50 protein-coding genes and 1 other annotated feature (1 of these 51 only partly in view) are annotated in these 57,671 nt (G+C 59.1%); of the genes, 46 read left to right on the forward strand and 4 right to left on the reverse strand.

The window, feature by feature from the left end; translation table 11 throughout:
* Nucleotides 1-128 precede the first annotated feature (128 nt).
* Nucleotides 129-1,229, forward strand: a complete 1,101-nt coding sequence (locus F591_RS0102685) for a class I SAM-dependent methyltransferase (RefSeq protein ID WP_019533043.1) — start codon at nt 129-131, stop codon at nt 1,227-1,229.
* Between the two features lie 49 nt (nt 1,230-1,278).
* Here the strand turns inward: F591_RS0102685 and F591_RS0102690 are convergent, their stop codons facing one another.
* A complete protein-coding gene (locus F591_RS0102690) occupies nt 1,279-1,509 on the reverse strand; it encodes a DUF2626 domain-containing protein (protein ID WP_019533044.1) in 231 nt (76 codons plus the stop codon).
* Nucleotides 1,510-1,833: 324 nt separating this feature from the next.
* Here F591_RS0102690 and F591_RS0102695 point away from each other — a divergent pair, with 324 nt between their 5' ends.
* The 20 genes from F591_RS0102695 to F591_RS0102805 all read left to right on the forward strand — a co-directional run bounded on the left by F591_RS0102695 (nt 1,834) and on the right by F591_RS0102805 (nt 27,677).
* Complete coding sequence (locus F591_RS0102695; RefSeq protein WP_019533045.1) at nt 1,834-2,469, forward strand: RsfA family transcriptional regulator; 636 nt, start codon at nt 1,834-1,836, stop codon at nt 2,467-2,469.
* 175 nt (nt 2,470-2,644) lie between these two features.
* Nucleotides 2,645-3,622 carry a ketopantoate reductase family protein gene (locus tag F591_RS0102700; RefSeq protein ID WP_019533046.1) on the forward strand — a complete coding sequence of 326 codons (978 nt, stop codon included), beginning with the start codon at nt 2,645-2,647 and terminating at the stop codon, nt 3,620-3,622.
* A gap of 38 nt (nt 3,623-3,660) precedes the next feature.
* Nucleotides 3,661-4,056 carry a DUF3397 domain-containing protein gene (locus F591_RS0102705; protein ID WP_019533047.1) on the forward strand — a complete coding sequence of 132 codons (396 nt, stop codon included), beginning with the start codon at nt 3,661-3,663 and terminating at the stop codon, nt 4,054-4,056.
* 365 nt (nt 4,057-4,421) lie between these two features.
* Complete coding sequence (locus F591_RS0102710; protein WP_019533048.1) at nt 4,422-6,083, forward strand: peptide ABC transporter substrate-binding protein; 1,662 nt, start codon at nt 4,422-4,424, stop codon at nt 6,081-6,083.
* A 201-nt stretch (nt 6,084-6,284) separates the two neighbouring features.
* Nucleotides 6,285-7,220, forward strand: coding sequence for an ABC transporter permease (locus F591_RS0102715; protein WP_019533049.1), 936 nt, complete (start codon nt 6,285-6,287; stop codon nt 7,218-7,220).
* Entirely contained in the window at nt 7,220-8,134 is a 915-nt protein-coding gene (locus F591_RS0102720) for an ABC transporter permease (protein ID WP_019533050.1), read from the forward strand. Before F591_RS0102715 ends, F591_RS0102720 begins: the two co-directional genes overlap by 1 nt.
* Before the next feature lie 35 nt (nt 8,135-8,169).
* Nucleotides 8,170-9,192, forward strand: coding sequence for an ABC transporter ATP-binding protein (locus F591_RS0102725; protein WP_019533051.1), 1,023 nt, complete (start codon nt 8,170-8,172; stop codon nt 9,190-9,192).
* The gene (locus F591_RS0102730) at nt 9,189-10,145 is read left to right on the forward strand and encodes an ABC transporter ATP-binding protein (RefSeq protein WP_019533052.1); all 957 of its coding nucleotides are present in this window, start codon (nt 9,189-9,191) and stop codon (nt 10,143-10,145) included. Before F591_RS0102725 ends, F591_RS0102730 begins: the two co-directional genes overlap by 4 nt.
* 211 nt (nt 10,146-10,356) lie before the next feature.
* Nucleotides 10,357-11,991 carry a bacillithiol biosynthesis cysteine-adding enzyme BshC gene (bshC, locus tag F591_RS0102740; protein ID WP_019533053.1) on the forward strand — a complete coding sequence of 545 codons (1,635 nt, stop codon included), beginning with the start codon at nt 10,357-10,359 and terminating at the stop codon, nt 11,989-11,991.
* A gap of 32 nt (nt 11,992-12,023) precedes the next feature.
* A complete protein-coding gene (locus F591_RS0102745) occupies nt 12,024-13,289 on the forward strand; it encodes an adenosylhomocysteinase (protein ID WP_019533054.1) in 1,266 nt (421 codons plus the stop codon).
* Between the two features lie 320 nt (nt 13,290-13,609).
* Nucleotides 13,610-15,316, forward strand: a complete 1,707-nt coding sequence (locus F591_RS0102750) for an alkaline phosphatase (RefSeq protein ID WP_019533055.1) — start codon at nt 13,610-13,612, stop codon at nt 15,314-15,316.
* Between the two features lie 91 nt (nt 15,317-15,407).
* Nucleotides 15,408-16,115: an ABC transporter ATP-binding protein gene (locus F591_RS27240; protein WP_019533056.1), complete on the forward strand. Its 708-nt coding sequence runs from the start codon at nt 15,408-15,410 to the stop codon at nt 16,113-16,115.
* A complete protein-coding gene (locus F591_RS0102760; RefSeq protein WP_019533057.1) occupies nt 16,115-17,320 on the forward strand; it encodes an ABC transporter permease in 1,206 nt (401 codons plus the stop codon). The genes F591_RS27240 and F591_RS0102760 overlap by 1 nt, the downstream gene beginning before the upstream one ends.
* Before the next feature lie 1,429 nt (nt 17,321-18,749).
* Nucleotides 18,750-19,661 carry a hypothetical protein gene (locus F591_RS0102770; RefSeq protein ID WP_019533059.1) on the forward strand — a complete coding sequence of 304 codons (912 nt, stop codon included), beginning with the start codon at nt 18,750-18,752 and terminating at the stop codon, nt 19,659-19,661.
* Nucleotides 19,662-19,788: 127 nt separating this feature from the next.
* Nucleotides 19,789-20,838, forward strand: coding sequence for a DUF4349 domain-containing protein (locus F591_RS27245; protein WP_019533060.1), 1,050 nt, complete (start codon nt 19,789-19,791; stop codon nt 20,836-20,838).
* A 217-nt stretch (nt 20,839-21,055) separates the two neighbouring features.
* On the forward strand, nt 21,056-21,493 hold the full coding sequence (gene mraZ, locus F591_RS0102780) for a division/cell wall cluster transcriptional repressor MraZ (protein ID WP_026326329.1): 438 nt from the start codon (nt 21,056-21,058) through the stop codon (nt 21,491-21,493).
* A gap of 91 nt (nt 21,494-21,584) precedes the next feature.
* Nucleotides 21,585-22,544: a 16S rRNA (cytosine(1402)-N(4))-methyltransferase RsmH gene (gene rsmH, locus F591_RS0102785; protein ID WP_019533062.1), complete on the forward strand. Its 960-nt coding sequence runs from the start codon at nt 21,585-21,587 to the stop codon at nt 22,542-22,544.
* A gap of 64 nt (nt 22,545-22,608) precedes the next feature.
* Complete coding sequence (gene ftsL, locus F591_RS0102790; RefSeq protein ID WP_019533063.1) at nt 22,609-23,034, forward strand: cell division protein FtsL; 426 nt, start codon at nt 22,609-22,611, stop codon at nt 23,032-23,034.
* Nucleotides 23,035-23,082: 48 nt separating this feature from the next.
* On the forward strand, nt 23,083-25,506 hold the full coding sequence (locus F591_RS0102795; protein WP_019533064.1) for a penicillin-binding transpeptidase domain-containing protein: 2,424 nt from the start codon (nt 23,083-23,085) through the stop codon (nt 25,504-25,506).
* Nucleotides 25,507-25,727: 221 nt separating this feature from the next.
* On the forward strand, nt 25,728-27,677 hold the full coding sequence (locus F591_RS0102805) for a stage V sporulation protein D (protein WP_019533066.1): 1,950 nt from the start codon (nt 25,728-25,730) through the stop codon (nt 27,675-27,677).
* Nucleotides 27,678-27,952: 275 nt separating this feature from the next.
* Here the strand turns inward: F591_RS0102805 and F591_RS33500 are convergent, their stop codons facing one another.
* On the reverse strand, nt 27,953-28,141 hold the full coding sequence (locus F591_RS33500) for a hypothetical protein (protein WP_019533067.1): 189 nt from the start codon (nt 28,139-28,141) through the stop codon (nt 27,953-27,955).
* A 643-nt stretch (nt 28,142-28,784) separates the two neighbouring features.
* Between F591_RS33500 and F591_RS0102815 the strand changes: the two genes are divergently transcribed.
* The 22 genes from F591_RS0102815 to ileS all read left to right on the forward strand — a co-directional run bounded on the left by F591_RS0102815 (nt 28,785) and on the right by ileS (nt 53,001).
* Nucleotides 28,785-30,281: a UDP-N-acetylmuramoyl-L-alanyl-D-glutamate--2,6-diaminopimelate ligase gene (locus F591_RS0102815; RefSeq protein ID WP_019533069.1), complete on the forward strand. Its 1,497-nt coding sequence runs from the start codon at nt 28,785-28,787 to the stop codon at nt 30,279-30,281.
* A complete protein-coding gene (locus F591_RS0102820; RefSeq protein ID WP_019533070.1) occupies nt 30,274-31,686 on the forward strand; it encodes a UDP-N-acetylmuramoyl-tripeptide--D-alanyl-D-alanine ligase in 1,413 nt (470 codons plus the stop codon). Before F591_RS0102815 ends, F591_RS0102820 begins: the two co-directional genes overlap by 8 nt.
* A gap of 2 nt (nt 31,687-31,688) precedes the next feature.
* A complete protein-coding gene (gene mraY, locus F591_RS0102825) occupies nt 31,689-32,651 on the forward strand; it encodes a phospho-N-acetylmuramoyl-pentapeptide-transferase (RefSeq protein WP_026326330.1) in 963 nt (320 codons plus the stop codon).
* Nucleotides 32,652-32,653: 2 nt separating this feature from the next.
* Entirely contained in the window at nt 32,654-34,069 is a 1,416-nt protein-coding gene (gene murD, locus F591_RS0102830; protein ID WP_019533072.1) for a UDP-N-acetylmuramoyl-L-alanine--D-glutamate ligase, read from the forward strand.
* Nucleotides 34,070-34,117: 48 nt separating this feature from the next.
* Nucleotides 34,118-35,215 carry a stage V sporulation protein E gene (gene spoVE, locus F591_RS0102835; protein WP_019533073.1) on the forward strand — a complete coding sequence of 366 codons (1,098 nt, stop codon included), beginning with the start codon at nt 34,118-34,120 and terminating at the stop codon, nt 35,213-35,215.
* Nucleotides 35,216-35,225: 10 nt separating this feature from the next.
* Entirely contained in the window at nt 35,226-36,290 is a 1,065-nt protein-coding gene (locus tag F591_RS0102840; RefSeq protein ID WP_019533074.1) for an undecaprenyldiphospho-muramoylpentapeptide beta-N-acetylglucosaminyltransferase, read from the forward strand.
* A 213-nt stretch (nt 36,291-36,503) separates the two neighbouring features.
* Nucleotides 36,504-37,409: a UDP-N-acetylmuramate dehydrogenase gene (murB, locus tag F591_RS0102845; RefSeq protein ID WP_019533075.1), complete on the forward strand. Its 906-nt coding sequence runs from the start codon at nt 36,504-36,506 to the stop codon at nt 37,407-37,409.
* A gap of 15 nt (nt 37,410-37,424) precedes the next feature.
* A complete protein-coding gene (gene murA / locus F591_RS0102850; protein WP_019533076.1) occupies nt 37,425-38,693 on the forward strand; it encodes a UDP-N-acetylglucosamine 1-carboxyvinyltransferase in 1,269 nt (422 codons plus the stop codon).
* 111 nt (nt 38,694-38,804) lie between these two features.
* Entirely contained in the window at nt 38,805-39,737 is a 933-nt protein-coding gene (locus F591_RS27250; protein ID WP_019533077.1) for a cell division protein FtsQ/DivIB, read from the forward strand.
* A gap of 168 nt (nt 39,738-39,905) precedes the next feature.
* Entirely contained in the window at nt 39,906-41,162 is a 1,257-nt protein-coding gene (ftsA, locus tag F591_RS0102860) for a cell division protein FtsA (RefSeq protein ID WP_019533078.1), read from the forward strand.
* Nucleotides 41,163-41,208: 46 nt separating this feature from the next.
* Entirely contained in the window at nt 41,209-42,339 is a 1,131-nt protein-coding gene (gene ftsZ, locus F591_RS0102865) for a cell division protein FtsZ (RefSeq protein WP_019533079.1), read from the forward strand.
* Between the two features lie 438 nt (nt 42,340-42,777).
* The gene (gene spoIIGA / locus F591_RS0102875; protein WP_019533080.1) at nt 42,778-43,680 is read left to right on the forward strand and encodes a sigma-E processing peptidase SpoIIGA; all 903 of its coding nucleotides are present in this window, start codon (nt 42,778-42,780) and stop codon (nt 43,678-43,680) included.
* A 78-nt stretch (nt 43,681-43,758) separates the two neighbouring features.
* Entirely contained in the window at nt 43,759-44,481 is a 723-nt protein-coding gene (gene sigE / locus F591_RS0102880) for an RNA polymerase sporulation sigma factor SigE (protein ID WP_019533081.1), read from the forward strand.
* Between the two features lie 169 nt (nt 44,482-44,650).
* Nucleotides 44,651-45,433: an RNA polymerase sporulation sigma factor SigG gene (sigG, locus tag F591_RS0102885; RefSeq protein WP_019533082.1), complete on the forward strand. Its 783-nt coding sequence runs from the start codon at nt 44,651-44,653 to the stop codon at nt 45,431-45,433.
* Between the two features lie 231 nt (nt 45,434-45,664).
* Nucleotides 45,665-45,964, forward strand: a complete 300-nt coding sequence (locus F591_RS0102890) for a YlmC/YmxH family sporulation protein (protein ID WP_019533083.1) — start codon at nt 45,665-45,667, stop codon at nt 45,962-45,964.
* A 152-nt stretch (nt 45,965-46,116) separates the two neighbouring features.
* Nucleotides 46,117-46,977: a peptidoglycan editing factor PgeF gene (gene pgeF, locus F591_RS0102895; protein WP_019533084.1), complete on the forward strand. Its 861-nt coding sequence runs from the start codon at nt 46,117-46,119 to the stop codon at nt 46,975-46,977.
* A 5-nt stretch (nt 46,978-46,982) separates the two neighbouring features.
* Nucleotides 46,983-47,666: a YggS family pyridoxal phosphate-dependent enzyme gene (locus tag F591_RS0102900; RefSeq protein WP_019533085.1), complete on the forward strand. Its 684-nt coding sequence runs from the start codon at nt 46,983-46,985 to the stop codon at nt 47,664-47,666.
* A 23-nt stretch (nt 47,667-47,689) separates the two neighbouring features.
* Nucleotides 47,690-48,145: a cell division protein SepF gene (locus F591_RS0102905; protein WP_019533086.1), complete on the forward strand. Its 456-nt coding sequence runs from the start codon at nt 47,690-47,692 to the stop codon at nt 48,143-48,145.
* A gap of 40 nt (nt 48,146-48,185) precedes the next feature.
* Nucleotides 48,186-48,437 (forward strand): YggT family protein, encoded by a 252-nt coding sequence (locus F591_RS0102910; protein WP_040740959.1) that lies wholly within the window; start codon nt 48,186-48,188, stop codon nt 48,435-48,437.
* Nucleotides 48,434-49,216, forward strand: a complete 783-nt coding sequence (locus F591_RS0102915; RefSeq protein ID WP_019533088.1) for a YlmH family RNA-binding protein — start codon at nt 48,434-48,436, stop codon at nt 49,214-49,216. Before F591_RS0102910 ends, F591_RS0102915 begins: the two co-directional genes overlap by 4 nt.
* A 111-nt stretch (nt 49,217-49,327) precedes the next feature.
* The gene (locus F591_RS0102920; RefSeq protein ID WP_019533089.1) at nt 49,328-49,807 is read left to right on the forward strand and encodes a DivIVA domain-containing protein; all 480 of its coding nucleotides are present in this window, start codon (nt 49,328-49,330) and stop codon (nt 49,805-49,807) included.
* Nucleotides 49,808-49,887: 80 nt separating this feature from the next.
* Nucleotides 49,888-50,158 (forward strand) — a binding site (T-box leader).
* A 74-nt stretch (nt 50,159-50,232) separates the two neighbouring features.
* The gene (ileS, locus tag F591_RS0102925) at nt 50,233-53,001 is read left to right on the forward strand and encodes an isoleucine--tRNA ligase (protein WP_019533090.1); all 2,769 of its coding nucleotides are present in this window, start codon (nt 50,233-50,235) and stop codon (nt 52,999-53,001) included.
* A 202-nt stretch (nt 53,002-53,203) separates the two neighbouring features.
* On the opposite strand, the gene F591_RS0102935 is transcribed toward ileS, so the two are convergent.
* Nucleotides 53,204-53,971 (reverse strand): TraR/DksA C4-type zinc finger protein, encoded by a 768-nt coding sequence (locus tag F591_RS0102935; RefSeq protein ID WP_019533091.1) that lies wholly within the window; start codon nt 53,969-53,971, stop codon nt 53,204-53,206.
* A 111-nt stretch (nt 53,972-54,082) separates the two neighbouring features.
* On the opposite strand from F591_RS0102935, the gene lspA reads away from it, so the two are divergent.
* From lspA to F591_RS0102950, 3 genes are read left to right on the forward strand one after another with little or no spacing between them, the layout of a single operon-like run.
* Entirely contained in the window at nt 54,083-54,610 is a 528-nt protein-coding gene (lspA, locus tag F591_RS0102940) for a signal peptidase II (RefSeq protein ID WP_026326333.1), read from the forward strand.
* The gene (locus F591_RS0102945; protein WP_019533093.1) at nt 54,607-55,593 is read left to right on the forward strand and encodes an RluA family pseudouridine synthase; all 987 of its coding nucleotides are present in this window, start codon (nt 54,607-54,609) and stop codon (nt 55,591-55,593) included. The genes lspA and F591_RS0102945 overlap by 4 nt, the downstream gene beginning before the upstream one ends.
* A 37-nt stretch (nt 55,594-55,630) precedes the next feature.
* A complete protein-coding gene (locus F591_RS0102950) occupies nt 55,631-56,803 on the forward strand; it encodes an aminotransferase A (RefSeq protein WP_019533094.1) in 1,173 nt (390 codons plus the stop codon).
* A gap of 93 nt (nt 56,804-56,896) precedes the next feature.
* Here the strand turns inward: F591_RS0102950 and F591_RS0102955 are convergent, their stop codons facing one another.
* Nucleotides 56,897-57,671, reverse strand: partial view of an N-acetyldiaminopimelate deacetylase gene (locus F591_RS0102955; RefSeq protein ID WP_019533095.1) — the 3' portion only. 368 nt of this gene lie beyond the right edge of the window; the window shows 775 of its 1,143 coding nt (coding positions 369-1,143); its start codon lies off the right edge, out of view — the gene reads right to left on this strand; its stop codon occupies nt 56,897-56,899.

Here is a 57,671-nt window from a genome sequence, read left to right on the forward strand (position 1 = left end):
TATCATAGGCGGAAGGAAAACATGACAAAAAATAGCCGTTCGCTGGCAAGCGACCGGTCATTTTGATATGGTTAATATGGAATGCAGCCTCCGCAAGTTTTCAACCAGCGAAAAAAGAGGTGTTGTCCATGCTGCAGACGATCCGCGAACGAATTGCGCGAAGCCCCGCCGGAGCGATCCGATTCTCGGAATATATGAGTCTTTGCCTTTACGAACCGGAGCAAGGATACTATATGCGCCCGAGGCCGAAGCTCGGCCCTCAGGGAGATTACTACACGAGCGCCTCGATCGGCACGCTGATGGGAGAGACGCTTGCGGCCTATGCAGCCTCCCGGATTCGGCTTTGGCCAGACGATGGCCAAGTCACGATCGCCGAGTGGGGAGGAGGGGACGGCAAGCTGGCGCGAAGCCTTCTTGACGAGCTGCAGTCGGCCTACCCCTCGATTTATGAACGCCTTGCCTATGTATCTGTGGAGGCGAGTCCTTATCACCGCTTGCTGCAGGCAGACCGCCTGAAGCCGCATGAGAGTATCGTCCGAATCATGGACGAAGCCGAATGGAATGCCGTCCCTTCCTGGGAAAAAACATTCGTCCTCTCCAACGAACTGCTCGACGCGATGCCTGTTCATATCGTTTCGCTGCGGCAGGAAGGATGGCGCGAGCTGCATGTCGCCTGGGACGAGCAGGCCGAAGCGTTGGCCGAACGCTGGCTGCCTGTGACTGACCGGCGGCTCGCCGCCTATATCCAAGGCAAACGGCTGCCCGAGCGGCAGGGACAGCGCTTCGAGGTGAATTTGGCGGCCGCCGATTGGATCGGCGCAACGCTCCGCCGGCTGCGCAGCGGCGAAATCGTGACGATCGATTACGGCGATACGGCCTCCGAGCTGTGGGCCGAGCACCGCATGAACGGCACGCTGCTGTGCTACCGGAACCATCAGGCGTCCGACACGCCGCTGCAAGCTCCGGGAGAGCAGGATATGACCGCTCATGTCAATTTCACCGACGTGCTGGAGGCGGGCGAGGCCGCCGGCGCTTGCGAGACCGTATATATGTCGCAAAAACAGTTTCTTGTCGAGAACGGACTGCTGCACAAGCTGCGCCAGCCCGTAGCGAGCGACCCGTTCGGGCCGGAGGCCAGGCGGAACCGTTCCATCCGCCAGCTGCTCCTAAGCGACGGAATGAGCGAGCTGTTCAAGGTGGTGATTCAACGAAAAAGCGGACCGCGCTAAAGGCGGCCCGCTTTCTCGATCGTCGCCGGGGTTCGGGCGACCATTCTTGTTATACCGACATCTTGAAGACTGACCAGTAGGTAAATCCGGTAAAAGAGATGATCATGTACCCCCAGAAAAGCAATATGTAGGTACGTTCGGACAACTTCATGTATCCTAACAGCACGAAAATCGCCGTTTGGGCGAAGAAGATCAGAGCCATCGGAATTAAGTCTCCGGCCAACGCCATCAAGCCGATTACCAGCGTCCAAAACCCGAGAACTCGGAACATGCGATCCATCCTGCATCCCCCTCTCTTGACAACGGTAGCTTTACTATCCAACATTATACCTTTCGACATTGAAAGTGTAAACGTCAATCCGTGACGATTTTAAGTCATTTTCGCTCGGCTCGGCGCTTTTGCCGCGCTTTTGCCGCCGTTCATCCATATCATGTCCCGCTTGGGAGCCGATCATGTATGAGCATGCGAAAAAATGGCAATACAAAATACTATAAAAAGATTCTATGAACTCTACCATGGGCATAGAGATGAAGTAACGCAATATTATCTGGATCCACCGATTATCGATGTGGAGACACTTGAGGGGTTAGGAGGACTGCTTGAATGACAGCAATCAGACAAGACGCATGGAGCGAAGAAGATGATTTGATTTTGGCGGAAGTAACGCTCAGACACATCCGGGAAGGCAGCACGCAGCTTTCCGCTTTTGAGGAAGTGGGGGAGAGGATCGGCCGGACCGCGGCCGCATGCGGCTTCCGCTGGAACAGCTATGTTCGCAAAAAGTACGATGCGGCGATCCAGATCGCCAAGAGCCAGCGGCAAAAGCGCAATCAGCAAAAGAAGCAGGCCGGCTATGCCATGACAGCCTCCGTCGATACGGCAGAGGCGATGCCGCGCGGCGACCAGCAGCTGATGGACGAAATGTCGATCGATACAGTCATTCGTTTCTTGCGTCAATGGAAAGGAAACTATCAGGACTTATCCAGACATGTTCGACAGCTGGAGAAAGAGTTGAACGAAAAGCAAGAAGAGCTGGATCGATTGCGCATGGAAAATGAAGAGCTGAGCCGGCAGGTAAGCGAGGTATCCTCGGACTACCAGGTCGTCAACGACGATTATAAAGCGTTGATCCAGATTATGAACCGCGCGCGCAAGCTGGCTTTCCTGAACGAGGAGGAAGAAGAGGTCGGCGCGAAGTTCAAGATGGACGAGAACGGCAATCTCGAGCGAATCGAATAGCGGAACGCGCGAGCTTGGGATCGTTCCCTCATTTAAACAGCATATTCATGCGCAGGCAGCTCCCGATCGCCAATCGGGGGCTGTTTTCCGTCCCCTCTCTGGTGTATGATGGTTTCAATCAGCGAAGCTTGCCAGACATTAGGGCGAAGCCGGATCGGAGAAGGAGGATTACAGAGTGGCGCGAATCGTGATCGTCGGCGCGGGAGCGATCGGCCTGCTGCTTGCCGCAAGGTGCCGGTTGGCCGGGCTGGACGTGGAGCTGCTTGTCAGGAGACGCGAGCAGGCGGAGCGGATTCGGTCGGCAGGCGTGCAGCTAAAGGAAGCGGCCGGTGCGGCTGCCGGCGAGCAGCACGCGAGGCTGCCCGTGCGCCTGCTGTCGGAAGCTGCGCGCGCCGCGGAGATGGACGGGGACAGCGCGCCGCGGCAAGCCGGCTATATTGTGCTCGCCGTGAAGCAGACGGCCATCGGGGCGGAGCTGGCGCGGCAAATCGGCTGCCTGGCAGGCGCTGGCGGGCTCGTCGTCTGCCTGCAGAACGGCATCGGGCATATAGACGCGCTGGAAGCGTTCATCCCGCGCGAGCGGCTGCTAATGGCCGTAACGACCGAAGGGGCGCTTCGCCTGTCGGACTGCGCCGTGGCCCATACCGGGCGAGGAACTACCTGGATCGGAACAGCGGGCGAAGGCGGGGCGGAAGCGGCCAGGCGGCAAAAAAAACTGCAAGAAATGCTGAACCTTGCAGGATTCGATGTTTTTGTGTCGAACAACATCAACAATCGCGTTTGGCAAAAATTGCTGATCAATGCTGTGGTCAATCCGCTGACCGCCATTTTCGGAGTGAAGAACGGCGAACTGCTGAAGCGGCCGGAATGGCTGCCGCTCATGCGCGAGCTGTTCGCTGAGGGAGCGGAGGTTGCCCGGCTCGAAGGCATCCGCCTTCCGGACGACGCATGGGAACAGGTGCTGGATGTATGCCGCAGAACGGCCGGCAATCGCTCGTCCATGCTGCAGGATCTTATGGCCGGACGGCCTACCGAGATCGAAGCGATTAACGGGGGGCTGCTGGCGCTGGCGTCCCGGCACGGGATCGAGCTTCCGGCGAACCAGGCGGTATATCGTCTGGTCAAGGCGATGGAACGGCGGCCGGACGCGTAAGGAGCACGTAACTTTAGCGTATTACGGGGGAATGGCCTATGAATGCGGTGCTGGAATGGCTCGGGCAATTGTATACGCTGCTTTCCGTATTCCCGCCCGTCGCCTTTTTGCTCACCTGGTTCATTGCACACGGCGTTTGGCGAGACAAGAGAAAAGCGACCCACGTCAGCATGGATGTAACGACGCTGTTCTTGATCGGCTCGGTATCGGTTATGAGCCGGACTATTTTTGGAACGACAATGTTTTTTTGGGGCCTGATGCTGCTGTTTCTTATCGCTGCGGGACTGCTGGGCAATTTGCAAAACCGTCTAAAGGGACGAATCGATCTGGGCAAAATCGTCAAGACGGTCGGCCGGCTCGGATTTCTCGTGCTGTCCGCCTGCTATGCTTTGCTGCTGTGCATCGGCATAGGCAAATATATGATGGCGAGCTGAGCGCTTCGAATAACGATGCTGGCCTATTTAAAGAGAGTCTGAATTCAGGCTCTTTTTTCTTTTTTAAGACAGAGGCATTCTCTTGCTGCCGCATGTTTGTCGAATGCCGGAGAACGCTTTGTCCTGGGCTCGGATAAAGGCGAAATACGGCGAAGCGTGTCACAAAATATTATTGGATTTTATTGACCAATGGTTGTATAATTGCTTATTGATAGCGATTTCAGAGTGATTTTTGTTACATACAATTCCAAAATATTCATGTATTATCGAATTTAAAATTTATTTCGTGTGATCTGTATGGCATGTTTTGTTACATTGCTAGAATTGCCATATAGTTACATAATCAACTTTTTAGGGGGATGCCTATGAAATGGAAAAAGCTGCTTGCATTGGCCACCATAGGGGCCATGCTGGGAACGACCGCCTGCTCGGGCGGCGGCAACGGGCCCGGAGAACAGGGGGACGGAGACGGCGGCAATGCGCCGGCGCAGGAGCTGAGAATCAATATGGCTGCCGAACCGCCGGCTCTGGACAGCTCCATTGCGACGACGAACCCGACCTTTACGATTTTGAATGCCATTCATGAAGGCTTGTACCGATTGGATGCAGACGGCAAGCCGACGCCGGCGCTGGCCAAGGAGCTGCCGAAGATTTCCGACGACGGACTTGTATATACGATTGAGCTTCGCGAGGGGTTGACCTGGGCGGACGGTTCGCCGCTGACGGCTCGCGATTTCGTCTATGCATATCAGCGCACGCTGGATCCGGCCACCAAGGCAAAGTATGCGACGATGCTTTCCTGGATCAAGGGGGGCACTGCGCTGAATACGGCGGCGCCGGATCAAGTGGAGGCGAAGAAAGCCGAGCTTGGCGTCAAGGCGCTCAGCGATACGACGCTGGAAATTACGTTGGAACGCCCGGTCGCGTTTTTTACAAGCCAATTGTCCTTGCCGCTTTTCTTCCCGCAGAAGAAAGAGTTTGTCGAGGCGCAGGGCGAGAAGAACGGCGCGGATGCGGACAAAGTGATCGGCGCAGGACCGTTCAAGCTGGAGAGCTGGGCCCATGAGCAGCAGCTTGTCATGGTGAAAAACGACAAGTATTGGGACGCCGCCAACGTAAAGCTGGAGAAAGTGACAGTTAACGTGGTGAAGGATCCTAACACCGCCTTGAACATGTTCGAGACGAACGAGGTCGACCTGACCGAGCTGCGCGGAGAGCAAGTCCAGATGTTCAGCGGCAAGCCGGAGCTGGTCTTCAAGAAGGAATTCGTATCGGCGTATGTCTTGTTCCATAACAACAAGTTTCCGGCGTTCAAGAATGAGAAGATTCGCAAAGCGCTCGGCATGGCGATCGACCGCAAAACGTACAACGAAGTCGTCCTGGGCGGGTCCTCCATCCCGTCGACCGGGCTCGTTCCGGGTACGGTCAGCGACGGCAACGGCCAGGAGTTCCGCAAGACCGCCGGCGACACGCAGCCCCCGTACGACGTGGAGAAAGCGAAGCAGCTGCTGGCTGAAGGCTTGCAGGAACTGGGCATGAGCAGCCTGCCGAAGTTCAAGCTGACGTCCGACGATACGGAAACGTCCAAGAAGTCGCTGGAGTTCATTCAAGCCCAATGGAAGCAAAATCTCGGCGTTGATGTCGAAGGCGAGCCGCTGCCGTTCGCGCTGCGGGTCAAAAACATGCAGGAGCATAACTTCGACGCGCTGATCTCGCTGTGGGGAGCGGATTACGACGACCCGATGACGTTCCTCGACATGTGGGTGTCCGATAACAAATCGTTCAACTATATCGAATATAACAGCAAGGCTTACGACGATCTGGTGAAGGCGGCGGACAAGGAGACCGATCTGGCGAAGCGCGCGCAGCTGCTGGTCGAAGCCGAGCAGCTGCTGATGAAGGAGATGCCTCTTGCGCCCCTCTACTTCCGCACGAGGCCGTACGCGAAGAAGACGAATGTGGAAGGCGTCATTTTGCCGCCGATGTCCAAGGAATGGGAGCTCAAGTGGGCTTATATCAAGTCATGATGCGATAAGCTAGTCGGCTGGGGCCGTTCCGTCGCCGTTGGAACGGCCCCGCTTTAGCTTGAGGGCGGGTGAAGCCGCTACCGCCAGCTGCCTGCGCCGACCGCCCGGCCCCAGCCTGGCGAAGCCGTTTAGCCGGCCGCGAGGCCGCCGGGAAGCGCCGCTAACGGCGCTTGCTTTCAATCGCTTCGGAGGAGGTGTGCCATGCTTCGATATATTGTGCGCCGTCTTGTTTATATGTTGATCACTTTATGGCTCATCGTCACGTTTACGTTCGTGCTCATGAAATTTTTGCCGGGGGACCCTTTCGGCGAAGATTCGCAGAAGCTGACCATCGAGCAGCGGGCCGCGCTGGCCAAGCAGTACGGGCTCGACAAGCCGATATGGGAGCAGTATTTGCAGTATGTGGGCAATGTGGCGAAGGGGGATCTCGGGGTTTCGTTCCAATTCCCGACCCGCAAAGTAACGGATATCATCAAGCAGGCGTTCCCCGCCTCGCTCGAGCTCGGGCTGTGGGCGCTGCTGATCGCCGTTGTGTTCGGTCTCCTGCTTGGCATCGTCGCTGCGCTGAACCATAACAAAGGGGCCGATATCGCCGCGATGTTCACCGCCGTGCTGGGGGTCTCCATTCCGTCGTTCGTGCTCGGACCGCTGCTGTCCTACTTTATCGGCAACAAGCTGGGCTGGCTGCCCGTCGGCATGTGGACAAGCTGGGAGCATCGGATTTTGCCCTCGATCGCCCTGTCGTTCGGCACGATCGCCATTCTGGCCCGCTTGATGAGGACCTCGATGCTGGACGTGCTGAATCAGGATTACGTCAAGACAGCCAAGGCCAAGGGGCTGTCGCAAAGCGCCATCGTGCGCCGGCATACGATCCGCAATGCCATTCTCCCCGTCGTGACGGTGCTTGGCCCGATCTTCGTCAACCTCATCACCGGGACGCTCGTCATCGAACAAATTTTTGTCGTTCCGGGTCTCGGCAAGCATTTCGTTCAGTCCATCTATTCGAACGACTACACGATGATTATGGGGCTGACGATCTTTTATTCGTTCATTCTTGTGACGGTGCTGTTCATTACCGATATCATTTACGGCTTCGTCGATCCGCGCATCCGCTTGGCCAAAGGAGGAAGCAGATAATGGAAATCGCGAAAGAGACGCTGCGGCCGGTGCGGAATAAAGCGCCTGCCGGGGAATCGATCGTCCGCCCCTCCCTGTCCTATTGGAAGGATGCCTGGAGGCGGCTGAAGCAGAACAAGCTGGCCATGTTCGGCCTCGTTACGCTCGGGCTGTTATCGGTACTGGCCATTGTCGGCCCCTGGATATCCGGGTACGATTACGCGACGCAAAACTACGACATTCGCAACCAGACGCCGAGCGCGTCCCATTGGTTCGGCACCGACGATTTCGGCCGCGATCTGTGGACGCGGGTCTGGTGGGGCACCCGCATTTCGCTGTTTATCGGGCTGGCGGCCGCGCTGCTCGATCTGGTGATCGGCGTCATTTACGGGGGAGTCTCCGCTTATTACGGCGGGCGGGTCGACGATATCATGCAGCGTATCGTTGAGATTATTTACTCCATTCCGTTCCTGCTCATCTCCATCCTGCTCATTGTCGTCATCGGTCCCGGCGTCAAGACGATCATCATCGCCTATGCCATTACCGGCTGGGTGCCGATGGCCCGGCTCGTGCGCGGGCAAATCCTGTCGCTTAAGGAGCAGGAATACGTGCTTGCGGCAAAGGCGCTCGGCGCCGGCGGTTCCCGCATCATCTTCCGGCACCTGGTGCCGAACGCGCTCGGGCTGATCATTGTGCAAATTACGTTTATCGTGCCGACAGCCATATTCGTCGAGGCATTCCTCAGCTTTATCGGGCTTGGCATCAAGGTGCCGCTCGCCTCGCTCGGCTCCTTGCTGTCCGACGGCGTCAACGTAATCCGGAATTATCCGCACCGCGTCATTTTTCCGACCGTGGTCTTCAGCCTGATCCTGCTCAGCTTTAACCTGCTCGGCGACGGGCTGCGGGACGCGCTGGACCCGAAAATGCGCAAATGATTTTCCAATCCACCGGTGCAAGGAGGTAGCCTCGAATGAATGAACCGATTTTGGAGGTCTCAGACCTCAAGGTATCTTTCCGGACGTATGCCGGCGAGGTGCAGGCCGTGCGGGGCGTCTCCTTTCAGCTGAACAAAGGGGAAGTGCTCGCGATCGTCGGCGAGTCGGGCTGCGGCAAGTCGGTGACCGCGCAGACGATCATGCGCCTCATTCCGACCCCGCCGAGCGTGATCAAAGGCGGCTCGATCCGTTTCAATAACAAGGAAATCACCCGACTGACCGATAAAGAAATGGAAAAGGTGCGCGGCTCGGAGATGGGCATGATCTTCCAGGACCCGATGACGTCGCTGAATCCGACGATGTCCGTAGGCCGGCAAATTACGGAAGGGCTGATCAAGCATCAAGGCATGGGGCGGCGGGCGGCAAGCAGCCGGGCCGTGGAGATGCTGAAGCTGGTCGGCATCTCCAACCCGGAGGGACGCATGAATCAGTACCCTCACGAGCTGTCCGGCGGCATGCGGCAGCGCGCCATGATCGCCATCGCGCTGGCCTGCAATCCGAAGCTGCTGATCGCCGACGAGCCGACGACGGCGCTGGACGTGACGATTCAGGCGCAGATTATCGAACTGATGAAGAAGCTGTCGGAGCAGATGGACAGCTCGATCATCATCATTACCCACGATCTGGGCGTCGTCGCCGATATGGCCCAGCGCGTCATCGTGATGTATGCGGGGAAAGTGGTGGAGCAGGGAACGGTCGACGAGCTGTACTACGATCCCCGGCATCCGTACACCTGGGGGCTGCTGCGCTCGGTGCCGCGGCTCGACTCGAGCCGCGAGGAGGAGCTCGTGCCGATTCCGGGCACGCCGCCGGACTTGTTCGCCCCGCCCGCGGGCTGCGCGTTCGCGGACCGATGCGCCTATGCGATGGAAGCCTGCTTCGCCGCTGATCCGGAGCCGACGCGGTTGACGCGCACGCATTCGGCCGCCTGTTGGCTGCTCCACCCGGACGCCCCGAAGGTCGAGCGGCCCGTGCTGACGGGAGGTGCGGCCCGATGAGCGAACAGCCGATATTGCAGGTAAGCGGCCTGAAGAAGCATTTTCGGCTCGGCCGCGGCAGCACGTTGAAGGCGGTCGACGGCTTGAGCTTTGCCGTTCGCCGCGGGGAGACGTTCGGCCTTGTCGGCGAATCCGGCTGCGGCAAGTCGACGGCCGGACGGACGATCATCCGGCTGTATGAAGCGACGGAGGGCGAAGTGCTGTTCGACGGAGAGAATGTGCACCGGCTGAAGGGCAGCAAGCTGCAGTCGTTCCGCCGCAAAATGCAGATGGTTTTTCAGGACCCGTACGCCTCCCTGAATCCGCGCATGACGGTGGGCAACATTATCGCGGAAGGGATCGACATCCACGGGCTGTACACCGGCAAGCAGCGCCGGGAGCGGGTCCACGAGCTGCTCCGCGCGGTCGGACTGAACGAGGAGCATGCCGGCCGCTTCCCGCACGAATTTTCCGGCGGCCAGCGGCAGCGCATCGGCATCGCCCGCGCGCTGGCGATCGAGCCACAGTTCATCATTGCCGACGAGCCGATCTCCGCGCTCGACGTATCGGTGCAGGCCCAGGTCGTCAACCTGTTCAAGAAGCTGCAGCGCGAGCATGGGCTGACCTACTTGTTCATCGCGCACGATCTGGCGATGGTGAGACACATTTCCGACCGGATCGGGGTCATGTATTTAGGCAAGCTCGTCGAGGTGACGGCGTCCGAGGCGCTGTACGCGAAGCCGCTGCATCCTTATACGCAGTCGCTGCTGTCAGCCATTCCGATCCCGGACCCCGCGCTCGAGCGCACCCGCGAGCGTATTATTCTGGAAGGCGAAATACCGAGCCCGCTCAATCCGCCGAGCGGCTGCCCGTTCCGCACCCGCTGTCCGAAGGCGATGCCGGAATGCGCGGCGGCGATGCCGGAGCTGAAGGAGGCGGGGCCGGAGCACTACGTCGCATGCCATTTGTACTGAATGAGTCTGTTTGTCATCTTCGCCAGAAGCTTCCTTGCCGCCGAATGACGCCGAATCATCCGGGGGGCGGAAGCTTCTTTGCGCTGCTTCTCTCTGCTGCCGGGCGGCGGGCGGCGACAGGCCCGAAGGCCAAAATTGCGGCTTTGACGATTGTCGCGAACATGTGTACAATCAAAGGGTATTCACTTACATAATGGAAGGCGGTGCGCGCATGCGTATAGAAGCGTGGAACGTACCGACAGGCCAACCGCTCGCCGATGATTATTGGCAACGGTTCGAACGGACGGCCGGACTGTATGAGGAGAATCCGCGCGACCTTGTCTCCTGGGAGCGCAGGGCGGCGTGGTTGGATAACGAGGAACGCCCCCGGGCTGACCGCCGCGCATTGGCTGAAGCGCTGCTCGCATTCAACGAGCGGTACGGATCTAGCCCCGAAACGGCCCGCCACATCAGGCTGCTCGCCGACTCCGGCGCCCTGTGCGTTGTCGGCGGCCAGCAGGCAGGGCTGTTCACCGGACCGCTGCTTGTCATATATAAGGCGCTGACGATTATTCGCACGGCGAAGGAAGCCGCGGAGAAGCTCGGGCGGCCCGTCGTGCCCGTATTTTGGATTGCCGGCGAGGATCACGATTTCGACGAGGCGAACCATATTTTCGCGCTGACGCCGGAGCTGCAGGCGGAGCGAATCCGGCTGGAGCATCCGACCGGAGGCCGCGAGCCGGTCAGCCGGCTGAAGCTGAGACCGGAGCAGTGGCTTGCTGCTCTCGAGCGCCTGGACGCCAGCCTGCAGCCTACGGAATTCAAGCCGGGGCTAATGGAGAAGCTGAAGCAATTCGCCGCGCAGTCAGAAACCTTGGTCGACGGCTTCGCCTTTATGATGGCATGGCTGTTCGGCCATGAGGGGCTTGTGCTGATCGATTCAGGCGATCCGGCTATTCGCCGGCTCGAAAGCCCGCTGTTCCGCCGGCTGCTCGAGCGCAACGAGGAGCTGGCGGCCGCCCTGCTGGAAGGGAAGAAGCGGCTGGAGGCGGCCGGGTACGAGGCTCAGGCGGACGTTCCCGCGAACGGGGCCAATTTGTTCGTGATCGATGGCGGCGAGCGGATTTTGCTGTACCGCAGCGGGCGCGAAGCTTTTGCCGACCGCAAGGGCGAGCGGACGTACGGGGCGGCGCAGCTGCTCGATTGGGCGGAGACGGCGCCGGAGCGGCTGAGCAACAATGTGATGACGCGGCCTTTGATGCAGGATTATCTTTTTCCGGTGCTGGCGGCCGTGCTGGGGCCTTCCGAGATCGCTTACTGGGGGCTCACCCGCGAGGCGTTCCGTTGCTTCGGCCTGCGGATGCCGATCCTGCTGCCGCGAACAGGCTATACGATCGTCGAGGGCACGATTCAGAAAAATATGCAAAAGTACGGCCTGTCCGCCGAGGACGCGCTGCTTAAGCTGGAGCAGCGCCGGGACGAATGGCTGCGCAGCCGCGATACGCTGCGCTTCAGCGAGCGTTTCGCGGAAGTAAGGGAGCAGTTCGCCCGCTGGTATGAGCCGATTTTGGCCGATCTGTCCGGAGTGAATCCCGCTCTCGGCAAGCTGGGAGCCACGAACCGCGACAAAATTATGGAGCAGATCCGCTTCCTTGAGAACAAGGCGGAGGAGGCGGCGAAGGCGCAGTTCGAAGCGGCGCTCAGGCAGTACAAGCGCATCGGAATGTCGCTCGCGCCGGAAGGGAAGCCGCAGGAGCGGTTCTACAACGTCACGGCTTATTTGAACAAGTACGGCGAGGCGTGGTTGCAGCAATTGGCCGATGCGCCTACTGACGGCGATTCGCTTCACTACATATGCTATATGTAGCGCTCAAATTTCTATAATAAAGGAGCATGTTCATGAGTAAAGCATTGAACCGCAGCATCGTCCGCGACATGTCGCTGGCGCCGGAAGGCCATTTGAAAATCGACTGGGTGCGCGCGCATATGCCCGTCCTGAACCGGATTCGCGAGCGCTTCGAGCAGGAGCAGCCGTTCAAGGGGCTGAAGGTGGCGATTTCCCTGCATCTGGAGGCCAAGACCGCTTATTTGGCCAAGGTGGTGCAGGCGGGCGGCGCGGAGGTCGCCATCTGCGGCAGCAATCCGCTGTCGACGCAGGACGACGTCTGCGCGGCGCTGGTGGAGGACGGCATTACCGTCTATGCCAAATACAACCCGGAACCGCAGGAATATAAGGACCTGCTCATCAAGACGCTGGAGACGGAGCCGGACCTGATCATCGACGACGGCGGCGACCTGGTGACGGTGCTTCATTCGGAACGCAAGGATTTGCTGAAAAATGTGCGCGGCGGCGCCGAAGAGACGACGACCGGCATTTTGCGCCTGAAGGCGCTGGAGAAGGACGGCCAGCTGCAGTTCCCGATGGTCGCCGTAAACGACGCGTTCTGCAAATATTTGTTCGACAACCGCTACGGCACCGGCCAATCCGTGTGGGACGGCATTAACCGCACGACGAATCTCGTCGCCGCCGGCAAGACGGTCGTTGTCGTCGGTTACGGATGGTGCGGCAAAGGCGTCGCGATGCGGGCCAAGGGGCTGGGTGCGAATGTCGTCGTGACCGAGATCGACGCGATCAAAGCGGTCGAAGCGTACATGGACGGCTTTGCCGTCATGCCGATGAAGGAAGCGGCGAAGGTCGGCGACTATTTCGTCACCGTGACCGGCAACCGCGACTGCATTCGCGGCGAGCACTACGAGGTGATGAAGGACGGCGCGATTTTGTCCAACGCCGGCCATTTCGATGTCGAAGTGAACAAGCCGGAGCTGGAGGCGCTCTCCGTCTCCAAGCGGACGGTCCGCCGCAACATCGAGGAGTACACGCTGAAGGACGGACGCAAAATTTATTTGCTGGCTGAGGGACGTCTGGTCAACCTGGCGGCAGGCGACGGCCACCCGGCGGAGATCATGGACATGACGTTCGCGCTGCAGGCGATGTCTCTGAAATATGTGAACGACCATTACAAGGAAATCAGCAGCCGCGTCGTCAACGTGCCTTACGAGCTTGACGAGCAGGTTGCCCGCTACAAGCTTGAATCGCTCGGCATCGGCATCGACAGCCTGACAGAGCAGCAACGAGCTTATCTGGACAGCTGGGCGGAGCACTGATCGCCGCGCCGCCTCCGGGCGGCAGCAGCTGTCCCGAATTCCTAAGTGGCTGGGCAGCTTGAATACCGACTTAAGAACGCGCCTCCTTTCGGCTTCGCGCCGGGGGAGGCGCGTTTTGTTGTTTTGTCGTTGTTTCGCTTTCGCTAACGCTTGCCACGGTGCTTATTCCCCTCAAAAGGATCGATCGGGCCATGGCTTTTACAAAACTTTATCAATCATTTTACGATCTGTTAACGTTGGCCTCAATTGTCGTTTACAAACCATCGTTATGATGGGTTCGAGAAACGCATGAACATATATTTGATCTGGAGGGTTGTTCATTGAAAAAGCGCATGTTAAAGTCGGCGCTCGCTGTCGGACTGGCACTGACCGCAGTGTCGGTAGGAACGGCATCGGCGGTCGAGACCGGCCGCTCGGCCTCATCCAAAAATCTCATCGTATTGATCGGCGACGGCATGGGACCGGCACAGGTGACCGCAGCCCGCAATTACCTGATGTACAACAAGGGGATCGAGCACCTGGCGCTCGACAGCATTTATGTCGGACAAGCGACCACCTACGCCGACCGCGGCGAAGACGGGGATACTGTCGTTTCCGGAGTAGTGACCGATTCGGCCTCTGCCGGAACGGCGTTCGCAACCGGACACAAAACCTATAATGCCGCAATTAGCGTATCCAACCAGGAGGTGGCGAGGCCTTATGCTTCCGTGATCGAAGCGGCGATCAGAGAGGGCAAGTCGACCGGGCTGGTGACGACGGCGCGGATTACCCATGCGACTCCGGCCGTATACGCTTCGCATGTGCGCAGCCGGGACAATGAAAATGCAATCGCCGCGCAATATTTGGAAAGCGGCGTCGATGTGCTGCTTGGCGGAGGCAGCGACTATTTTATCAGCAAAGCCGACGGCGGCAAGCGTCCCGACAGGACCATCTTGGCCGATTTTGAAGCGAAAGGATACAAGTATGTCAAAGACAGCGCCGGGTTAAGCGCGCTGCCGGCCGACAGCGGGAAGGTGCTTGGCTTGTTCGGCAAATCCCATATTGCCTATGTTCCCGACCGGACCGAGGAGATTCCTTCGCTGGCGCAAATGACCCAAAAGGCGCTCGATATTTTGTCCCAGAACGAGAACGGCTTTGCGGTTATGATCGAAGGCGGACGGATCGACCACGCTTCTCATGCCAACGATTTTCCGACTACCGTGCAGGAAACGCTCGATTTTGACGCAGCGGTTCAGGTCGCTCTTGATTTTGCCCAAAAAGACGGCAACACCTCGGTCGTCATTACGGCTGACCACGAGACAGGCGGCCTCTCCTTGTCCCGCGACAATATCTACGAGCTGAACATGGATCTGTGGGATAAGCAAAAGCATTCTTCCGAATTCATCAGCAAGCGCTTGAAAGAAGCGAAAACCGCCGATGAGGTGAAGCAGATCGTTGCCGAAAACACCTGGATCAACGATTTGAGTGACGAAGAGGCGGCCCGAATTCTGGAAGGCGACGGCTCTTCTTATGCCCGGGAAGGCGCGTATAACGCCGTCGTGTCCAAAAGATTGCTCGTCGGCTGGAGCGGCCACGGCCATTCCGCCGTTGACGTCGGCGTATGGGCATACGGGCCGATCGCCGATCTGGTGAAGGGGCAAATCGACAATACGCAAATTGCCGTTCAATCGGCGAAGGTCATCGGAGCCGATCTGGAAGCGGCGACTGCGAAGCTGCAGGCCCAATATTTGTACCCCAAGTTCAAAGTGACCCGCGACGGAGAGGTGCTGTATCCGGCGAAAGATTTGGCCGAGGCGCTGGGGGCGGCTGTGGAGTGGAACGACAGCTCGCGAACCGCTACCATTCGCGCAGCCGGCAATACGCTGCAGATCGGCGCGGACAATGCCGCGGTCATGATGAATGGAGCGGATACAGGCCTGAGAGGAAACATCGACAACGGAAAGCTGTATTTGCCGCTTGCCGCATTCAATCACGCGACCGGCATGAACATGACCTGGGATTCCTTGTCCGAACGCATTGTGAAATAGTTGAACATGGTTTGAGCATGGACAGGAGAGCGCGCTGCTCTCCTGTATATGTTTCGGGGCGGCCAGGCCGAAGAGAAGGGGGAGCGCAGCCGTGATACGTATAGAACAGCTGGAAAAATCGTACCGGCTTCAAGGACAAACGAAGCTTATTTTGCAAATACCTTATTGGTCGGTGGCCGAAGGGGAGCGGATCGCCCTGTTAGGTCCGAGCGGAAGCGGTAAAAGCACATTGCTGCACCTGATCGGCGGCGTGCTGCCGGTTGACCGGGGAGAGCTTCAGGTGTGCGGCAGCAAAGTGAGCGGGATGAATGAGGCGGAGCGGGATGCGTTTCGGGCCGCCAATATCGGCTATATTTTTCAGGACTTTCACTTGATCCCGGCTTTGACGGCGAGGCAGAACGTGGAGATGGTGCTGGGCGGACCTGCTGATAGGCGCAGCCGGATGCAGCAGCTGAAGGAATGGTTTTCCCGGGTAGGGCTGGCTGAGCAAATGGATCATTTGCCTTCCCAGCTGTCGCGCGGTCAGCAGCAGCGGGTGGCGATCGTTCGCGCGCTGATCAATCGGCCGCCGTTGATTTTGGCTGACGAACCGACGGGCAGCCTCGATTGGGAGACAGGGGGGCTGGTGATGAAGCTTTTGCTCGACCTGTGCGAGCAGGAGGGGCTGACGCTGCTTGCCGTTACCCATGATCTTTACCATGCCCGGCTGTTTCCGAAAACCGTACCCATCAGCGATATGAATCGACTTCTGCAATCAGCGGACGGATTGGCCGTCGCAGCCGGAAGGGGCGAACGCTAATGAACGGCTGGAAGCTGCTGTGGAGAAATATGCTTTACCGCAAGAGCTTGTCGTTGCTTACGATTTTTGCCGTTGCCGTCACGGTTTCCCTGTTCGTTCTGCTGCTGCTCTGCAAGGACGGATTTGAACGGGGCGCTGCCAACGGATACGGCCCGTTCGAGCTTGTGATCGGTGCGGAAGGCAGCGAATCGCAGCTGGTGCTCAATACGTTCTACCGTGCGGGCGCCCCGACCGGCAACATTCCGCTGGAAGTGCTTCAAGCGGTCAGCGAGGAGAATCAGGTGGACGCCGCTTTCGGCATGACAGCAGGGGATCATTACAACGGCTTCCCTATCGTCGGCATGGACCCGGCTTATTTTCCTGTCAGGTATGGCGACCGCCACTTGAAAGAAGGCAGGCTGTACGGGCAGCTGGGAGAAGTGACGCTCGGTTATGCGGCGGCCCAATCGCTGGGCGTTCGCGTCGGCGACCAATTCAGCGGCGCGCACGGATTAATCGGACATCATGAATTGGAGGAAGAGCACGGCGATCACGAGGAGGATGCGCATGAAAGCTTCAAATATACGGTAGTGGGCGTGCTTCCCAAGCTGAATACCGCCGACGACCGGGCTATTTTCACGACGATGGATTACGCCTGGGCGGTGCATGACCATCAGCAGGGAGCCAGGGAAGTGACGGCCATTTTGGTCAAGCCGAAATCATTGCTGGGAGCGCAGTCCGTCAAGCAGAAGTACGATCAATGGGACCGGGTACAAGCGGTTTATACGAGCAAAGCGGTTGCCGATCTATTGAATATGGTAGATACCGGCAGCCAAATCTTGACGCTTGTCATGACGATCTGCGTATTGCTGGCCGCCTCGTCCCTGCTGCTTTCCTTAACGGCCGCCTTTCACGAAAGAAAAAAGGATATCGGCTTGCTCAGATTAATCGGCAAATCGAAATCGTATATTTTGCTGACGCTGCTCGGGGAGGGAATGGTGCTGACCGCCGCCGGTCTGGCAGCCGGCTTGCTCGTTGGGCACGCCGCGGGCTGGCTGATCAGCGAGCCGCTGTTCACGGCGACAGGCATCCAATTGGAAGGATTTCGGCTGTCGGCGAACGAGGTTTATATCACTGCGTCCGCGCTGGCTCTCGGCGCGATTGCTTCCATTATTCCTGCAGTGAGGCTGTACCGCGTCGACGCGCAATCGCTGTTTCGCAGCTAGGCGCAGATAGCGAGCGCAGCCTTCGTTCGGGCGCCGCCTGCGTGGTGACAATTGGGCCGGCGGATTACCGCCAAATTTTCGGGAAGAGACGCCTATGCCGCTGGCGCAGCACCATCAAATGGTGAAAATGGGCTGCCCGCCCTGGGGGGCTATTTTCAAGATAGACGCCCATGCCGCCGCACGGCACCATCAGATGATGAAAATGGCCGCGGCGTACCAAGCGCTATTTTCAAGATAGACGCCCATGCCGCTGGCGCAGCACCATCAGAAGGATGAAAGTGGGCTGGGGGCCCGGGGTCATGATAGCAAATGTTGTATTTTGTACAACAAAAACGGGGAAATAACCCGCATTCGCGGCTCAATGTTGTATTTTGTGCAACATTTCGAGCGATGTTTCCGGTTTTGAAGCCAATCGCCTCTAAATTGTTGCACGAAATGCAGCATTTCCCTTCATTTTGTGCGAAGGGGGCGGAAAATGTTGCATTTTTTGCAGGATTTGTCGCCCCATGTGCCCGAGTCTGCCCGGGGAAGGGCCGCGCTAACGCGGAACTCGCACTATACCACGGATTTCGCACGCTAATGTGGAGTCCGAACGCTGGCGCGGGTTTCGGGGGCCGCCGGCTGAGCATATCCGTCGCAGTAAAGGATAGATTTGCGCAATATAGGGCCATTCCGAAGGCAAGGTTTTCTCAGCGTTTTCAGAAAAGCTGCCGGAAGGATCAAGTAACAATAAAGCGTTAAAGTGTTAAATTGAGGCGGGGCCTTCCGTACCAGGCAAAACTGCCGCTCAAGCGCGCCCGCTCATCCGTTGAATGTGCTTCGATCGAAGCTTCTCTTCATGCTCGCCAGCCTAGGGTGCAGTTTTGCCGGGCAGGCCTTAAGCTAACGCTAGCCACAGAGCTTATTTCCCTCGAAATCATCGATTTGAAATTGAACGCAAGTGAGCAGCCTTATTTGGCATTTTGGGCTGCCAGATTCAGCGTTTTTGACAAAATAGCGCTACCAGCCTGCGTTACATTTTTCAAAGGCAGCATTTCATCAAAATAGCGTTTGTCACTGGCGTTAGAAATTCGGAAGCTTCGGCAGGAGCGCAGGAAGGGACGGTTCAGGAAGAAGCAGCTGTTGAAATGAACACGGCTTGAGGTTTGTTGGAATATTTTTCAATAAAGACATCCTGCCATGTGTGGCACCATCAGAAGATGAAAATGTGCCGCCCGCCCTGGGGGGCTATTTTCAAGATAGACGCCTATGACGAGCGCTTCCTGCCGTCATCGGTCATCACCTGCGGTATTGAAATTTTGTCGGCGGATACCGCCAAATTTTCAAGATAGACGCCTATGACGAGCGCTTCCTGCCGTCATCGGTCGTCACCTGCGGTATTGAAATTTTGTCGGCGGATACCGCCAAATTTTCAAGATAGGAGGTAACAATGAAGGCGAACAAAGTGATATGTGCGGCGTTCTTGCTCATTGCTGCTGGCGTCGCCGGCGGCTGCGGCACCCGGCAAACGCACGATGAGGGAGGAACATTCGCCGCCGCGCAGGAGCAACTGCCGGCAGAGCCGGTTCAAGCCGCTTCATCCGCTGCGCCTGGCCTGTTAGCGGCCAGCGAGGCTGCCGGGCAATCGCCGAAGGGAGCAAGCCAGGCTGCCGGCAGCGGCAATGCGGCAGAGGCTCAGGCGCGGCCGGATGCTCAAGCCGTGCCTGCCGCTGCTGCGCAGGCCGCCCCGGCAGCAGACGCGGCCTCGCAAGAGTCAGCCGCTCCGCCCGCTTCCGCGGCAGAAGAAGCGCCGCCGAAGTCATCGGCTCTGCCCGCTGCCGCGGCCGGTGCAGCGTCTGCAGCCGCCTCCGCGCACGCCGGAGCGGCTCCTCCCGGCAGCGAGCAGGCCGCCGCCGCGCTGCCGCAGGAAGCGGCGAAGCCGGACGGCGCCGCTGCGGAGAACAGTTCCGCGCAAGCGAACCATGCGGGGCATCCTGTCATCAAATGGTCGGAGTTTTTTGACGATGACATGCAAATAGCCCCCTCCAGCAAATTTTGGGATTTGTCGGAGCAGCAGAAAACCGTGGAAATAAAAGGCTTCATGGGAGAGGTTCTGTCTTTTGAGAAGCGCTGGTTTCTGCTCATTCCCGAGCCGGGCGCGGAATGTCCGTTCGACAATGGAGATGAGACGTACTGGAACAAAATCATGATCGTTTTTGTCCCGAACGAGACGAAGCTGCGCTATACATCGGGGCCGTTAAAGGTAACGGGGCGGCTGGATGTCGGGATCAAAGTGGATGAGTCAGGGTATAAAACGATGTTCCGTCTATACGATGCATCCTTCGAAAAAATCAAGGAGTAAAATTCCAATGCAGTAAAATGAATGCAACATTATTGGCGCTGCCCTCGTCTATGGAGCTGAACGGCCGGAGGCAAGTGTCCGGCGTTCGCCATATTTCCAATGGCTATAACAGACAGGGGGCGAAGCGATGGAAAGCAGACGGATGGCGGAGCAGACAGACGGCGGCCGACGGCCGGCGGGAGGCCGCGCCGCGAAGCTCGTGCGGGCGCTTATCGCCGCTGCGCTTGCTATGGCGCTGGCTAGCGGCTGCAGCGCGGCGGGAACATCGGGGGCGGCAGAGCAGGCGGCCTCCGGCCGCGCCGCAGATTCGGCCGGCAAGTCGCTCGGCGCGGCAAACGGCAACGCCGCGGCCCTGACCGTGGCGCCGAGAGAAGGCGGCGTGACGCCGGTTTCGGCAGCGGCGGGACAGGAAGCCGAGCGCAAAATCATTTACGAGGCGGAGCTATCCATGACGTCGGGGGATTATGCGGGGACCGTGGTCAGCATCCAGGAATCGGTGCGCCAATGGGGAGGCTACGTGCTGCAGTTCCATGAAAGCTCCGGCTCAGTGAACAAAAGCGGCACCTTCGTCATCAAGGTGCCGGCGCAAGGTTTCGATCCGCTGCTGGCGGAGCTGGAGAAGCTCGCTCCCTTGGACAGCAAATGGATGAGGGGAGAGGACGTCACGGAGGAGTTCGTCGACCTCGAGTCCCGCTTGAAGGCGAAGCAGGCGGCGGAGGAGCGGCTGCTTGAGTTTATCGGCAAAGCCTCCAAAACCGACGAGCTGGTCGCCTTCTCGAACGAGCTGGCCAAGGTGCAGGAGGACATTGAGGCGCTGAAGGGCCGGATGCGTTATTTGGAGCAGAATGTCGCCTACTCGACGATCCGGCTCAGCCTGAAGCAAAAGGTCGGTTCGGCGGAGGCGCTCCAGGCGCCGGGGCGCGAGCCGCTTGCGCAAAGGGCGTCCGAAGCGCTGCAGGGCACGCTGGCGGTGCTGGCGTTCTTGTTCGAAGGGCTTGTCGTCATCGTCGTCGGGGCGCTTCCCGTGCTGGCGCTGCTGTTGCTCATCCTCGCTTCTCTCTGGCTGTGGCGGCGCAAGCGCAGGCAAAAGCTGCGAGACATCCGGGACCGGCTGGCAACCGAGAACCGGCTTGCGGCGGACGACGGCAGCGAGGCGAACGAGCAAGCGCCGCGATGACGAGCGTCTGTTCACGCATTGCCCGACCGCGGGCTGGAGCCTGCGGATGCGGCCGATCATGGAAAGCTTCATGCATAACCTTGTCGGAAAAATCAGCCTGCGGAAAAATCCTGCTGAAGACGAAGCGCTTCAGCAGGATTTTTCGTTTGTTCGCCGAATTTTTACTGTACAAGTGGAGGAAAGTGGGGTAAAGTGGTGGGAAAGGGGTGACCAGTGGATGTTCATGGGGGAATATCAACACACCATCGACGAGAAAGGCCGAATGATCATTCCGGCCAAATTTCGCGATGCCCTCGGAACATCGTTTGTCGTCACCCGTGGCTTGGACCAATGCTTGTTCGTGTATCCGATGGATGAGTGGGCGGTGCTGGAGAAGAAGCTGAAATCGCTGCCGCTGATGAAGTCGGACGCCCGCGCCTTTACCCGCTTTTTTTTCTCGGGAGCGACGGAGTGCGAGCTGGACAAGCAGGGGAGGGTGAACATCCCGAAAAATTTGGTCGAGCATGCCAAGCTGGAGAAGGATTGCGTCGTGATCGGGGTGTCCAACCGCGTGGAGATTTGGAGCAAGGCGATCTGGGAAAGCTATTCCCAGCAATCGGAGGAATCGTTCAGCGAGATCGCCGAGAAGCTCGTAGATTTCGATTTCGACCTCTAGAAAGCTTGGCCGCCGGACCCGTTCTTTGCAGCGACCGGTTCACAAGTGTCATAAGGTCGAAAGCCGACAGCCGGGAGGAGCCTGAAGAGAGATGTTTCATCATGTAACCGTATTGAAGCAAGAGGCCGTGGAAGGATTACATATAAAGCCTGATGGAATTTACGTCGACTGCACGCTGGGCGGGGCCGGACACAGCAGCGAGATCGCTTCCCGGCTCAGCCTGGACGGGCTGCTCGTCGCGTTCGATCAGGACGAGATCGCACTCAAGCACGCCCGCGAGAGACTGGCCCCGGCGGGCGAGCGGGTTAAGCTCGTGCGCAGCAATTTCCGCTATCTCGAGGAGGAGCTTAGAGCCATTCCTGCAGCGATGAAGGAAGGGCGGCCCCAGGTTGACGGCGTACTGTTCGATCTCGGGGTATCGAGCCCGCAATTGGACGAGGCGGAACGCGGCTTCAGCTACAACCATGACGCCGAGCTCGATATGCGCATGGACCGTTCTTCCGAGCTGACGGCGAAGGCTGTCGTGAACGAATGGCCGGAGCGAGAGCTTGCCCGCATATTGCACGAATACGGCGAAGAGAAGTTCGCCCGGCGAATTGCCGCCCGGATCGTTGAGGCGCGCAGGATGAGGCCGATCGAGACGACCGGCGAGCTGGTCGAATTGATCAAGGAGGCGATCCCGGCTGCGGCGCGCCGCACGGGCCCTCATCCGGCCAAGCGCAGCTTTCAGGCGATCCGCATTGCGGTCAACGATGAGCTGGGCGCCTTCGAGGATGCGCTGGAGCAGGCGATACGCTGCCTGAAGCCCGGCGGACGCGCCGCCGTTATTACGTTCCATTCACTGGAGGACCGCATTTGCAAGCAGACGTTCGCCAAATATACGGAGCGTTGCACGTGCCCGCCGGATTTTCCGGTTTGCGTCTGCGGGCGGCATGGAGTCGTAAAGCTGGTCAACCGCAAGCCGATCGAGCCGGGCCCGGAGGAGCTGGAGGCGAACCCGCGGGCCCGCTCCGCAAAACTGCGCATTGCCGAGAAGCTTCCGGAGCGGTGAACGGCACCGCCCCGGTCTCGTCATCTTCTATACTAAACTACCGCCAAAGGAGGATTTACGCCCAGTGCCAGCCTATATTCAAGGAAACTTAGCCGTCGAACAGAAAAGCAAGGGGGACAAACGCCCCAGCTACAAGGAAACCAGGAAGGTTGTCGTCAAGACCAAAACGCTGCCCGTGCAGGAAAAATTGCTGTATTTGTTTACGGTTATCGTGTGCGTGCTGGTAGCAAGCGTCATTATTTGGCGGTATGCGCAAATCTATGAAATGAATTCTGCCATTCAAAAAATACAAACAGAGATTAACAACTTGGAAGCGGAGAACCGAATCCTGAAGCAGAAAATCGACGAATTGGCGGACCCGAGAAATCTGGAAAACCAGGCCAGAGCATGGGGGATGACAACGCCGCAGCAGGAGCAATCCAATTCCGCAGGCGGCCGCAATTCCGTCGCTTCGTCTGCGCAATCGACCAAATCGAAAGATCGTCCCTGACCCTGGCCAGAAAGTCCGAAGTTGAATCACGGGGGAGGTATTGCAGCGATGGTCAGAAGGATCAAGCTACGTTCCATGCTGCTCGGGGGGGTATTCACCCTCCTTTTTGTCATTTTGGTAGGCAGATTGTATTGGGTGCAGGTGGTCCAGGGCGCCGAGCTGCTCGTTCAGGCCCAGGAAAAATGGGAGGTCGACAAGCAGCTGACGGCGGTTCGCGGCTCCATTCTGGATCGCAACGGCAAGGTGCTGGCGGAAGACGCCCCGGCGTTTACCGTAGCGCTAACTCCCAAGCTGATCAAAGATTACGGGCTGGAGGACGAGGTCGTTCGCAGCCTGGCCTCGTTTCTTCGCACCTCCGACGATCCGGCGGCGCAGGCCGAGCTGGAGAACAAAATCCGCAAGCGCCTCAGCAGCGGCGCGGGGCAGGTGGAGATTCGCAACGAAGGCTGGAAAATCGACAGCGCGAAAGCAGCGGAGATTCGCGAGTGGGTCAAAAAATTAAAGGAACAGGTCAACGCGAAATGGAGCATCGGCATTTTGCTGATCGAGGAGCATAAGCGCTACTACCCCGGCGGCTCACAAGCGTCGCACGTGATCGGCTTCAGCGATAAGGAAGGCAAGCCGATCATGGGCCTGGAGAAGCAGCTGGACAATTATTTGAAGGGCACGGACGGTTTCCTGCGCTACGGCCGGGACCCGAACGGCGTCGAGCTGCCGGACACCGAGGTTAAGTACCAGGCGCCGGTCGACGGCAGCAACGTGAAGCTGACGATCGACAAGAACATCCAATTTTATATAGAGAACGCCTTGAAAAAGGTGTACGAGAAATACAACCCGAAAAGCATCATGGCCATCGCGCTCGATCCGAAGACGATGGAGGTGCTCGGGATGGCCAATCTGCCGACGTTCGATCCGAACAAATATTGGGAGATGAAGGACGGCAGCACGGTAAACCATGCCGTCGCGTCCCAGTACGAGCCGGGCTCGACATTCAAGCTCGTCACGCTGGCCGGCGCCGTGGAAGAAGGCTTGTTCAATCCGGGGGAGAAGTTTCAATCCGGCTCCATCGTCGTAACCGGGGAGAAGCTTCACGACCATAACCGGGTAGGCTGGGGGCGTATCGACTATCTGGAAGGATTGAAGCGCTCCAGTAACGTGGCGTTCGTCAAGCTCGGCTATGAAAAGCTGGGAATGGAGAAGCTGCGGGAATATATCGACCGGTTCGGCTTCGGCGCCAAGACGGGCATCGATCTGCCGGGCGAGGTCGGGGGGATCGTGAACATGCGGTATCCCGCCGAATTCGCGACGGCCACCTACGGCCAAGGCTTGACGGCGACGGCGATCCAGCAGGCGGTCGCCTATGCGGCGATCGCCAACGGCGGCCTGTTGATGAAGCCCCACGTCGTCAAGGAAATCGTCAACCCGCAGACCGGCGAGGTCGTCTATAGCAGCAAGCCGGAAGTCGTTCGCCGCGTCGTGTCGGAGCAGACGGCCAAGCAGGTGGGCGAACTGCTCGAGCAGGTCGTCGCCGACCAGCAGATCGGCACGGGCAAGAAGGCCGCGATCGAAGGCTACCGCGTTGCCGGCAAGACGGGGACGGCGAACAAGGTCGTTCCCGGCGTCAAAGGGTACGCCGAAGGCAAATGGGTCATTTCCTTTATCGGTTATGCTCCTATTGAAGATCCGCGCATCGTGCTGGCGATCATCGCCGACGAGCCGGATCTCGGCAACAATTATCATTTGGGCGGGGACGTTGCGGCCCCGGCGTTCAAGGAGATCGTCTCGCAGACGCTTCGCTACATGCGCGTGCCGTCCACGGTGACGGAGCAGCAGCGGCAGACGGCGGAGCAGGCGTCCCGCACGGTCGTTCCGGAAATGACGGGCATGACGCTGGCGCAGGCGAAACAGGTCGCTTCCCAATACGGCATCGAAGTCGAAGCGATCGGCAAAGGAGACAAGGTGCTCGCCCAATCTGTGCAGGCAGGTACGAAAATCGCCGTTGACCAGCGAATGTATGTAGTGATGCAGAACGACGGCGAAGTGACGCCGCCCAACCTGACAGGCCAATCGCTGCGCGATGCGATCGCCGTATGCTCGCTCGCCAAGCTGCGCTGCGAATCGACCGGCGAAGGCTATGTCGTCTCGCAGACGTTGGAAGGCGAAGGAAAAGACCGGGTGCTGAGGCTGCAGCTTATGCCGTACAACGAGATCGAGGCGGCCGGAGGATTCGAGAAAGCCGCCGCCGCACTTGCCGCTGCGGCATCAAGCGGCAAAGACGCGGCGCAGCAGGACGATTCATCCGGGAAAGACGACTCCCGGTCAAGCGGCGCAGGCGGCAAGGACGAATCCCGCCAGACGGGCGCGTCCGGCGACAATGAAGCGCGCCGCGATGGAACGTCCGGCAGCAGGAGCGAACAGGGCGTTGGCAGCGAGAGCAGCAACACGGCAGAGAACGGTGCCGGCAATAGCTAGGCGAACGAATCCGCAACGAAAGACGCCGGGACCGGAAATTCCAGGACCAACGATACGACAAACAACGATTCGAAGAACAACGGCTTAATCCGCATAGGCGGCAAGACGCCTTAACCGAATATCCGAAAGTGCGGCGAACCGGACAGCTTGTTCTAACCCCTGGTTGTCCTGAATAGGCATGATAAGGAACGATCTGCTTGTTCAGGAGGGAGCGAACGGTCATGAAGGCATCGAACGTCACGGTTCGCCGCCGTTTATTTGCCGCATTGGTTGTCGGAGCGATTCTATTCTTGGCGCTGGTAGTTCGCCTCGCTTATGTGCAGATTTGGATGGGGCCGAGATTGTCCCAGGAAGCGGAGGACAACTGGCGCCGCAATATACCGGTCACCGCCAAGCGCGGCGAGATTATCGACCGCAACGGCGTAAAGCTGGCGTACAATGTCAGCACGCCGACCGTCATGGCGATCCCGGCCCAGGTGAAGGACGCCGAAGCGACAGCCGCCCGCTTGGCCGATGCGCTGCAGATGGATGCGGACAAAGTGCTGGGCATGATTACGAAGCGGGCGTCCAGCGTGTATATCAAGCCCGAAGGGCGGAAAATTTCCCAGGAAAAGGCCGAGGAAATCCGCGCGATGGGGCTGCCCGGCATCGTCGTGACCGAGGACAACAAGCGTCACTATCCGTTCGGCGAGCTGGCGGCGCACGTTCTCGGCTTCACCGGCATTGATAATCAAGGGCTTACGGGCATAGAATCAACATATGACGACCTGCTGACAGGCATTAACGGCAGCATCTCCCGGCTGACCGACGCCAGCGGCAGGGAGATGCCGAATTCGACAAGCAAATATACGAAGCCTCAGGACGGGTTGAATCTGCAGCTGACGATCGACAGCCATCTCCAATCGATTCTGGAGCGGGAGCTTGATCAGGCGATGGTCAAATATCAGCCCAATCATGCGATCGCCATCATGATGGACCCGAACAACGGCGAAATTTTGGCGATGGGGGCGAGACCGGGGTACGAGCCGGGCAATTTCCAGGCTTATCCCGTCGAGAATTACAACCGCAACCTGCCGATCTGGATGACGTACGAGCCGGGCTCCACCTTCAAGATCATCACCTTGGCGGCGGCGCTGCAGGAGAACAAGGTGAACCTGAACGAATCGTTCTACGATCCCGGCGCGATCGAGGTGGCCGGGGCCCGGCTCCGCTGCTGGAAACGGGGAGGGCACGGGAGCGAGACGTTCCTGCAAGTTGTCGAAAATTCGTGCAACCCGGGGTTCGTCGTCATGGGCGAAAGGCTCGGGAAAGAGAAGCTGTTCGAATACATTCACAATTTCGGCTTCGGCAAAAAGACGGGCATCGATCTCGGCGGCGAAGAGAACGGCATCCTGTTCAAGCCGTCGCGCGTCGGTCCGGTGGAGCTGGCGACGACCTCCTTCGGCCAAGGCGTATCCGTCACGCCGATTCAGCAAATTACGGCCGTCTCTGCAGCGATTAACGGCGGGAAGCTCTATAAGCCGCATGTAGGCAAGGCCTGGTATCATCCGGAGACCGGCCAGCGGCTCGGGACGATGGAGCCGGAGCTGGTGCGGCAGGTCATCTCCGAGGAGACGTCCAGGAAGGTGCGCGAGACGCTCGAGAGCGTCGTCGCCAACGGCACAGGCCGCAACGCCTTCATCGACGGATACCGCGTCGGAGGCAAGACAGGGACGGCGCAGAAGGTGGTAAACGGCCGCTACTCCGCAAGCGAGCACATTGTCTCGTTTATCGGCTTCGCTCCGGCGGACGATCCGAAGGTGGTCGTATATGCCGCGGTGGACAATCCGCAAGGCATCCAGTTCGGCGGCCTGATCGCCGCTCCGCTGGTAAAAAATATTATGGCCGACGCCCTGAGCTACATGGGGGTCGAACCGCGCAAGGAGCAGCTTGACCGCAAGTACGTGTACGGGGATACGCCGATCGTCGAAGTGCCGAACATGGTTGGCATGACGGTAGCGGATATATACGAGAGCCTGAACATGAACTTCAACCTGGCCAAATCCGGCGCGGGCAAATATGTCGTCAACCAGGTGCCCAAAGCAGGCAGCCGCGTGGAGCGGGGCTCCACGATCCGCATCTATTTGTCGGATGCGGAGCCGCCGCAGCAGCCGGAAGGCCATTCGCCGTAAGGCACGAGGGCGCTGCTGGCGGGAGCGCCGCCGGCTCGCCCCGCCCAAGGGGCGGGGCTGACACCATCCCGCTGCGGCGGGCCGCGCTTTTTGCAAAATAGACGCCCATGCCGCTGGCGCGGCACCATCAGAAGAGGAAAATGGGCCGCAGCCCTGGGAGCTATTTTCAAGATAGACCCCCATGCGGCTTGCGCGGCACCATCAGATGGTGAAAATGGGCCACGGACACCGGGCTATTTTCAAGATAGACGCCCATGCCGCCTTGCGCGGCACCATCAGAGGATGAAAATGGGCTGCGGGACCGGGGCTATTTTCAAGAGAGCTAGCAAATGTTGTATTTTGTACAACAAAAACGGGGCAGTAACCCGAACTCGCGGCTCAATGTTGTAGAAAGTGCAACATTTCGGGCGATATTCTTCGATTTGAAGCCAAACTCGCCCAAATTGTTGCACAAAATGCAACATTCCCCTTCCTTTTGTGCGAAGGGGGCAGAAAAAGTTGCATTTTTTGCAGGATTTGTCGCCTCATGCGCCTGGGTGTGCCTGGGGAGGGACCGCGCTAATGCGGAGCTCGAACGCTGACGTGGAGCGTCTCTTCATGCTCGCTAGTCTAGGGTGCTGTTTTGCCTGGGCTAACGCTAGCCAGAGAGCTTATTTAGCTCGAAACGATCGTTTTGACATTCTAACGCAAGTGAGCAGCCTTATTTGGCATTTTGAGCTACCCGATTCAGCGTTTCTGGCCAAATAGCGTTACGACGTTTCGTTACATTTTAAAAAAGGTACGATTCAGCAAAATAGCGTTTGTCACGATCGTTAGAGATTTGGAAGCTTCGGCAGGAGCGCAGGAAGGGGCAGCGAGCCCCGGGCTATTTTCAAGATAGACGCCCATGCGGCTTGCGCAGCACCATCAGAGGATGAAAATGGGCCACGGACACCGGGCTATTTTCAAGATAGACGCCCATAACGAGCGCTGAATCACGTCATCGGCCGTCGCCTGCGATGCTGAAAATTTGCTGGATATCATCGTCAAATTATCAGAATAGGGCTTTTCACGCCGCGTTTTTTTGTCCATAATAGATACCATGTCTGAAGAAGGGGAGGGGACCTTATGCAGCTGAAGGAGCTGGCATCCCAGCTTGCGGTTTGCCGCTTGACCGGCGACGGAGATACGGAAATTTCCGGCATCCAATTCGATTCGCGGCGCGTCCGTCCCGGAGATCTGTTCGTGTGCGTGTCCGGAAAGCCTGGCATTCGGGACCGTCATGAATTCGCCCGGCAGGCCGTTCTGCAAGGCGCCGCCGCGCTTGTCGTCGAACGCGACGTCGAGGCGGAGGTCCCCAAATTGTACGTAAAGGACGGATGGCGCGCCCTGGCGGAGCTGTCCGCCCATTTTTACGGTTATCCGAGCGAGCGCATGAAGCTGATCGGCGTGACCGGAACGAACGGGAAAAGCACGACGACCTCGCTCATCGAACAAATGCTGGCGAGCTGCGGCATGAAGACGGGATTGATGGGCACGGGGATCACCAAGATCGGTTCCCGCACGCTGAGCACGGCCGGCACGACGCAGGACGCCAACGATTTGCAGAAGCATCTGCGGGAGATGGCCGATATCGGCACCGAGTATTGCGTGATGGAAGTGTCCAGCCACGCGCTGGAGCTCGGCAGAGTGCATGGCGCAAGATTTCGCACCGCCGTCTTTACGAATTTGACGCAGGATCATCTTGATTTTCACGGCACGATGGAGCGCTACCGCGCCGCCAAGGGAATGCTGTTCGAGCGGATGGACAACGCCTTCGCCAGCGTGCCGGAGCGCCGCCAGTTCGCCGTGCTGAATGCGGACGACGACGCTTCTGCCGTGTACGCTGCAAGAACTGCCGCCCAGCTCGTGACTTACGGCATCGAGCGGCCGGCGGACGTCCGCGCCGAGCGGATCGCGCTGACCGCACGCGGCACCCGATTCCGCTGCGCGACGTTCCGCGGGGCGGCGGACATCGAGATGAAGCTGGTCGGCCGCTTCAATGTATACAATGCGCTGGCGGCCATCGCCGCCCTGCTGGGGGAAGGGATCGCGCTGGAGCGAATCGCCGCCGCCCTGGCGCAGGCCTCCCCGGTCGAAGGGCGAATGGAGGTGGTCAGCGCCGGCCAGCCCTTCCTCGTGCTCGTCGATTACGCGCATACGCCCGACGGGCTGGACAACGCCTTGACGGCGATCCGCCAGTTTGCCGAAGGCCGCGTCTATTGCGTCTTCGGCTGCGGCGGGGACCGCGACCGCACCAAGCGCCCGCGGATGGGCGAGACGGCGGCCCGGCTGGCCGATTATTTGCTCGTCACCTCGGATAATCCGCGGAGCGAGGACCCGGAAGCGATTCTCCGCGATATCGTGCCGGGCATCGAGCGGGCAGGTCTGCCGCCGGACCGGTACGAGCTGGACGTTGATCGGCGCAGCGCAATTCAAAAAGCGATTGATCGGGCGGCCCCGGGCGATGTAGTATTGATTGCGGGGAAAGGACACGAGACGTATCAGGAAATCGCCGGAGTGAGGCACGAGTTCGACGACCGTCTCGTCGCCAAGCAAGCGATAAGGGGAAGATATCATGATTAAACGGACCTTGGCTGACATCGCCGCCATGGCCGGGGGCCGGCTGTCGGACCCGGCCATGGGGGATATCGAGATTTGCGGCGTATCCCGGGACTCCCGGGCCTTGACCCGCGGGAATCTGTACGTGCCGCTGGTCGGGGACAACTTCGACGGGCACGAATTCGCGGCGAGCGCGCTGGCCCAGGGGGCTGCGGCCGCCTTGTGGCAGCAGGGCCGCGCCCATGCTCCGCACGGTGCGCCGCTCGTCTACGTCGACGACACGCTTGCGGCGCTGCAGCGGCTGGCCGCCGCATATCGCCGGCAGCTCGGCGCGAAGGTGGTCGGCATCACCGGTTCCAACGGCAAGACGACGACGAAGGATTTGACGGCCGCGGTATTGGCGGCCGCCTTCCGCGTGCATAAAACCGAGGGCAATTACAACAATCACATCGGGCTGCCGCTGACGCTGCTGCAGATGGATGAACGGACGGAGATCGCCGTACTGGAGATGGGCATGAGCGGGCGGGGGGAGATCGAGCTGCTGTCCCGTTTGGCCGCGCCGGACGTGGCGATCATCACCAACATCGGCGAAGCTCACCTGTTGCAGCTCGGCTCCCGCATCGAGATCGCCCGCGCCAAGACGGAGATCGTCGCAGGCCTCCGGGAAGGCGGGCTGCTGATTTACAACGGCGACGAGCCGCTGATCGAACAAGCGCTGTCCGAACGGCCGGAAGCCGCGGACGAAGGGCGCCGCCGGTTCGGCACGTTCCGGTTCGGCGCAGGACCGTCGAACGAGCTCAAGCCTTTGAACATACGGATGGACGGAACCTCCACCCGCTTTGAGATCGACGGACTGCCCGGAACCGGATTCGCCATTCCCGTGCTCGGCGTGCACAATGTGATCAACGCGCTGGCGGCCGCGGCGGCGGGCAAGCGCTTCGGCCTCGGCCCCGCGGCGATCGCGCGGGGGCTGGCAGCCGCGGTCATGACCGGCATGCGCATCGAGGTTGCCGTCGCGCCAAGCGGCGTCACCGTGCTGAACGACGCCTACAACGCGAGCCCGACCTCGATGCGCGCCGCGCTCCGGCTGCTTGCGGAGCTGGACGCGAAGGGGCGCAAATACGCCGTGCTGGCGGATATGCTGGAGCTCGGACCGCAGGAAGCGGAGCTGCACCGCGAAGTCGGCCGCTCGATCGATCCGGCCGCGGTGGAGGCGGTGCTCGCTTACGGCCCGCTGGGCCGGCACATCGCCGAAGGGGCGCGCGAGCGCTTTCCGCATGAGCGGGTATTCCATTACGAGGACAAAGAGGCGCTGGCCCGCGAGCTGGCCAGCCGCACGGCGGCGGGCGATGCAGTGCTCGTCAAGGGATCGCGCGGCATGCGAATGGAGACCGTTGCCGCGCATTTGCTGCAATTAGGGGGACGGTAAACGTGGATTTCAGTATAGTCATGCTGACGCTAGGGGTCGCGTTTCTGCTGTCGGTCATTATGGGACCGCTGGCGATACCCCTGCTGCGCAGGCTCAAATTCGGCCAGCAGGTCCGCACCGACGGACCGCAGGGTCATCTGAAGAAGGCGGGGACGCCGACGATGGGCGGCACGATCATCATGCTAGCGCTGGCGCTGGCCGTGCTCCGCTTCGGCGAGAAAAACATGGAGACCGCCCTGCTGCTGGTCGCCTCGCTCGGCTACGGCTTCGTCGGTTTTCTCGACGATTACATCAAAATCTTGTTCAAGCGCTCGCTTGGCCTGACCGCCAAACAGAAGCTGCTCGGCCAGCTGATCGTATCGGCTATCGTCTGCGTGATGCTCGTCATGAGCGAGCACAGCACGTCGCTGCACATTCCGTATTTTGACATCGATTTTAATCTGGGGTGGCTCTACTTCCCGTTCGTCGTCTTCCTGATGCTCGGCACCTCGAACGCCGTCAACTTCACCGACGGGCTGGACGGACTGCTCGCAGGCACGAGCGCGATCGCCTTCGGAGCGTATGCCGTGATCGCCTTGAACAACACGCAGCCGAACATCGCCATCTTTTCGGCCGCCATGGTCGGCGCCGTGCTCGGTTTTCTCGTCTTCAACGCGCATCCGGCCAAGGTGTTCATGGGGGATACCGGATCGCTCGGCATCGGCGGCGGGCTGGCGGCGGTGGCGATCTTGACCAAGGCGGAAATTTTGCTGGCCATCATCGGCGGCGTCTTCGTCGTCGAAGTGCTGTCGGTCATCATCCAGGTAACATCCTTTAAAACCCGCGGCAAGCGCGTGTTCAAAATGAGTCCGATTCACCATCACTTCGAACTGTCCGGATGGTCCGAGTGGCGGGTCGTCATCTCGTTCTGGACGGCCGGGCTTGTTCTGGCGGGACTCGGACTATATATTAACGAGGTGTTGTAGCCATGAAACATCCTTCCGCTTACCGCGGGCTGCCGGTCGTCGTCCTGGGGCTGGCCCGCAGCGGCGTTGCCGTCGCCAAGCTGTTCCACGAGCATGGCGCCATCGTCACCGTGAACGACAGGAAGCCCCGCTCCTCGTGCCCTGAAGCTGACGAGCTGGAAGCCCTGGGGATATCGGTCGTTTGCGGCGGGCATCCCGCCGGACTCATTCACGAAGGAGTCGCCCTGGTCGTCAAAAATCCGGGCATTCCGTATTCCATCGATCCGGTCGAACGCGCCCGCGTGCTCGGCATCGAGACGGTCACCGAAGTCGAGGTGGCCTATCACATATGCCGGGCGCCGATGATCGGCATCACCGGCTCGAACGGCAAGACGACGACGACGACGCTGACGGCCCGCATGCTGGAGGAGGCCGGCCTTATGCCGATCGTCGCCGGCAACATCGGGCGCGCCTTGACCGAAGCGGCGCTTTCGGCAGGCGAGGACAACCGCATGGTCGTGGAGCTCAGCAGCTTTCAGCTAAAAGGGACGCGCGATTTTCGCCCGACGATCGCGTGTCTTTTGAACGTTTACGAGACGCATCTCGATTATCACGGCACGATGGACGATTACGTCGCCTCCAAGCTGAAGCTGTTCGCCAACCAGTCGGAAAGCGATACGGCCGTCTTAAACTGGGACGATCCCGTCTGCCGCAAGGCCAAGCAGCAGATCAGCGCGTCTGTCGTCCCCTTCTCCATCCGCGAGGAGCTCGATTTTGGCGTCTTCACCAGCCCGCCGCTGGCCGGCGGAAGCGGGAAGGGCAGCCGGATCGTATATCGCGATCGGCAAGGGCAGCTTCACCCGATCATGGCCGCCGCCGAGATGGGCATTCCCGGCAGCTTTAATGTCGAGAACGCGCTGGCCGCGGCGGCGATGGCGCTTGCCAGCGGCGTGCCGGCCGAGGTCATCGCCAAGGTGCTGAAGCAATTCCGCGGCGTCGAGCACCGCCTGGAATACGTCCGGACCGTGGGCGGCGTCGAATTCTATAACAATTCCAAGGCGACGAATCCGGCGGCCACGATCAAGTCGATCGAGGCGTTCACGCAAAGCGTCGTGCTGATCGCCGGCGGTCTGGACCGGGGAATGGACTATATGGAGCTGCTGCCGGCGTTTCAGCGGCAGGTCAAGGGCCTTGTCGTCATTGGCGAGACCCGCGACAAGATTCGCAAGGTCGCCGGCCTCGCAGGGTTGACGAACGTCAAAACGGTCGATACTGGAGAGCAAGTGCAGGACACCGTCGCGGAGGCGGTCCGGGCAGCCTACGCCATGGCTGCTCCGGGAGACGTCGTGCTGCTGTCTCCGGCGTGCGCAAGCTGGGATATGTTTCCGTCCTACGAGGAAAGGGGAAGCATGTTTAAGCAGTCCGTGCATAACCTGTAACAAGGGGGGACCAAGCCCTCCCTAATTTTAGGTTAGAGGTGTGGCTTAATGGTCAAAGCACGGTCGGCTCCGGATGTGATCATGCTTGCGGCGACGCTGCTATTGCTCGCCATCGGCGTGGTGATGGTCTACAGCGCAAGCGCAGTGCTCGCCTTCCGGGAATTCGGCGACGCCTTCTATTACTTGAAGCGGCAGGCGCTGTTTGCCGCGCTCGGCATCGTCGCCATGATCTTTACGATGAACGCGGATTACTGGGTGTGGAAAAAATACGCGAGGCCCCTGCTGATCGTCTGCTTCGTCCTGCTGGCCGCGGTGCTCGTTCCGGGGATCGGCGTCGTGCGGGGCGGCGCGCGCAGCTGGCTGGGGATCGGCTCGTTCGGCATACAGCCGTCGGAATTTATGAAAATGGGCATGATCATTTTCCTGTCCGCCTGGCTGTCCCAGGAGCGGCATCCGATCACGCATTTTACCCGCGGGCTGCTGCCGCCGCTCGCTCTGGTCGGGGCCGCCTTCGGCCTCATTATGCTGCAGCCGGACCTCGGCACCGGCGCCGTGCTGGTCGGCGCCTCGCTGCTGATCATCTATACGGCAGGCGCCCGATTGCTGCATCTGGCCGCGCTCGGACTGGTCGGGGTGGCCGGCCTCATCGGCCTGATCATTGCCGCCCCTTACCGGCTGAAGCGGATTACGGCATTTCTCGACCCGTGGCAGGACCCGCTCGGCGCCGGCTATCAGGCGATTCAATCGCTGTATGCGATCGGCCCCGGCGGGCTCGTCGGCCTCGGCCTCGGCATGAGCAGGCAAAAGTACAGCTACCTGCCGGAGCCGCAAACGGACTTTATTTACTCTATTATTGCGGAAGAGCTCGGCTTTATCGGAGGATCGTTCGTGCTCGTGCTGTTCATGCTGCTGATATGGCGCGGCATGCGCACGGCGATTACCGCTCCGGACAAGTTCGGCAGTCTGCTCGCCGCCGGCATCGTCGGCATGATTGCCGTTCAGGTCATCATTAATATCGGAGTCGTCATCGGCATGTTTCCCGTCACCGGGATCACGCTGCCGCTCATCAGCGCGGGAGGCTCCTCGCTGACCTTGATGCTGACCTCGATCGGGGTGCTGCTCAACATTTCGCGCTATTCGAGGTGACGAAAGCTTCATGAAAAAAATCGTATTCACCGGCGGCGGTTCCGCCGGGCACGTGACGCCCAATTTGGCGCTCATCGCCCGGCTGAAGCCGCTCGGCTGGCAGATTGACTATATCGGTTCGCAGGGAGGCATCGAGCGCGATATTATCGGGCGCGAGGCCATCCCGTACCATCCGATCGCCTCCGGCAAGCTGCGCCGCTATTTCGATCTCCGCAACGCGAAAGACCCGTTCAATGTGCTTAAAGGGACGCTTCAGGCGTACAGGCTGCTCAGGCGTCTTCGTCCGCACATCGTTTTCTCCAAGGGCGGCTTCGTCTCCGTCCCCGTCATCGTTGCGAGCCGCCTGTGCGGCATCCCCGTCATCGCCCACGAATCGGATTTTACGCCAGGCCTCGCCAACAAAATATCGATGCCGTTCGTCTCCAGGCTGTGCGTCACGTTCCCCGAAACGCTTGAGGGCGCAGGGGATAAGGCGCAGTGTACCGGCCTGCCGATTCGCGAGCATATTTACCGGGGGAAGGCGATTCAAGGCCGGTCGCTGTGCGATTTTCACTCGCAAAAGCCGGTGCTGCTCGTCATGGGGGGCAGTCTGGGCGCCCAGAAGATCAATCAGGCGATCCGGGGCGCGCTGGAGCCGCTGCTGGAACGGTTTCAGATCGCCCATATTTGCGGCAAGGGCATGGTCGACGAAACGAAGACCGGCATTCGCGGTTACCGTCAGTTCGAATATGTAAGCGAGGAGCTGCCGGATCTTCTCGCCAGCGCCGATCTGGTCGTCTCCCGCGCGGGTTCAACCTCGATCTTCGAATTTTTGGCATTGCGCAAGCCGATGCTGCTTATTCCGCTTTCCAGACAGGCGAGCCGCGGCGATCAAATCTGGAACGCCGCCTCGTTCGAGAAGCAGGGCTTCTGCCATGTGCTGCAGGAGGAGGAGCTTACGCCGGAGAGTCTCGTCCGGGAAGCGGAGCGGGCATACCGCAGCCGCGAGGCGATGGCCGAGCGAATGGCCGCCGCTCCGTACCGCGACGGCACGGACGCGATCATCGAGCTCATCGAGCAATTCCGCCTGCGCTGAAGCCCGGCGAAAAAGACATGGGCGATTGTCACACTCTATCCGATTGGACCATAAACTACACTATAACCGTGACAGAGAGACTTGGAGCCGGCAAGCCGTGCCGCCGTCCGGAAGCGGCATTTCCGGGCAGGAGGCTGCACCTGGCAGCCCCCGTGCGCACGGCCGGCCCGCGCCGGAAGAGGCGCCCAGTCGTTCTGTGTAAGGAGGTTTCCCATGCAACAGGTCATTGCCGAGCTGTCAAGCGGCGAATACGGCGAACCGAAAATCCAGGAACCGCTCGCTCCCTATACGACATGGAAGATCGGCGGTCCCGCCGACCTGCTCCTGATTCCACGCAGCAAGGAGGAGCTCGCAGCGGCTGTCAAGCTGCTGAACCGGCACGGAACGCCCTGGATGATGCTCGGAAAGGGCTCCAACACTTTGATCTCCGACAAAGGGGTGCGCGGCGTCGTCATCAAGCTCGGCGACGGTCTCGATTATGCGCGCTTCGAGGGAGACACCGTGACGGCGGGCGGCGCCTATTCGTTCATCAAGCTGTCCGTCTTGGCCGGCAAGGCGGGTCTGACCGGTCTGGAGTTCGCTGCAGGCATTCCGGGAACGGTGGGAGGCGCTGTTTACATGAACGCCGGGGCTCACGGGTCCGACGTGTCGCGTATTTTACAGAGGGCTGAAGTGCTGCTGCCGACAGGAGAGTTGGCTGTGCTGCAGAAGGACGATATGGCTTATGCCTACAGACATTCGATCCTTCAGACGAGGCCCGGCATCGTCACCGAAGCGGTATTCAAGCTGGAGCACGGCGACCGCAATGAAATCGCCGCCGCCCTGGCTGCGTACAAGGACCGGCGGCGGCGGACGCAGCCCCTGCAGCAGGCGTGCGCAGGGAGCGTGTTCCGCAATCCGGAAGGCCATTATGCCGCAAAGCTGATCGAAGAAGCCGGCCTCAAAGGCTTGAGGGTCGGCGGTGCCGAGGTTTCGCCGCTGCATGCCAATTTCATCGTCAACACCGGGCAGGCAACAGCCCAGGATGTGCTTTCCCTCATTGAGCAGATTCGCCGCACGGTAGAGCAAAAATACGGCGTGAAGCTCATTCCTGAAGTATTGGTGGTGGGGGAGCGGTAAATCGGAGGTGGGACTTTGGAAAAGCTGGTTATCGAAGGCGGCAAACCTCTGTCGGGTGCGGTCCGCATTCACGGGGCCAAAAATGCGGCGCTGCCCATTCTGGCCGCTTGCATTATGGCGGAAGGGGAAATCACGATCGAGAACGTTCCCGATTTGTCGGATATCGATGTGATGCTGGACATTCTTAAGGCATTGGGCTGCCGAACGGAGCGCAGGGGCGAGCAAATTATCGTCGATGCGCTCAAGGTATGCGAGCATCATATCCCGGAGCATCTCATGAGTCAGATGAGATCCTCCATCTTCCTGATGGGACCGCTGCTTGCCAGACTTGGCCGGGTAGAGCTGTACCAGCCGGGCGGCTGCGCCATCGGCGAAAGAAAGATCGATCTTCACCTGCGCGGGTTGGCAGCGCTCGGCGCCGTGATCGAAGAAAGCGGCAGCAAAATCGTTTGCACGGCGGAAGAACTTACCGGCGCCGAAATCGCCCTCGATTATCCGAGCGTCGGAGCGACGGAGAACATTATGATGGCCGCGGTCATGGCCAAGGGCCGAACGATTATCGCCGGCGCGGCGCGCGAGCCGGAAATTCAGGACCTGCAGCATTTCCTCAACCGCATGGGGGCGCGCATCATCGGCGCGGGTACGGATACGATAACGATCGATGGCGTTCCCGAGCTGATGCCTTGTTCTTACCGCATTATTCCCGACCGCATTGTGGCAGGAACGCTGATGATCGCCGCAGCGGCCACAAAAGGCAACATCACGCTGGAGAACGTCTGCCCGGCGCATCTGACGTCGGCGATCCATGTGCTGAAGCGGGCAGGTGTTCAAATCGCGATCGACGATGATATAATGAATATAAGCAGTCACGCCAGGCCCAAGCCGGTGGAGCGCATCGTTACCGCCCCGCACCCGTCCTTCCCGACCGATCTTCAATCGCAGATCATGGTGCTGTTGTCTCTTGCCGACGGAGTCAGCATCATCAAGGAAACGGTATTCGAAGGAAGATTCAAGCATGTGGACGAACTGACGCGGATGGGAGCGGATATCCGGATCGATCTCAGCTCCGCGTTCATCCGGGGCGTGCCGAGATTGTACGGCGCGACGGTGGAAGCGACGGACCTTCGGGCCGGCGCCGCGCTGGTCATCGCCGGCCTTGCCGCCCAAGGCACGACCGTTGTCGAGCAGGTTCATCATATCGACAGGGGATACGCCCGGATCGAGCAGATGCTGAGACATCTCGGAGCGAATATCGTCAGGACGTCTCCGGTCACTACCGAATAATCGCGTGTTCGTGCTCTTATTTCATCCATATGACTATCGCCGCTGAAATATCCCTTTCCGAATATAGGAGAAAGGGATATCCGGCGGTTTACATATTTGAGGAGGGTATTCATGTCGGCAGAAGACAGACTTCCCGTGATTCAGAAGCCGAAAGCGAGAACCGGCAGCAGCAAGAAGCTGCTTCTGTTTCTGTTTATCTTTTTCGTTACGCTGCTTCTCGTGCTGTTCTTTCAATCCAGCCTAAACGAAGTGACCGAGGTCGAGATTGTAGGCCAGGAGCTCGTCTCCGCGGAAGAGATCGGACAAGCCTCCGGCGTGAAGCTCGGCGATCATTTCTTCTCCGTCCCTTCCGGCCAGATCGAGCAGGGCGTCGAGCAGCTGCCGATGATCGAGTCGGCCGAGGTCAGCAAGCATTTTCCCGGGAAGATTCGCATCGAGGTCAAGGAATATCCGAAGGTCGCTTACCAGATGGGCGAAAGCGGCGGGCTCGAGGCGCTTCTGGCCGATGGCAGCGCCATACCGGTGACCGCCCGGACGGGCGTGGCGCTGGACATGCCGCTGCTTACCGGCTGGGCGGATAACGACCCGCTGAAGCTTGAGCTGTGCCGGACGATGGCCGACATTCCGGCGGACCTGTTCAGCGACGTGTCGGAAATTTTGCCTTTTCCCAGCTCATCCTATCCCGATAAAATCAAAATGTATACGCGTTCCCAATATGAAGTGCATACGCTGATTTCCTATTTGCCCGAGAAGATGAAAGCATTGAACTCCTATATCGCCACATTGAAGGAAGACAACAAGATCGGAGGGATATTGACGCTGCTTGAGGCGGACTCTCACGGGCCTTACGATCCGCAGGCCGGCAGGAAGACGCGGCAGGAGACGGACAGCCTGCAGGAAGACGTGAGGAGCGGGCAGGAGGATGCGAAGGGTCAGCAGGGCGATCCGAAGGGTCGGCAGGACGCCCGGCAGGACGGCCAGGAAGATCCGAAGAACGGACTGGAAGGGGATTCCGCCCGCGAAAAGGAAGTACCAGGAAATTGACAAGCCCCCCTACTCAACCTATGAAAAGAATGATAAAATTATCATTATGGGTTAACAGAAAAAGTTTGTTAAAAAAAGAGGGAAATCTAAACCCGCGTTGAATACATAACAGAAGGTTTTTTCAACCAGGCGTGTTTGGATTATTTAGCTTACAGGAGGTGCCAAGGGTTGAGCAGCAATGACATCATTGTTAGTTTGGACATCGGTACATCCAAAGTTCGAGCGATTATTGGGGAAGTCGTTAACGGCACCATTAATATAATTGGCGTTGGATCCGCCGACTCGCAAGGCATTCGCAAGGGAGCCATTGTCGATATCGATCAGACCGTGCAATCGATTCGCAATGCGGTTGACCATGCAGAACGAATGGTGGGCATTCAGATTTCAGATGTGTATGTCGGCATTTCCGGCAATCATATCGCCCTGCAATCGAGTCATGGCGTCGTAGCCGTCTCGAACGAGGACCGAGAAATAGGGGACGACGATATCGAGCGCGTCATTCAGGCCGCGAAAGTCATCCCGTTGCCGCCCGAGAGGGAGATTATCGGTGTTGTGCCTAATCAATATGTCGTGGACGGAACAGACCAGATTCAAGATCCCCGCAGCATGATCGGCGTTCGTCTGGAAGTGGAAGCGACGATCGTGACCGGCGCCAAGACGGCGATTCACAATTTGCTGCGCGTCGTCGAGAAATCGGGATTGCGCGTCGCTGGTCTCATTCTGATGTCGCTGGCCGGCGGGCACGTCGCGCTGTCGAAGGACGAGAAGGCGATGGGCACGGTGCTCGTCGACATCGGCGCCGGCTCGACCACGATCGCCGTCTTCAACGAGAACAACATGGTAGCCACGTCCACGCTGCCGATCGGGGGCGAATTTATAACGAACGATATTGCCTACGGGTTAAGAACCCAGGCCGATATCGCCGAGAAGATCAAGCTTAAGTTCGGCTGCGCGATCGTCGAGCATGCGGCTGCCGATCAAGTGTTCAAGGTGAACAGGATCGGCAGCAACGTGGACAAGGAATTTTCACAAATCGATCTGGCTTCGATTATCGAACCCCGCGTCCAAGAAATTTTCCATCTGATTCGTCTGGAAGTGCAGCGCCTCGGTTATTCCGACCTCGCAGGCGGCTACGTGCTGACGGGCGGAACGGTTTCCATGCCCGGCATCCTCGCCGTCGCCCAGGCCGAGCTGGCTGCATCAGTCCGCATCGCTGTGCCCGATTACATCGGAGTGCGCGACCCGTCCTTTACGAGCGGTGTGGGCATTATCCAGTACGCTTCGAAATATTTGCGCCATTCCGCCAAGCCGCCCAGCATGGTGAAGAAGTTGGTCAACAGCAGCAAGAAAGCGTCGTCTCCGTCAGCCGAACCTGAAGCGTCGATGATGGAACGATTTAAAAACTGGCTTAAGGAATTCATTTAGGGTTCGGTCCGAAGCAGGAATGCAAATTGAGGGGGAAGACGCTCACATGTTTGAATTTGATTTGGATATGGAAGGTTTAGCAAAAATAAAGGTGATTGGTTGCGGCGGCGGCGGAAGCAACGCCGTCAACCGGATGATCGACAACGGCGTCAAGGGCGTGGAATTCATTACGGTGAACACGGACGCCCAGGCGCTGCATTTGGCCAAATCCGAGCAAAAGCTGCAGATCGGCGACAAGCTGACGCGCGGTCTCGGAGCCGGAGCCAACCCGGAGGTCGGCAAGAAGGCGGCTGAGGAATCGCGCGAGCTGATCGCCAATACGCTGAAGGGCTCCGACATGGTGTTCGTCACCGCCGGCATGGGCGGCGGCACAGGAACAGGGGCGGCGCCTGTCATTGCCGAGATCGCCAAGGAGTGCGGCGCGCTGACCGTCGGCGTCGTGACGCGCCCCTTCCGCTTTGAAGGCATGAAGCGCGCCAGACAGGCGGAGCAGGGCATTGCCGCGTTGAAGGAAAAGGTCGACACGCTGATCATTATTCCGAACGACCGATTGCTGGAAATCGTAGACAAGAAGACGCCGATGCTGGAGGCGTTCCGCGAAGCGGATAACGTGCTGCGCCAAGGCGTGCAAGGCATCTCCGACTTGATCGCCGTTCCCGGACTCATCAACCTCGACTTCGCCGACGTGAAGACGATCATGACCGAGCGCGGCTCGGCGCTCATGGGCATCGGCACGGCGACGGGCGAGAACCGCGCCGCCGAGGCAGCGAAGAAAGCGATCATGTCGCCGCTGCTCGAGACGTCGATCGACGGCGCACGCGGCGTGCTGCTTAACATTACCGGCGGCTCGAACCTGTCCTTGTACGAGGTCAACGAAGCGGCGGATATCGTAGCCAACGCTTCCGATCCCGAAGTGAATATGATTTTCGGCGCCGTCATCGACGAGAACCTGAAGGATGAAATTCAGGTTACGGTCATCGCGACCGGCTTCGAGCACAAAGCCGACGCGCCGCCTCTGCGTTCGCAAGCGGGCGCATCGCAGGGACAAGGCAGCAAGCAGGAAAGCATCGACAACCGCCTGAACAACCTGCGTCCGTTCGGCGGCCAGACGTCTCCGGAGCAGCTCGATATCCCGGCATTTTTGCGCAACCGCAACCGCGGCGGCTTTGATAAGTAAGACGCTATAATCTCATATCATATATTTTGGAAGCTCCTATATCGGAAACCGCCTTTTGGCCTGAGAATTGGCCATAAAGGCGGTTTTTCTTTTGAACAGCGTGAAAGGAACCAGCAAGGCGCTCTCTCCTATTGAAGAAGCGCCAAGTAGCCGCAGCTATAGGAGCGTCCGCACGGCGGCGAGAACGTTGTCAGGTTATGGCAGGACCATAGCCGCCATGCGGATCGCCCCGGCCCCCTTGGCAAGCGCGGGCCGGAGGCTTTGTGTGCCGTCCCCAAAAGTCTCCACCAAGCGCCGTTTTTCTCTTTTTCCGCAGCGGTTCTCCGACAAAAAAAGATCGTTTCCCTCGGCAAGTTTCAACAGACTTTGGAATATGATTGAATTATACTTGTCTCAATCGTTGGATGAGAGGTTAGCTGCGGCAAGGAGGCTGGGAGAATGGTCGTTTATCTCGATATCATTTTCCTCGTCAATGTGCTGATCGACGGAGCGCTTCTATGGGCGACAGCTCGCGCGAGAAGCCTGCGCTTCCGCTGGTGGAGGCTGGCGGCGGCTGCGGCTCTCGGCGGGGCGTACGTCGTGTTCCTGTTCTTCCCTCCCTTGTCGTTTCTTTACACGCTCGGCGTGAAGGTAGCGCTGTCGCTGCTGATGCTGCTCATCGCCTTCGGCTTCGGAGGCCTGCAGCATTTTGCCCGCAATACGGCCGCCTTTTACGCGGTGAATTTTGCCGTGGCGGGGGCGATATTGGGGCTTTATTACATCCGTGATTCGTCCGACGACGTGCTCGCGGGCCTTGTCGACGCCCGGGTGATCGAGCCGCTGCCCGCCGTTGTGCTGCTCGGGCTCGCCCTCGGCTTTTGGCTGCTGCGCAAGGTGCTTCAGACGGCGAAGCGCAGGCAGGAAGTGGAACAGTTCATCGCCCAGGTGGAGGTGCAGATCGGCGATGTCTCCGCGAGCTGCGCGGGACTGATCGATACGGGCAACCAGCTCTACGATCCTCTGACGAAGACGCCGGTCATGGTGATGGAGGCCGCCCAATGGGGCGACCATATTCCGGAAGCGTGGCTGCGCCAGATCAGGAGGGCGGAAGTCGATCGGATCATTGCCGCCATCGGGACGGACGATGCCTTTATGTGGCAGGACCGCCTGCGGCTGGTGCCTTATCGGGGGGTGAACCGCAATACGCAATTTATGCTGGCCATCAAGCCGGACCGGGTGATCATCACCTCCGGAGACAAGCGGATCGAGGCGATGAAGGTGCTGGTCGGCCTGGACGGCGGGAGCTTGAGCGCGGACCAAGCGTACCAGGCCATCATTCATCCGGCGCTGCTCCAGCCTTAAATCCGCCACCTGGCGACGGACGGCTGCCTGGCATAAATCCGACAAATACCGACTAACGAAATGGGAGGAACGCGAATCATGTGGGTCAAGTGGAAGCTGATCATGCAAATTTTCTATTTCCGCCTTTTGCTGCTGCTGGGGTTGAAAGGGGAGGAGATTTATTACATCGGAGGAAGCGAAGCGCTGCCGCCTCCACTCACCCGCGAAGAGGAAGAGTATTTGCTGGAAAGGCTTCCATCCGGCGATGCGGCGATACGCGGCATGCTTATCGAAAGAAACCTCAGGCTCGTCGTGTACATCGCCCGCAAGTTCGAGAACACCGGCATCAATATCGAGGACCTGGTCTCGATCGGAGCGATCGGGCTTATCAAGGCGGTCAACACCTTCGATCCGGAGAAAAAAATCAAGCTGGCTACCTACGCGTCCCGCTGCATCGAGAACGAAATCCTCATGTATTTGCGGCGCAACAGCAAGATCCGTACGGAAGTTTCGTTCGACGAGCCGCTGAACATCGACTGGGACGGCAACGAGCTGCTGCTGTCCGATGTGCTGGGCACGGAGAACGATACGATTTACCGCAACATCGAAGAGCAGGTCGACCGCAAGCTGCTGCACAAAGCGCTAGACAAGCTGTCGGAGCGGGAGCGGACGATCATGGAGCTGCGCTTCGGCCTCACCGACGGCGAGGAGAAGACGCAGAAGGACGTGGCCGATATGCTCGGCATTTCCCAATCCTATATATCGCGGCTGGAGAAGCGGATCATCAAACGGCTGCGCAAGGAATTCAATAAAATGGTCTAAATTGGCAATAAAAAAATTATGTTCGCATCGCATCATTTGCAGCCTTGTCCGGCTTGCTTTTTCGGCGAACGCCCTGCCTGCCGGCCAGGCGGGCGGGGAAGGGAAGCGCATAAAAAACAGGACCAAGGAGATAATTAACAGTAATGTTTCTCCTTGGGAGGTATACACGGTGACCCGAAACAAAGTCGAAATTTGCGGTGTGGACACATCGAAGCTGCCGGTTCTAACCAATGCCGAAATGCGCGAGCTGTTCGTTCAACTGCAGTCGCACAGCGACCGGTCTGCAAGAGAGAAATTGGTGAACGGCAATCTCCGGCTCGTTCTGAGCGTCATTCAGCGCTTCAACAACCGCGGGGAATTTGTGGACGACTTGTTCCAGGTCGGCTGCATCGGACTGATGAAAGCCATTGATAATTTCGATTTGAGCCAAAACGTGAAATTCTCCACTTACGCGGTGCCGATGATTATCGGGGAAATACGCAGGTATCTCCGGGACAACAATCCGATTCGCGTCTCCCGCAGCTTGCGGGACATCGCTTATAAAGCGCTGCAGGTGCGCGATCAGCTCACGAATCAAAATTCCCGCGAGCCCACGATCTACGAAATCTCGGAGGCGCTGGGCGTGCCGAAGGAGGACGTGGTGTTCGCGCTGGACGCGATCCAGGACCCGGTCTCGCTGTTCGAGCCAATCTATCACGACAGCGGCGACCCGATCTATGTAATGGACCAGATCAGCGACGATCGGAACAAGGATATTTCCTGGATCGAGGGCATTGCCCTCCGGGAAGCGATGCGCAAGCTCAACGACCGGGAAAAAATGATTTTGTCCATGCGCTTTTTCGACGGAAAGACGCAGATGGAGGTGGCCGACGAGATCGGCATTTCGCAAGCGCAAGTATCGCGATTGGAAAAATCAGCGATCTCCCAGATGCAAAAGCACGTCAAGCAATAGCTGCAAACACGATGCGCACAGCTTCGCACGCAATCGATTGAGCGACCCGACCCGCCCTGCGGGAAAGGTCTTTTTTTATTCATTCGGACAATCGGATGAAGCGATTTTTGGGGAATTGTTGATGCCGGAAGAGGATGTTTTGCCCAGGTGGTACATACATATAGAGTAATCAGAAAAGCATTCGGCAGGAAAGCCGGCGCTCCGAACCGATGAGAAATGGGGTGGCTGCGAGTGAAAATTTCCGATTTCCAAACCAAAGATGTGATCAACATTGTCGATGGAAAAAAGCTCGGACACGTAACGGATCTGGAGCTCGATCTGTTTCACGGCCGGATTGAAGCGATCGTCGTGCCGGCCGGCGGCAAATGGTTCGGCTTGTTCGGGCCGGGGGGCGGGTTCGTCATTCCATGGAGAAATATTGTCAAAATCGGCATGGACGTCGTGCTGGTCAAGCTGGACGACGCGCGGATGTATCGCCCGCAGGAAGATGTCGGCGAGCCTTACGATCCGGTGCGCGCTTATCGCGGCTAACGTTCCTTGCGCGCCGAATCGGCCGCATCGCTCCGGCGGGATGGGACGCTGCCTTAGGACGGCGTAGCCGCCGGTTCCGATTTTCGTGTATACTGGAGCTAATCAATCAGGCGGGCCAGCCTTTGCGGCCTGTGAAGGCAGGGGGAAGGAAGATGGAACCGTTCGTGCAGGCAACGGGAGAGAACGGCTGCACGGTGCTGGAGCTGGCCGGATGGACCCGGGAGTACCCTTATATGACGGCGGGCTTCAGCTCCAGGCTGGGCGGCGTGAGCCAAGGCGCCTACGAAGGCCTGAACTGCGGCCTGCATGTCGGCGACGCGCCGAACAGCGTCGTGGAGAATCGGCGGAGGCTGGCCGCCGCTGTGCAGGTGCCGTTCGGCGACTGCGTCTATGCGGAGCAGGTGCATGGCAAAGACGTCCAGCTCGTCACGCGGAAGCAGCGCGGCGCCGGCATCGATTCGCGGGAAACGGCGCTGCAGGCGAAGGACGGCTTCGTCACGAACGAGCGGGGCGTCATGCTGCACGCGCTGTTCGCCGATTGCGTGCCGCTGTTCTTCTTCGATCCGGTGCGCCGCGCCGTAGGCCTGGCGCACGCCGGCTGGAGGGGCTCCGTGCTGCAAATCGCAAGAGCCGCCGTGGAGACGATGAGCGCGGCTTACGGCACGAAGCCGCGCGAGCTTCGCGCCGCGATCGGGCCGTCCATCGGGGCGTGCTGCTACGAGGTCGACGGGAGTGTCATCGGACGCGTCGACGCGGTGCTGGCCGAGCTCGGAATTCGCGGCGAGGGGGACGGAGCGGATTCCGTCTACCAGCTGCGGCCGGACGGCAAAGCGATGTTAAGCTTGCAACAATTGAACCGACAAATTATGATAAAAGCAGGAATTTTGCCGTCACATATCGAAATAAGTGGCTTATGCACGAGCTGCCGTACCGATTTGTTCTACTCCCACCGCAAGGAGGGAGGCGCAACCGGACGAATGGCGGCATGGATCGGCTTGCGGGAAGAGGTGTAACCTTAGTGTCGATGAAAGATCGGATCGAAGCCGTGGAGGCGCGCATCGCCGCGGCCTGCGCCAGAGCCGGCCGGGACCGCGGGGAAGTGGAAGTCATTGCGGTGACAAAGTACGTATCGCTGGAGACGACCGGCGAAGCTATCCGGGAAGGACTGCGCCATCTCGGCGAGAACCGGTGGCAGGACGCCGCTCCGAAGCTGCAGACATACGGGGAGGCGGCCGAATGGCATTTTATCGGTCATCTGCAGACGAACAAAGTGAAGGACGTTATCGGCAAATTTCGCTATATCCATTCGTTGGACAGGCTCTCGCTGGCCAAAGAGCTGGAGAAGAAAGCGGGGCAGCTGGGACTTACGGTTCCCTGCTTCATCCAGGTGAACGTATCCGGAGAAGAGAGCAAGTACGGTCTGGCCCCGGACAAGCTGCTGGAGTTTGCCGGCGAATTGAGAGCGTTTGAGCATTTGCGGATCGTCGGTCTCATGACGATGGCGCCGTACGAAGCGGAGCCTGAAGCGACGCGGCCGGTGTTCAGAGGGCTCAGAGAGCTGCGCGACCGGCTTAACCGGGAGGGCGTGCTCGGCTACGAAGCGCCGCATTTGTCCATGGGGATGTCAAACGATTTCGAAGTGGCGATCGAGGAAGGGGCGACTTGGGTTCGGCTCGGTTCGTCGCTCGTAGGTAGAGAATGACGTCTTTGAAGGAGGAGAGGAAGATGGGCGTGATGAACAAGGTCATGAATTTTTTGGGCTTGCAGGAGGAGGAAGAGGTCATCGAGCGCGAACGGGTGCGGGACCGCGATCCGGAGCGGGGGGCGGAGGCGTTTCACGATGAGGAATATGAAACCCACGCAACGGAGCTGCGTACTAAGAATAAGGCCAATATTGTGAGCATTCATTCGCAAAAGAACGTTCGCGTCATGCTGACGGAGCCCCGATCTTACGAAGAGACGCAGGAGATCGCCGATTACTTGCGCTCAAGACGACCGGTCGTCGTCAACCTGCACAAGGTGAGAGGTGAGCAGGCGACGCGGATCGTCGACTTTTTGAGCGGGACGGTGTATGCGCTGAACGGATCGATTTCCAAGATCGGAACGAACATTTTCCTGTGTACGCCGGATACGGTGGAAATTCACGGCTCCATCTCGGAAATGATGAACCCCGAAGACTGATGCTCCAGAAAACGAGGTGAACTTAGTGGCAGGCTATATAATGACACTGGTTGAAATATACCGGTACGTGCTGATCGCCTATATCCTCCTGTCCTGGCTGCCGAACGCGAGGGACAGCTTTATCGGCGAAATTTTAGGCAAGCTGTGCGAGCCGTATTTGTCGATCTTCCGTCGGTTCATTCCGCCGCTCGGCATGATCGACATCTCCCCGATTGTAGCGCTGATCGCGCTTCACTTCGTCGGATACGGACTCGTCACGGTGATTAGCTTTATAACAGGTGGGAGAATTTGACGAACGAGCATTTGTATCCGCATTTTCATCCGGACGAGCACCGCTTCGTCGACAAAGCGGCCGAATGGGTAGCGCGGGCGGAGCAGCACGACGTCAAGCTGACCGATTTTTTGGACCCGCGGCAAGCTTACATTTTGACGACGCTGGTGCAGCGCAGCGCGGATGTTCACGTCCGCTTCGAAGGCGGACATCCGGACGCCGAGCGGAGACGGGCGCTCGTTGCGCCCGACTACAGGGTGCTGGACGGCGAAGATATGGGCATTCGGCTCCTTTCCGTCGAATCGCCGGATGAGAAGCTGGGGCAGCTGGATCACGGTGATTACATGGGAGCGATTCTCGGCCTCGGCATCAAGCGGGAGAAGATAGGAGACATTCATGTGCGTCCGGACGGCTGCCATGTCGTAGCGGCGTCCGAGGTGGCCGATTTCATCCGTCTCCATCTGTCGCAGGTTCACCGGGTTCAGGTGCGGACAGAGCTGCTGCCGCTGGATCAGCTCCGGATCGTTCAGACGCGGCTTGAGGAAATGAGCTTTACCGTCGCTTCCATGAGGCTGGACGGCATTGCCGGCGACGTATGGCGCCTGAGCCGGGCCAAGGTGCTCGTTCCGATCAAGGCCGGACGCTGCAAGGTGAACTGGAAGCAGACGGAGGACCCGAGCCATCCGCTCAGGCAGGGCGATGTCGTCTCTCTCCAGGGATTCGGCAGATTCAAGCTCATGGAAGTCGAGGGCACGACCAAAAAAGGCAGGATTCGCGTAAAAATCGGCAAATATGTCTAAAATGCCGATTTTTTTTCATGAGCGGCAGCAGGAAAAACGGGGAAACCGTCGAATATAGCATAGCGTAATAGGATTGAGCTTGCCTGTCGCCAACATTCTAGGAGGTGCACCATGCCTTTAACGCCGCTTGATATACATAACAAGGAATTCAGCCGCAGCTTCCGCGGGTATGACGAGGATCAGGTCAATGAATTTCTGGATCAGGTGATCAAGGATTACGAGGCGCTGATCCGTGAAAATAAAGAGCTGCAAAGCCAGCTCGCCGCGATTCAGGAACGGCTCGACCATTTCGCGAATATCGAGGAGACGCTCAGCAAGACGATCATTATTGCCCAGGAAGCTGCCGATGAAGTGAGGAACAATTCCAAGAAGGAAGCGCAGCTGATCATTAAGGAAGCGGAGAAGAACGCCGACCGCATTATTAACGATTCGCTCGCCAAGTCGCGCAAGATCGCCCTGGAGATTGAGGAGCTCAAGAAGCAGGCCTCGATCTACCGCACCCGCTTCCGCACGCTGATCGAAGCGCAGCTGGAGCTGCTCAGCAAGGAAGACTGGACGTCGCTGGAACGGACGGAGCCCGAAGAGTCCTAAGCCTCGCTCGGGCAGACGGCTTGGAGGAAGTTGACGCGAGGCGCAATTTTCGCTATACTCCAGTAATAATAAGGCAAGATTCGAACGCGTTGATCGGGACGAGTACATGGCAGAAGCGGGAGCCAGCGAACCGGGGACTGGTGCGAGCCCGGACTTCCAAGCAGCTGTGGAAAATCACCCGTGAGCGGTCTCCCGAACGCCGGGGCCAAGAAGCCCTTGCCGGTAAGGAGACTCGGTTGATCCCGTTATCGATCGCAGAGAGTGAAGCTGTCATGCTCCCGGCATTCGGATGCGGGCTGGAGCCGCATGGCGCTTAATCAGGGTGGTACCGCGAGGCAACTCGTCCCTAGGGATGAGCGGCCTCTTTTTTGTTTACCCGGAATGAGCGGTGCACCCAAGGTCAAAACGAAAGTGGAGTGAAGAATATGGATTATGGAAAGACGCTGAATTTGCTGAAAACCGATTTTCCGATGCGGGGCAACCTGCCGCAGGCAGAGCCGAAAATGCAGGCGCACTGGGACGAGATCGACATCTACGGACTCGTTCAGCAGAGCCGCAAGGGGAGGCCGAAATTCGTCCTGCATGACGGTCCTCCTTACGCCAACGGAGACATTCATATCGGCCATGCGCTGAACAAAATTTTGAAGGATATCATCGTTCGCTTCAAGACGATGCAGGGCTTCGACGCCCCTTATGTTCCGGGCTGGGACACGCACGGCTTGCCGATCGAGCAGGCGATTGCCAACAGCGGCAAGGTGGACCGCAAGAAGATGGAGCTAAGCGAGTTCCGCAATTATTGCCGCGATTACGCGCTGGAGTGGGTCGAGCGGCAGAAGAAGCAGTTCAAGCGGCTCGGCGTGCGCGGCGACTGGAACAATCCTTACGTCACGCTGAAGCCCGAGTTCGAGGCGCAGCAAATTCGCGTATTCGGCCAAATGGTGAGCAAAGGCTACATTTACAAAGGCCTCAAGCCCGTCTACTGGTCGCCGTCCTCGGAGAGCGCGCTGGCCGAAGCCGAGATCGAATATAAGGACAAGACGTCCTCCTCGATCTACGTCGCCTTCGACGTGCAGGACGGCAAGGGCAAGCTCCCGGACGATGCCGCTATCATCATCTGGACGACGACGCCGTGGACGCTGCCTGCCAACCTCGGGATCAGCGTGCATCCGGATTTCGACTATGCCGTCATCGAGGCGAACGGCAAAAAATACGTTTTGGCCGAAGGGCTGCTGGAGCAAGCCGCCAAGACGATCGGCTGGACCGATGTCCGCGTGCTGTCGACAGTCAAGGGCGCGGAGCTCGAGCATGTGCTGTGCAAGCATCCGTTCTACGACCGGACCTCGCTCGTCATGACAGGAGAACACGTGACGCTGGAAGCCGGTACCGGCTGCGTGCACACGGCGCCCGGACACGGCGAGGACGACTTCGTCATCGGCCAGAGGTATAATCTCGGCGTGCTTTGCCCCGTGGACGATCAAGGGCATTTTACGGCGGAAGCGCCGGGCTTCGAGGGCATGTTCTACGAGAAGGGGAACAAGGTCGTCATCGAAAAGCTGGAAGCGTCCGGCCATCTGCTCAAGGCCGAGACGATTCAGCACCAGTATCCGCACGATTGGCGGACGAAGAAGCCGGTCATCTTCCGGGCGACCGAGCAATGGTTCGCTTCCATCGACAAGTTCAGACAGCAGATGCTGGACGAAATCAAGCGGATTCGCTGGACGCCGAATTGGGGCGAGCTGCGCATGCACAACATGATCGCCGACCGCGGCGACTGGTGCATCTCCCGGCAGCGCGCCTGGGGCGTGCCGATCCCGATCATGTATTGCCGCAGCTGCAACGAGCCGCTCGTCAATCAGGAGACGATCGAGCACGTTGCCGGCATCTTCGAGAAGGAAGGCTCCAACGCCTGGTTCGAGCGCGACGAGAAGGAACTGCTCCCGGCGGGAACGGTCTGCCCGAAATGCGGCCATGCCGAGTTCCGCAAGGAGACCGACATCATGGACGTGTGGTTCGACTCGGGCTCCAGCCACGTCGGCGTGCTGGAGACGCGGGAAGAGCTGCAGTGGCCGGCCGACCTGTATCTGGAGGGCTCGGACCAATACCGCGGCTGGTTTAACTCTTCGCTGATCACCGGCGTGGCGGTGCGCGGCGAGGCGCCTTACAAGGGCATTTTGAGCCACGGCTTTACGCTGGATGGAGAAGGGCGCAAAATGTCCAAGTCGCTCGGCAATACGGTCGATCCGAATCAGGTAAGCGACAAGCTGGGCGCGGACATTCTCCGGCTGTGGGTATCCTCCGTCGACTATCAGGCCGATATGCGGATTTCGGACAACATTTTGAATCAAATTTCGGAAGTGTACCGCAAAATCCGCAATACGCTGCGCTTCCTGCTCGGCAATCTGTCCGATTTCGATCCGGCCCAAGACCGGGTAGATCCGGCGGCGATGAACGAGCTCGACCGCTTCGCGCTGCTTCGTCTGCAGCGGATGATCGACCGCGTCGTCAAGGCGTACGACAACTACGAATTCCATACGGTGTATCAAGCCGTGCATCATTTTTGCGCGGTCGAGATGAGCGCGTTCTATCTCGACATTTTGAAGGATCGGCTGTATGCCAGCGCGCCCGAGGACCCTGCGCGACGCGCAGCGCAGACGGTATTGTACGATGCGCTGACGGCAATAACTAAATTGATCGCCCCGATTTTGCCGCATACGGCCGACGAGGTGTGGAGATACATTCCGGGCACGAGCCTGCCGAGCGTTCAGCTGGCCGAACTCCCGCCAGTTAACGAAGCGCTGCTCGACGAAGCGCTGGAGAGCAAATGGGAAAAGTTCAGCGCGCTGCGCGACGACGTGCTGAAGGCGCTCGAGGATGCGCGCAAGGAGAAGCGGATCGGCAATTCGCTGAGCGCGGCCGTGCATCTGTACCCCGACGCCGATACGCGGCAGCTGCTCGAAGGCTTCGACGCTTTGGAGACGCTGTTTATCGTCTCGCAGGTGAAGGTGCATGAGGCGGGAAGCGCGGCTCCGGAAGGCGCGCACCAGTTCAAAGGCCTGGCCGTTCAAGTAGCTTTGGCCGAAGGCGAGAAATGCGAGCGCTGCTGGATCGTGACTCCGGAGGTCGGCAGCGATGCGGAGCATCCGACGATTTGCCGCCGCTGCTCGGACGTGCTGAAAACCGCGCACGCACATTAATCCGGCCTGACCGGGCAGGCGAAGCGGGAGGCGGCCGGCGCGGCCGCCTTGCCCTTTGCCGCCGGGCCTTGCTGGCTTGCGGGAAACCTTTGACCTCGGCAAAAGCAAAATACGCGAAGCCGCAAACCGGCAGCATCCGCATCGCCCTGCCGCGCCGCCGGGCTCGCGCGGGCTCCGCTGCGCTTACGCTTTTGCTTGAAGCTTATTCGAGCTCCGGTTCGCGGGGCGCCTCCGGCTCGAGCAGCCCTTCGCCCTCGCCGGAGCGCATATAGTCCAGGTAAGGCCGGTTGCGGATGACGCTAACTTGCCGGCCATAGATGTCCGTCGCCAGGAAGCTTTCGTACGCTTCGACGTATCCGTCGTTTTCGTCTGCCTCCACTTCCATCTCGTCGTAATGGTTCGATACGTTGGGGTTTTCCGCCATTGCCGGCGTGTTGGAGGTGCCCCAGCTTTCGACGATTTGCCAGGCGTCCTCGCCGTCGAACTGATTTTGCTCCGCAAGCTCGTCCAGACTGGTTCGCCCGTACGGCGGTGTGAGCAGCCGCTCTTCCGCCGGCCGCTGCTCCAAGGCATGCGGATCGGGAACGTGCTCGACGCAGTACGCGGCAGCAGGATAAGCGCGCAGCCGCTCGTAAGGGATCGGGGCGCCGCATGTGCGGCAAAGGCCGTACTGCCCTTCCTCCATCCGCTGCAGCGCTTCTCGCACGTCGGTCAAATGGCGCTCGGCATTTTCGTTCAAAGCGATGTCTTTCCCGCGTTCGTACACTTCGCTGCCCAGATCGCCCGGGTGATTATCGTAAGCGGACAATTCGCCTGTCTGGGAGCGCAGCGAGTCGCCCAGGCCGTCATGCTCGTTTAACTCTATGCGGCTTTCCAGCCATTGTTTTTCGTCGATCAATGCTTGGCGAAGCTCGGCAAGATGGGAAGGCTGCAGCAGGCTGCCGGAGCGGGAGTGGCTCTCGTTGTTCACGGGTGGTGGCGCCTCCTTTTACGGTTTACGGATCAGACTGCATATGGCCGTATTTTTTGCTATTCCCACTGTTTTTAGCTAGGTAAATCCTTGAATCGGAGGAACTGCATGCTGATTTACTACATCTACGCGGCGATTGTCGTGCTGATCGATCAGGCTACCAAGCGGATCGTTGTGAACCGCATGGAGCTATACGAATCGATCCCGGTCATCGGCGAATTTTTTCAAATTACGTCGCACCGCAACAAAGGCGCCGCATTCGGCATTTTGCAAAACCAGCGCTGGTTTTTCATCATTGTTACCCTGTTTGTGGTGGTCGGCGTGATCTGGTATTTGTCCAAAATGGTCAAAGAGCGCCGCAAGCTGCTGCCCGTCGCGCTCAGTCTCGTGCTCGGCGGAGCGATCGGCAATTTCATCGACCGCCTGCTGTTCGGCGAGGTTGTCGATTTCTTTCATTTTACATTCCGGTTTCCTTGGTTCGGCCGGGAGATTGAATACCAGTATCCGATCTTTAACATCGCGGATTCCGCCATCGTCATCGGGGTCGGGCTTATTCTGCTCGATTCGCTGCTGTCCTGGAAGGAAGAGGCGAAGGCGGCCAAAGCGGCCAAGACGGCGGAAAGCGGGGAATCACAATGAATGACTTGGATCAGAAGGAACGGTACGCGATCGAAGGCGACGAGGAGGGCGCGCCGGAAACGCTGGAATGGACGACAGGGCCGGAGCAGGCCGGCGAACGGCTGGACAAATTTTTGACCGAGGCGCTGGAATCGTACGGGGACGGCTATTCCCGCTCGCAAGTGCAGCAGTGGATCAAGGATGGGCGCGTCACGGTCGGCGGCGCCGTGGTGAAGCCGAATTTCAAGCTGCCTGCAGCGGCGGCGGTGCGCCTGATCATTCCGGAGCCGGAGGCGGCGGAGATTGTGCCTGAGCCGATACCGCTGAATGTCGTGTACGAGGACAGCGACGTCATTGTCGTGAACAAGCCGCGCGGGATGGTCGTGCATCCGGCTCCCGGCCATACGGGCGGCACGCTCGTTAACGCTCTGCTGTATCACTGCCAGGATTTGTCCGGCATTAACGGAATTATGAGACCGGGCATCGTTCACCGCATCGATAAGGACACGTCCGGGCTCATTATGGCGGCCAAAAACGATGTGGCTCATGCCCGGCTGGCGGAACAGCTTAAAGAGCATTCGGCCGGGCGGAAATATATCGCGCTGGTGCACGGCAATGTGCCGCACGACCAGGGCACGGTGGACGCGCCGATCGGCCGCGATCCGAAGGAGCGGAAGCTGTTCACGGTGACGGACAAAAACAGCAAGCATGCGGTGACGCATTTTCAGGTGCTGGAACGGTTCGGGGATTATACGCTGCTGGAGCTGAAGCTGGAGACCGGACGAACGCATCAAATCCGGGTGCATATGAAATTTATCGGTCATCCCTTGGTCGGCGACCCGGCTTACGGTCCGGCCAAAAGCAAAGGCATTACGATGGAGGGGCAGGCTTTGCACGCGAAGCAGCTTGCCTTCGATCACCCGCGAACCGGGAAGCGGCTGTCGTTCGAGGCGCCGCTGCCTGACGATATGAACCGGGTGCTGGAAGCGCTGCGGCTGCGCTGACAGGGGATTTTCTGAAAATAGGGAAGAGGATGGCGTTATGATGACAGAGCATGCGCTGGAGCAATGGATCAATCCGCGCGTTACAGAAATTCAAATTTCGGGAATCCGGAAAATTTCCAATTTGGTCGCCAATTACAAGGACGCGATTACGCTGACGATCGGCCAGCCGGATTTTCCGACGCCGGACCATGTGATGCGGGCGGCCGAACGGGCGATCGCTGCAGGCCGGACGACGTATACCCCGAATGCGGGGCTGCTCGAGCTGCGCCAGGCGGCCGCTGCTTTTGTAAGCCGCAAATACGGTCTGAACTACGATCCCGCGGAGGAAATCATTATTACCGCCGGAGCCAGCCAGGCGCTCGATATTACGCTGCGCACGATATTGACCGAAGGCTGCGAGGTCATTTTGCCGGGGCCGATTTATCCCGGTTACGAGCCGATCGTGCGGCTGTGCGGCGCCGTTCCCGTCTATGTCGATACGGCGGCCAGCGGCTTCAAGTTGACGGCGGAGCTGCTCGAGCCTTATTTGACGGAACGGACGCGCGCCGTCGTCATGTGCTATCCGTCGAATCCGACAGGCCGGGTGCTGGGCTTGCGGGAAACGGAGGACTTGGCGAGGCTTCTGGCCGACAAAAATGTGTTCGTCGTGTCCGACGAAATATACAGCGAGCTCGTATACGAAGCGCCGCATGTTTCGATTGCTACGATGCCCGGCATGAGAGAGCGGACGATTGTCATCAACGGGCTGTCGAAGTCGCATTCGATGACCGGCTGGAGAGTCGGCTTTACGCTCGCTCCGGCTTATCTGGCGCGGCATATGCTGAAGGTTCATCAGTATAACGTGACGTGCGCCAGCTCCATCAGTCAATACGCGGCGATCGAAGCGCTGACGTCCGGCATCGACGATGCGGAGCCGATGAAGCGGGAATATGTCCGCCGCCGCGATTTTGTATACGACCGGCTGGTCGATATGGGATTCGAGCTCGCCAAGCCGGAAGGGGCGTTTTATTTGTTCCCGTCCATTCGCCGGTTCGGCCTGCCGTCCATGGAGTTTGCCATGAAGCTGCTGGACGAGCGGAAGCTGGCGGTCGTGTCCGGGGATGCGTTTTCGCCGTATGGGGAAGGCTATATCCGGATTTCGTACGCCTATTCGATGGAACAGCTGGAGCAGGCGATGGAGCGGCTGGACGCTTTCGTCAAAAGCCGATAAGAACAGCAAAAAAGAACCTCGAAGCCGCTGGCTTACCGGCCAGGCGCTCTGAGGTTCTTTTTCATTGGGAGCCCGCTAGCCGGCCCCGGCATTTTAGCTTTGCTGCGATTTCCAAGCAATGTACCGGGTCATCGTATCGATAGCATGGCCGATGGCTTCCTCGTTCGGCTCGATTTTAGCGTGGTGCAGGCCGTACGGCGTGTCGACGCCCAGCCAAAACATAAAGCCGGGAATGCGCTCCAGGAAATAGCCGAAATCTTCCCCCGTCATCGCCTCGCTGCATTCGATCAGCTGCATCTTGCCGTCCAGCCGCAGCCAGTCCATAAATTCGCGGGTAACCGTCTCTTCATTGTACACCTGCCGGTAATTGGCCCCGTAGTCGATTTCCGCCCGGCAGCCGAAGCCGGCCTCAATGCCTTGCAGGAGCTGCTCGATGCGCGATTTGACCAGCGTCATCGTATCCGCCGACAGCGTGCGGATCGTTCCCTCCAGCCGCGCTGTTTCCGCGATGATGTTCTGCTTCGTGCCACCTTCGATCTTGCCGATCGTAACGACGGCCGAGTCCAGCGGATTGACGCTGCGGGCGACGATCGTCTGCAGCTGGCCGACGAGCTGGCTGGCCGCTACGACCATATCGTTTGCCAGATGCGGGAACGCCGCGTGGCCGCCTTTGCCGATCAAATCGATGAACAGCTCGGACGTATTGGCGAACAAGATGCCCGGCTTCACGGCGATGGAACCGACCGGATATTCCGGAGCGATATGCAGGGCGAAAATCGTATCCGGCATCCAGTCCCGCAGCTCGTCGGAGGCCAGCATCGGCTGCGCTCCGCCCGGGCCTTCCTCCGCCGGTTGAAAAATAAACGTA

It is taken from the genome of Paenibacillus ginsengihumi DSM 21568, from assembly GCF_000380965.1.
GTDB classification, from domain to species: domain Bacteria; phylum Bacillota; class Bacilli; order Paenibacillales; family NBRC-103111; genus Paenibacillus_G; species Paenibacillus_G ginsengihumi.

Excerpts from the sequence above, each read along its gene's own strand:
- F591_RS0102805 (WP_019533066.1), top strand. The coding sequence starts at position 25,728 with ATGAAGGCATCGAACGTCACGGTTCGCCGCCGTTTATTTGCCGCATTG.
- F591_RS0102760 (WP_019533057.1), top strand. The coding sequence starts at position 16,115 with ATGAACGGCTGGAAGCTGCTGTGGAGAAATATGCTTTACCGCAAGAGC.
- F591_RS0102720 (WP_019533050.1), top strand. The coding sequence starts at position 7,220 with ATGGAAATCGCGAAAGAGACGCTGCGGCCGGTGCGGAATAAAGCGCCT.
- F591_RS0102950 (WP_019533094.1), top strand. The coding sequence starts at position 55,631 with ATGATGACAGAGCATGCGCTGGAGCAATGGATCAATCCGCGCGTTACA.
- F591_RS27250 (WP_019533077.1), top strand. The coding sequence starts at position 38,805 with ATGTCGGCAGAAGACAGACTTCCCGTGATTCAGAAGCCGAAAGCGAGA.
- spoIIGA (WP_019533080.1), top strand. The coding sequence starts at position 42,778 with ATGGTCGTTTATCTCGATATCATTTTCCTCGTCAATGTGCTGATCGAC.
- F591_RS0102745 (WP_019533054.1), top strand. The coding sequence starts at position 12,024 with ATGAGTAAAGCATTGAACCGCAGCATCGTCCGCGACATGTCGCTGGCG.
- sigE (WP_019533081.1), top strand. The coding sequence starts at position 43,759 with ATGTGGGTCAAGTGGAAGCTGATCATGCAAATTTTCTATTTCCGCCTT.
- bshC (WP_019533053.1), top strand. The coding sequence starts at position 10,357 with ATGCGTATAGAAGCGTGGAACGTACCGACAGGCCAACCGCTCGCCGAT.
- F591_RS33500 (WP_019533067.1), bottom strand. The coding sequence starts at position 28,141 with ATGTTGCATTTTGTGCAACAATTTGGGCGAGTTTGGCTTCAAATCGAA.
- murB (WP_019533075.1), top strand. The coding sequence starts at position 36,504 with ATGCAACAGGTCATTGCCGAGCTGTCAAGCGGCGAATACGGCGAACCG.
- mraZ (WP_026326329.1), top strand. The coding sequence starts at position 21,056 with ATGTTCATGGGGGAATATCAACACACCATCGACGAGAAAGGCCGAATG.
- F591_RS0102910 (WP_040740959.1), top strand. The coding sequence starts at position 48,186 with ATGACACTGGTTGAAATATACCGGTACGTGCTGATCGCCTATATCCTC.
- F591_RS0102920 (WP_019533089.1), top strand. The coding sequence starts at position 49,328 with ATGCCTTTAACGCCGCTTGATATACATAACAAGGAATTCAGCCGCAGC.
- murD (WP_019533072.1), top strand. The coding sequence starts at position 32,654 with ATGAAACATCCTTCCGCTTACCGCGGGCTGCCGGTCGTCGTCCTGGGG.
- F591_RS0102770 (WP_019533059.1), top strand. The coding sequence starts at position 18,750 with ATGAAGGCGAACAAAGTGATATGTGCGGCGTTCTTGCTCATTGCTGCT.
- F591_RS0102905 (WP_019533086.1), top strand. The coding sequence starts at position 47,690 with ATGGGCGTGATGAACAAGGTCATGAATTTTTTGGGCTTGCAGGAGGAG.
- pgeF (WP_019533084.1), top strand. The coding sequence starts at position 46,117 with ATGGAACCGTTCGTGCAGGCAACGGGAGAGAACGGCTGCACGGTGCTG.
- F591_RS0102840 (WP_019533074.1), top strand. The coding sequence starts at position 35,226 with ATGAAAAAAATCGTATTCACCGGCGGCGGTTCCGCCGGGCACGTGACG.
- F591_RS0102725 (WP_019533051.1), top strand. The coding sequence starts at position 8,170 with ATGAATGAACCGATTTTGGAGGTCTCAGACCTCAAGGTATCTTTCCGG.
- rsmH (WP_019533062.1), top strand. The coding sequence starts at position 21,585 with ATGTTTCATCATGTAACCGTATTGAAGCAAGAGGCCGTGGAAGGATTA.
- F591_RS0102690 (WP_019533044.1), bottom strand. The coding sequence starts at position 1,509 with ATGGATCGCATGTTCCGAGTTCTCGGGTTTTGGACGCTGGTAATCGGC.
- F591_RS0102945 (WP_019533093.1), top strand. The coding sequence starts at position 54,607 with ATGAATGACTTGGATCAGAAGGAACGGTACGCGATCGAAGGCGACGAG.
- ileS (WP_019533090.1), top strand. The coding sequence starts at position 50,233 with ATGGATTATGGAAAGACGCTGAATTTGCTGAAAACCGATTTTCCGATG.
- F591_RS0102710 (WP_019533048.1), top strand. The coding sequence starts at position 4,422 with ATGAAATGGAAAAAGCTGCTTGCATTGGCCACCATAGGGGCCATGCTG.
- F591_RS0102730 (WP_019533052.1), top strand. The coding sequence starts at position 9,189 with ATGAGCGAACAGCCGATATTGCAGGTAAGCGGCCTGAAGAAGCATTTT.
- F591_RS0102685 (WP_019533043.1), top strand. The coding sequence starts at position 129 with ATGCTGCAGACGATCCGCGAACGAATTGCGCGAAGCCCCGCCGGAGCG.
- F591_RS0102820 (WP_019533070.1), top strand. The coding sequence starts at position 30,274 with ATGATTAAACGGACCTTGGCTGACATCGCCGCCATGGCCGGGGGCCGG.
- F591_RS0102795 (WP_019533064.1), top strand. The coding sequence starts at position 23,083 with ATGGTCAGAAGGATCAAGCTACGTTCCATGCTGCTCGGGGGGGTATTC.
- ftsZ (WP_019533079.1), top strand. The coding sequence starts at position 41,209 with ATGTTTGAATTTGATTTGGATATGGAAGGTTTAGCAAAAATAAAGGTG.
- F591_RS0102715 (WP_019533049.1), top strand. The coding sequence starts at position 6,285 with ATGCTTCGATATATTGTGCGCCGTCTTGTTTATATGTTGATCACTTTA.
- F591_RS0102705 (WP_019533047.1), top strand. The coding sequence starts at position 3,661 with ATGAATGCGGTGCTGGAATGGCTCGGGCAATTGTATACGCTGCTTTCC.
- spoVE (WP_019533073.1), top strand. The coding sequence starts at position 34,118 with ATGGTCAAAGCACGGTCGGCTCCGGATGTGATCATGCTTGCGGCGACG.
- F591_RS0102815 (WP_019533069.1), top strand. The coding sequence starts at position 28,785 with ATGCAGCTGAAGGAGCTGGCATCCCAGCTTGCGGTTTGCCGCTTGACC.
- F591_RS27245 (WP_019533060.1), top strand. The coding sequence starts at position 19,789 with ATGGAAAGCAGACGGATGGCGGAGCAGACAGACGGCGGCCGACGGCCG.
- F591_RS0102695 (WP_019533045.1), top strand. The coding sequence starts at position 1,834 with ATGACAGCAATCAGACAAGACGCATGGAGCGAAGAAGATGATTTGATT.